This is a genomic window from Nibrella viscosa (genome assembly GCF_039541875.1).
Classification (GTDB): domain Bacteria; phylum Bacteroidota; class Bacteroidia; order Cytophagales; family Spirosomataceae; genus Nibrella; species Nibrella viscosa.
This window is the reverse complement of record NZ_BAABHB010000003.1, coordinates 346,029-403,699: the sequence shown is the minus strand read 5'-3', so window position 1 is coordinate 403,699 and position 57,671 is coordinate 346,029. Positions and strand designations below refer to the sequence as shown.

At 54.7% G+C, this 57,671-nt stretch carries 47 protein-coding genes (2 of these 47 cut by a window edge); 27 read left to right on the top strand and 20 right to left on the bottom strand.

All coding sequences use genetic code 11. The features are described 5' to 3' along the window. From ABD931_RS10235 to ABD931_RS10225, 3 genes are all read left to right on the top strand, one after another. Window positions 1-2,481, top strand: partial view of a glycosyltransferase family 117 protein gene (locus ABD931_RS10235; protein ID WP_345266642.1) — the 3' portion only. The gene continues 474 nt to the left of window position 1, outside the view; 2,481 of the gene's 2,955 nt are visible here — the last part of the coding sequence; the start codon falls outside the window, past its left edge; its stop codon occupies window positions 2,479-2,481. Window positions 2,482-2,692: 211 nt separating this feature from the next. Continuing rightward, a complete protein-coding gene (locus tag ABD931_RS10230) occupies window positions 2,693-3,730 on the top strand; it encodes a sugar phosphate isomerase/epimerase family protein (RefSeq protein WP_345266640.1) in 1,038 nt (345 codons plus the stop codon). 523 nt (window positions 3,731-4,253) lie between these two features. Then, entirely contained in the window at window positions 4,254-5,696 is a 1,443-nt protein-coding gene (locus tag ABD931_RS10225) for a L,D-transpeptidase scaffold domain-containing protein (RefSeq protein ID WP_345266638.1), read from the top strand. Between the two features lie 58 nt (window positions 5,697-5,754). Here ABD931_RS10225 and dnaJ read toward each other — a convergent pair whose 3' ends face one another. After that, a complete protein-coding gene (dnaJ, locus tag ABD931_RS10220; RefSeq protein ID WP_345266636.1) occupies window positions 5,755-6,921 on the bottom strand; it encodes a molecular chaperone DnaJ in 1,167 nt (388 codons plus the stop codon). Beyond that, window positions 6,921-7,472, bottom strand: coding sequence for a nucleotide exchange factor GrpE (locus ABD931_RS10215; RefSeq protein WP_345266634.1), 552 nt, complete (start codon window positions 7,470-7,472; stop codon window positions 6,921-6,923). The genes dnaJ and ABD931_RS10215 overlap by 1 nt, the downstream gene beginning before the upstream one ends. A gap of 203 nt (window positions 7,473-7,675) precedes the next feature. On the opposite strand from ABD931_RS10215, the gene queG reads away from it, so the two are divergent. Beyond that, complete coding sequence (queG, locus tag ABD931_RS10210) at window positions 7,676-8,602, top strand: tRNA epoxyqueuosine(34) reductase QueG (RefSeq protein ID WP_345266632.1); 927 nt, start codon at window positions 7,676-7,678, stop codon at window positions 8,600-8,602. A gap of 82 nt (window positions 8,603-8,684) precedes the next feature. Then, the gene (locus ABD931_RS10205) at window positions 8,685-9,359 is read left to right on the top strand and encodes a TetR/AcrR family transcriptional regulator (protein ID WP_345266630.1); all 675 of its coding nucleotides are present in this window, start codon (window positions 8,685-8,687) and stop codon (window positions 9,357-9,359) included. On the opposite strand, the gene kynU is transcribed toward ABD931_RS10205, so the two are convergent. Beyond that, the gene (kynU, locus tag ABD931_RS10200; protein WP_345266628.1) at window positions 9,339-10,610 is read right to left on the bottom strand and encodes a kynureninase; all 1,272 of its coding nucleotides are present in this window, start codon (window positions 10,608-10,610) and stop codon (window positions 9,339-9,341) included. The genes ABD931_RS10205 and kynU overlap by 21 nt on opposite strands. A 121-nt stretch (window positions 10,611-10,731) precedes the next feature. Between kynU and ABD931_RS10195 the strand changes: the two genes are divergently transcribed. Both ABD931_RS10195 and ABD931_RS10190 read left to right on the top strand, forming a co-directional pair. Further along, a complete protein-coding gene (locus tag ABD931_RS10195) occupies window positions 10,732-11,682 on the top strand; it encodes a class I SAM-dependent methyltransferase (RefSeq protein ID WP_345266626.1) in 951 nt (316 codons plus the stop codon). 71 nt (window positions 11,683-11,753) lie between these two features. Next, window positions 11,754-13,442, top strand: coding sequence for a GMC oxidoreductase (locus ABD931_RS10190; RefSeq protein ID WP_345266624.1), 1,689 nt, complete (start codon window positions 11,754-11,756; stop codon window positions 13,440-13,442). A gap of 88 nt (window positions 13,443-13,530) precedes the next feature. On the opposite strand, the gene ABD931_RS10185 is transcribed toward ABD931_RS10190, so the two are convergent. The 12 genes from ABD931_RS10185 to ABD931_RS10130 all read right to left on the bottom strand — a co-directional run bounded on the left by ABD931_RS10185 (window position 13,531) and on the right by ABD931_RS10130 (window position 26,064). Next, window positions 13,531-13,890: a heavy-metal-associated domain-containing protein gene (locus tag ABD931_RS10185; protein WP_345266622.1), complete on the bottom strand. Its 360-nt coding sequence runs from the start codon at window positions 13,888-13,890 to the stop codon at window positions 13,531-13,533. Between the two features lie 32 nt (window positions 13,891-13,922). Beyond that, complete coding sequence (locus tag ABD931_RS10180) at window positions 13,923-15,398, bottom strand: hypothetical protein (RefSeq protein ID WP_345266620.1); 1,476 nt, start codon at window positions 15,396-15,398, stop codon at window positions 13,923-13,925. 29 nt (window positions 15,399-15,427) lie between these two features. Next, window positions 15,428-15,763: a four-helix bundle copper-binding protein gene (locus ABD931_RS10175; RefSeq protein WP_345266618.1), complete on the bottom strand. Its 336-nt coding sequence runs from the start codon at window positions 15,761-15,763 to the stop codon at window positions 15,428-15,430. Between the two features lie 124 nt (window positions 15,764-15,887). Continuing rightward, on the bottom strand, window positions 15,888-16,985 hold the full coding sequence (locus ABD931_RS10170) for a YncE family protein (RefSeq protein WP_345266616.1): 1,098 nt from the start codon (window positions 16,983-16,985) through the stop codon (window positions 15,888-15,890). 80 nt (window positions 16,986-17,065) lie between these two features. Then, the gene (locus ABD931_RS10165) at window positions 17,066-17,644 is read right to left on the bottom strand and encodes a helix-turn-helix domain-containing protein (RefSeq protein WP_345266614.1); all 579 of its coding nucleotides are present in this window, start codon (window positions 17,642-17,644) and stop codon (window positions 17,066-17,068) included. Next, window positions 17,644-19,929, bottom strand: coding sequence for a TonB-dependent receptor (locus tag ABD931_RS10160; protein ID WP_345266612.1), 2,286 nt, complete (start codon window positions 19,927-19,929; stop codon window positions 17,644-17,646). Before ABD931_RS10160 ends, ABD931_RS10165 begins: the two co-directional genes overlap by 1 nt. 83 nt (window positions 19,930-20,012) lie before the next feature. After that, the gene (locus ABD931_RS10155) at window positions 20,013-20,465 is read right to left on the bottom strand and encodes an HYC_CC_PP family protein (protein ID WP_345266610.1); all 453 of its coding nucleotides are present in this window, start codon (window positions 20,463-20,465) and stop codon (window positions 20,013-20,015) included. Between the two features lie 119 nt (window positions 20,466-20,584). Beyond that, window positions 20,585-21,388 (bottom strand): mycofactocin-coupled SDR family oxidoreductase, encoded by an 804-nt coding sequence (locus ABD931_RS10150; RefSeq protein WP_345266608.1) that lies wholly within the window; start codon window positions 21,386-21,388, stop codon window positions 20,585-20,587. A gap of 77 nt (window positions 21,389-21,465) precedes the next feature. Next, window positions 21,466-22,011, bottom strand: a complete 546-nt coding sequence (locus tag ABD931_RS10145) for a hypothetical protein (protein ID WP_345266606.1) — start codon at window positions 22,009-22,011, stop codon at window positions 21,466-21,468. Window positions 22,012-22,031: 20 nt separating this feature from the next. Beyond that, window positions 22,032-23,192: a methionine aminotransferase gene (locus ABD931_RS10140; RefSeq protein WP_345266604.1), complete on the bottom strand. Its 1,161-nt coding sequence runs from the start codon at window positions 23,190-23,192 to the stop codon at window positions 22,032-22,034. Between the two features lie 74 nt (window positions 23,193-23,266). Further along, window positions 23,267-24,724, bottom strand: coding sequence for an alanine/glycine:cation symporter family protein (locus ABD931_RS10135; protein WP_345266602.1), 1,458 nt, complete (start codon window positions 24,722-24,724; stop codon window positions 23,267-23,269). Between the two features lie 188 nt (window positions 24,725-24,912). Continuing rightward, complete coding sequence (locus ABD931_RS10130) at window positions 24,913-26,064, bottom strand: chromate transporter (RefSeq protein WP_345266600.1); 1,152 nt, start codon at window positions 26,062-26,064, stop codon at window positions 24,913-24,915. Between the two features lie 353 nt (window positions 26,065-26,417). Here ABD931_RS10130 and ABD931_RS10125 point away from each other — a divergent pair, with 353 nt between their 5' ends. Continuing rightward, the gene (locus tag ABD931_RS10125; RefSeq protein ID WP_345266597.1) at window positions 26,418-33,458 is read left to right on the top strand and encodes a T9SS type A sorting domain-containing protein; all 7,041 of its coding nucleotides are present in this window, start codon (window positions 26,418-26,420) and stop codon (window positions 33,456-33,458) included. Window positions 33,459-33,527: 69 nt separating this feature from the next. On the opposite strand, the gene ABD931_RS10120 is transcribed toward ABD931_RS10125, so the two are convergent. Further along, a complete protein-coding gene (locus tag ABD931_RS10120) occupies window positions 33,528-34,454 on the bottom strand; it encodes an ROK family protein (protein WP_345266595.1) in 927 nt (308 codons plus the stop codon). A 120-nt stretch (window positions 34,455-34,574) separates the two neighbouring features. On the opposite strand from ABD931_RS10120, the gene ABD931_RS10115 reads away from it, so the two are divergent. The 4 genes from ABD931_RS10115 (at window position 34,575) to ABD931_RS10100 (ending at window position 37,625) form a co-directional block, all read left to right on the top strand. Then, the gene (locus ABD931_RS10115; protein ID WP_345266593.1) at window positions 34,575-35,030 is read left to right on the top strand and encodes a redoxin domain-containing protein; all 456 of its coding nucleotides are present in this window, start codon (window positions 34,575-34,577) and stop codon (window positions 35,028-35,030) included. 96 nt (window positions 35,031-35,126) lie between these two features. Next, a complete protein-coding gene (locus tag ABD931_RS10110; RefSeq protein ID WP_345266591.1) occupies window positions 35,127-35,870 on the top strand; it encodes a class I SAM-dependent methyltransferase in 744 nt (247 codons plus the stop codon). A gap of 209 nt (window positions 35,871-36,079) precedes the next feature. Beyond that, window positions 36,080-36,673 (top strand): TetR/AcrR family transcriptional regulator, encoded by a 594-nt coding sequence (locus ABD931_RS10105; protein ID WP_345266589.1) that lies wholly within the window; start codon window positions 36,080-36,082, stop codon window positions 36,671-36,673. A gap of 76 nt (window positions 36,674-36,749) precedes the next feature. Continuing rightward, a complete protein-coding gene (locus ABD931_RS10100) occupies window positions 36,750-37,625 on the top strand; it encodes an SDR family oxidoreductase (protein ID WP_345266587.1) in 876 nt (291 codons plus the stop codon). A gap of 37 nt (window positions 37,626-37,662) precedes the next feature. Here the strand turns inward: ABD931_RS10100 and cysK are convergent, their stop codons facing one another. Further along, the gene (gene cysK / locus ABD931_RS10095) at window positions 37,663-38,583 is read right to left on the bottom strand and encodes a cysteine synthase A (RefSeq protein WP_345266585.1); all 921 of its coding nucleotides are present in this window, start codon (window positions 38,581-38,583) and stop codon (window positions 37,663-37,665) included. A gap of 109 nt (window positions 38,584-38,692) precedes the next feature. Next, window positions 38,693-39,553, bottom strand: coding sequence for a serine O-acetyltransferase EpsC (epsC, locus tag ABD931_RS10090; protein WP_345266583.1), 861 nt, complete (start codon window positions 39,551-39,553; stop codon window positions 38,693-38,695). A gap of 306 nt (window positions 39,554-39,859) precedes the next feature. On the opposite strand from epsC, the gene ABD931_RS10085 reads away from it, so the two are divergent. The 6 genes from ABD931_RS10085 (at window position 39,860) to ABD931_RS10060 (ending at window position 45,998) form a co-directional block, all read left to right on the top strand. Continuing rightward, on the top strand, window positions 39,860-41,029 hold the full coding sequence (locus ABD931_RS10085) for a PQQ-dependent sugar dehydrogenase (RefSeq protein ID WP_345266581.1): 1,170 nt from the start codon (window positions 39,860-39,862) through the stop codon (window positions 41,027-41,029). Window positions 41,030-41,392: 363 nt separating this feature from the next. Next, the gene (locus ABD931_RS10080) at window positions 41,393-42,556 is read left to right on the top strand and encodes a sensor histidine kinase (protein ID WP_345266579.1); all 1,164 of its coding nucleotides are present in this window, start codon (window positions 41,393-41,395) and stop codon (window positions 42,554-42,556) included. Beyond that, entirely contained in the window at window positions 42,522-42,929 is a 408-nt protein-coding gene (locus ABD931_RS10075; RefSeq protein WP_345266577.1) for a response regulator, read from the top strand. The genes ABD931_RS10080 and ABD931_RS10075 overlap by 35 nt, the downstream gene beginning before the upstream one ends. A 25-nt stretch (window positions 42,930-42,954) precedes the next feature. Then, window positions 42,955-43,812 carry an alpha/beta fold hydrolase gene (locus ABD931_RS10070; protein ID WP_345266575.1) on the top strand — a complete coding sequence of 286 codons (858 nt, stop codon included), beginning with the start codon at window positions 42,955-42,957 and terminating at the stop codon, window positions 43,810-43,812. A 136-nt stretch (window positions 43,813-43,948) separates the two neighbouring features. Continuing rightward, on the top strand, window positions 43,949-45,160 hold the full coding sequence (locus tag ABD931_RS10065; protein WP_345266573.1) for a pyridoxal phosphate-dependent aminotransferase: 1,212 nt from the start codon (window positions 43,949-43,951) through the stop codon (window positions 45,158-45,160). A gap of 43 nt (window positions 45,161-45,203) precedes the next feature. Then, window positions 45,204-45,998 (top strand): queuosine precursor transporter, encoded by a 795-nt coding sequence (locus ABD931_RS10060; protein WP_345266571.1) that lies wholly within the window; start codon window positions 45,204-45,206, stop codon window positions 45,996-45,998. Between the two features lie 15 nt (window positions 45,999-46,013). Here ABD931_RS10060 and ABD931_RS10055 read toward each other — a convergent pair whose 3' ends face one another. Then, complete coding sequence (locus ABD931_RS10055) at window positions 46,014-46,772, bottom strand: TrmH family RNA methyltransferase (RefSeq protein ID WP_345266569.1); 759 nt, start codon at window positions 46,770-46,772, stop codon at window positions 46,014-46,016. On the opposite strand from ABD931_RS10055, the gene tamL reads away from it, so the two are divergent. The 7 genes from tamL to eboC all read left to right on the top strand — a co-directional run bounded on the left by tamL (window position 46,771) and on the right by eboC (window position 55,237). Beyond that, entirely contained in the window at window positions 46,771-49,371 is a 2,601-nt protein-coding gene (tamL, locus tag ABD931_RS10050) for a translocation and assembly module lipoprotein TamL (protein ID WP_345266567.1), read from the top strand. The genes ABD931_RS10055 and tamL overlap by 2 nt on opposite strands. 112 nt (window positions 49,372-49,483) lie before the next feature. Next, window positions 49,484-50,890: a tRNA (N6-isopentenyl adenosine(37)-C2)-methylthiotransferase MiaB gene (miaB, locus tag ABD931_RS10045; RefSeq protein WP_345266565.1), complete on the top strand. Its 1,407-nt coding sequence runs from the start codon at window positions 49,484-49,486 to the stop codon at window positions 50,888-50,890. 83 nt (window positions 50,891-50,973) lie between these two features. Continuing rightward, window positions 50,974-52,314, top strand: coding sequence for a sigma-54 interaction domain-containing protein (locus ABD931_RS10040; RefSeq protein WP_345266563.1), 1,341 nt, complete (start codon window positions 50,974-50,976; stop codon window positions 52,312-52,314). Beyond that, window positions 52,304-52,894 carry an LPS assembly lipoprotein LptE gene (lptE, locus tag ABD931_RS10035; RefSeq protein WP_345266561.1) on the top strand — a complete coding sequence of 197 codons (591 nt, stop codon included), beginning with the start codon at window positions 52,304-52,306 and terminating at the stop codon, window positions 52,892-52,894. Before ABD931_RS10040 ends, lptE begins: the two co-directional genes overlap by 11 nt. A 57-nt stretch (window positions 52,895-52,951) precedes the next feature. Further along, the gene (locus ABD931_RS10030) at window positions 52,952-53,800 is read left to right on the top strand and encodes a DUF8458 domain-containing protein (RefSeq protein WP_345266559.1); all 849 of its coding nucleotides are present in this window, start codon (window positions 52,952-52,954) and stop codon (window positions 53,798-53,800) included. A 47-nt stretch (window positions 53,801-53,847) separates the two neighbouring features. Continuing rightward, the gene (gene secG, locus ABD931_RS10025) at window positions 53,848-54,282 is read left to right on the top strand and encodes a preprotein translocase subunit SecG (RefSeq protein WP_345266557.1); all 435 of its coding nucleotides are present in this window, start codon (window positions 53,848-53,850) and stop codon (window positions 54,280-54,282) included. Window positions 54,283-54,361: 79 nt separating this feature from the next. After that, window positions 54,362-55,237: a UbiA-like protein EboC gene (eboC, locus tag ABD931_RS10020; RefSeq protein ID WP_345266555.1), complete on the top strand. Its 876-nt coding sequence runs from the start codon at window positions 54,362-54,364 to the stop codon at window positions 55,235-55,237. 63 nt (window positions 55,238-55,300) lie between these two features. On the opposite strand, the gene ABD931_RS10015 is transcribed toward eboC, so the two are convergent. Continuing rightward, the gene (locus tag ABD931_RS10015; RefSeq protein WP_345266553.1) at window positions 55,301-55,786 is read right to left on the bottom strand and encodes a DUF3106 domain-containing protein; all 486 of its coding nucleotides are present in this window, start codon (window positions 55,784-55,786) and stop codon (window positions 55,301-55,303) included. 193 nt (window positions 55,787-55,979) lie between these two features. Here ABD931_RS10015 and ABD931_RS10010 point away from each other — a divergent pair, with 193 nt between their 5' ends. Beyond that, on the top strand, window positions 55,980-57,137 hold the full coding sequence (locus tag ABD931_RS10010; protein WP_345266551.1) for a 3-dehydroquinate synthase: 1,158 nt from the start codon (window positions 55,980-55,982) through the stop codon (window positions 57,135-57,137). Beyond that, window positions 57,134-57,671, top strand: the 5' portion of a protein-coding gene (eboE, locus tag ABD931_RS10005; protein WP_345266549.1) for a metabolite traffic protein EboE. It continues 680 nt past the right edge of the window; the window shows 538 of its 1,218 coding nt (coding positions 1-538); its start codon is at window positions 57,134-57,136; its stop codon lies beyond the right edge, outside the window. Before ABD931_RS10010 ends, eboE begins: the two co-directional genes overlap by 4 nt.

The window sequence follows — 57,671 nt, the reverse complement described above, 5'->3', positions numbered from 1 at the left end:
GTATGGGCCGCTTTCCGCTGGGAGCGGATTGAGGACGATGCCACGGCCAACCGCTGGCTGCTGCTGATTGCTTACCTGACGGGTCTGTCCATTGGCGTTCACCTGCTGAACCTGGTTACGCTGCCGGCGCTGGCACTGCTGTATTACTACAAAAAGTATCAGAAAATTACCTTCTGGGGGGGCGTAATGGCTTTTGGTGCCGGTATGGTCATTCTGGGGATTATCAACTCCGGGATCATTCCGGGCCTGCCCAGTGCCGCCTTTGTGGTAGAGCGGCTGTTTGTGAATACGTTTGGGTTGCCCTTCAATGTGGGCACAATTTTCTTTACCGTTCTGTTCATAGGCGCTTTGGTGTACGGAATTATCTGGTCGGCCCGGCGGAACAAGGTCATGCTCAATACCGGGCTGCTGGCGCTGGCGTTTGTGCTCATCGGCTATGCGTCGTATATCCAGGTGCTGGTACGGTCGGGGTATAATCCGCCCATCAACGAAAATAACCCGAGCGATGCACTGAACTTTATCTCGTACCTGAAACGGGAGCAGTACGGTAGTCGGTCATTGCTGTACGGTCCAATCTTCACGGCCCGGCCCATCGATCAGAAGCGTGGAGAGCCCATTTACCGCAAGCAGGGCAACAAATACGTGGTGTACGATTATAAACCGGTGTACGAATACGAAGCCAATCAGCAGATGCTGTTCCCCAGGATTTACAGTACCCAGCCGGGACATACCCAATTATACCGTCAGATGCTGAAGATTCCGGAAGGTAAAAAGCCGACGATGGGCGATAACCTCCAGTTCCTGTTCAGCTACCAGCTTGGCCATATGTGGTGGCGATACCTGATGTGGAACTTTACCGGGCGGGAGAGCGACGAGGAAGGGGCCGGTTATTTGCTGCCCTGGTCGTCGGACCAGAACATACCCGATCTGATGAAGGCCAACAAGGCTCGTGACAATTATTACATGCTGCCCTTCCTGCTGGGCCTGTTTGGCATTGTGTTTCAGTATTTCCGCCGTCGGCGCGATTTCCTGATTGTAGCGCTGCTGTTCTTCTTTACAGGTATTGCTCTGCAAATCTTCCTGAACTCCCCACCCAGTGAACCCCGCGAACGGGACTATATCTATGTGGGTTCATTCTACTTCTTTGCCATCTGGGTGGGCCTCGGCGTCATGTCCATTGCCGAAGGACTTCGTAACTACCTGAAGAACGACACGATGCGGAACGGCCTGGTCACAGGTCTGTGCCTGCTGGTGCCGGTGATGATGGGGGCTAAGAACTGGGACAACCACGACCGCTCCAACCGGTATCACTCGGTTGATTTTGCCAAGAACCTGCTGAACTCCTGCGCACCCAACGCGATTTTGTTCGTGGGGGGTGATAATGATACCTTCCCCCTATGGTATGCCCAGGAGGTCGAGGGCTTCCGCACCGATGTCCGCGTTTGTAACCTTAGCCTGCTGGGTACCGACTGGTATATTCAGCAGATGAAGCGCCAGACCTATGAGTCCGAAGCCCTGCCCATTTCGCTGGAGTTCGACCAGTTTATTACCGGCAAGAACGACATCATTCCTTTCTATGAGATTGGTGCCGTTAAGAACGGTATTAACCTGAAGGAATACATCAGCCTGATCCGGCAAAGCAGTCCGGCGGTGCAGGTGCCGCTCACCACCGGCGATATGACCAGCATCATGCCGTCGTCGGTGTTGTTCCTGCCGATTGATAAGGCGGCTGTTGATAAAGCCAGTTTTGTGCCGGCTTCGCTGCGGCCGTACGTGAAAGACACGCTGCAGTGGACCATCGGCAAAAACGATCTGTACAAGCCGGATCTGATTATGCTCGACATCATTGCCAACAACAACTGGCAGCGGCCGATCTATTTCTCGACCACGCTGGCGTCGCAGAACTACCTGAGTCTGAAAGACCATATGCAGTTAGAAGGGTATGCCTACCGCCTGATGCCGGTGGGTGTTCAGGGCGCGTCGGATGGCTTTGTCAATTCGGACATCATGTACCAGAACATGATGAAGAAAACCTTCTGGCGGCAGATGGACAATCCCAACGTGTATTACGACGAGACCTACAAAGGCTCGCCGGTGATCTCGGCCCGAATTGCGTTCTTCCGGCTGGCCGACCAGCTTATCCGGGAAAATAAAAAGGAGCAGGCCCGCCAGGTACTGAATTACTCCCTCCAGGTCATTCCAGACAAGAGTATTCCGTTCGATCAGGTATCGGCCAACTACGTGCGGTTCCTGTTTGCCGTGGGCGAAGACAAGAAGGCCTTGGAAATTGCCGACGTGATTGCCAAACGCGCCGACCAGAACCTGACGTATCTGCAACAGACCGGCCAGCGCTGGGGCGACACTAATGCCGACCTGTACAGCCTCCAAACCATTACAGAAGCGTGTAAAGAAGCCAACCAGGTAGCAGCCGCCACTAAGTACGACGCCATTTTCCAGAAGCACATCAATGCGCTGGGCTAATGTACAACGGATTTGTAATCCGTTTCATGGGCTAACAACTAGTACGACGGATTTGCATCGCACCGGCGCCCCGGTCCGGGGTACAGGCTACAAAAAAGCCTCCGAGGAATCGGAGGCTTTTTTGCTTATACGATTCATACCCGATGACTTTAAGGAGAATTTATCCTACTATTGCTTTTATCAAAGACCTTAACCAAATAGCGTCTAAAACATGGAAGATCAGCAATCACGCCGTACGTTCCTGGGGACTACGGCCGCTCTCGTATCAGGAGCCGTACTTGGCACCAACAAACTGTTTGGTGCTCCGGCCATTATCCGGAACCTGAACAAACCCAACTCGCTTATCAACGGTGTTCAGATCGGCGTCATTACCTACTCGTACCGCGAAATGCCCGACCAAAGCGCCGAGGCCACGCTGCAATACGTGCTGGACAGCGGTATCAGCGCCATTGAACTGATGGGTGGGCCGGCCGAGTCGTTTGCCGGAGCGCCAAAAAATATGGTGGATATGCGCACGATATTTCCGTTGATGCGGAAGCGTCGCGAAAACCAGCAACTGACCGAAGACGAACAGAAAATACTGGCCGAGGCCGACGCCCAGACCAAAGCCTACCGGGCTGAGGTTGCCAAATGGCGGCAGTCAGTCTCCATGGCCAAGTTTGAGCAGGTACGCAAGATGTACAACAAGGCCGGGGTAACCATCTACGGCTTTAAACCCGATGCGTTCGGGATGCAAAACACAGACGCTGATATTGACTATGGCATGCGAGCCGCCAAAGCGCTGGGAGCCAACCAGGTGACGCTGGAACACCCCGCCAACGATGCTCATACGCAGCGGTTAGGTAAAATGGCCGAAAAGCACGGCATCCGCGTGGGTTATCACGGCCACGAGCAGCAAACGCCCACCTTCTGGGATACCGCCCTGGCCCAATCGCCCGGTAACGCTCTGAACTTTGACCTGGGGCACTACATAGCCGCCGGTCAGCCCGACCCGCTGGGGCTCATCCGGCAAAAGCATGACCGCATTGCCAGTATGCATATCAAAGACCGGCAGGGTCCTGCTAACGGTAAAGGCAATTTGCCCTGGGGACAGGGCGATACCCCTTTGAAAGAAGCGTTGACCCTGATGCGGCAGCAGAAGTATACCTTTCCGGCTACGGTGGAGCTGGAATACAAGGTACCGGAAGGCTCAAATCCGGTAGCCGAAGTCCGCAAGTGCGTTGATTTTTGCCGGAATATTCTGGCTTAAGAATTAAAGAGAGCTGTTTGGGATCTCAAGTCTTTATTGATTTTAAAAAAATAAACGAGCCATTTTGGCTTGCCCTTACAGGGCAGAGAGCAGGGCACGAATTGGCTGGGGCTACAAACCGCTGACCCCTCCGGGGTAATTAATGACAGCTTTGTACCCCAGAGGGGTAAGCGGTTTGTAGCCATGTCACCAATCTTTAACGCACTTACTGCCCTGTAAGGGCAAGCCTAGTTTTGCACGATTATTTTCTTAAAATCAATTCAGGCTTACAGTACCAAATAGCCCATTGGTGACGGTCCCCCTTAATTCTTTGGAATTAATTATGAGCAAAATTGGAATAACAACCCCTTCACTTAAGATAGTTAGATCCTGGTACCTGAATATAAGAAAACAAGACCTGGCACGACCCGGTAGCGATACCTACCATCCAGGGGCCTAACAAACTTCACACCAGCAGCTGATGATGCTCATCGTCAGCCCGTTCCGGATTGCGTTACTTTGTTCTGTTAAAACAGAAGCATCCATGAACAAGGTAATCACGCAATCCGGTATCCCTCCCCTCCGTACCCAACCGACATGGGGCTTCTTTTCCCGACAGTCTTTTTTAGGACTATGCCTTTTCCTGGCATTCTGTATCAGCCAGTCGGTTCAGGCCCAGAAGCCGTCCGTTCCCCGGCTGGTTCAGCAATTGAGCCAGAAGCAGCCGAACCTGCTCCGGCAACATCCGATCCTCAACCCCAAACGGATTGACGCCTTGTACAATCAGACCGGCGACGAATACCTTTGGTCGCCCGAGTGGGAGCCGTTCCGCAAAGCCTTTCTGCAGACGTTGGAGCGTGCTGACGATTTTGGTCTGAACCGCGACAACTACCATTATACGCTGCTGAAAACGCTAAACCGGAAAAATACGCTGGCGTATGAGCTTTATACCTCCGATGCCCTGCTCACCTTTATGGAACATGTCGGCTACGGTACCAATCGGCCCAACTGGCTCACCATCAACCCCGACTGCGATCCGGTAGGGCAGGAATTTGGCGTAGAAACCTACCTGCTGACGGCCTTTGCCAACTGCTACACTTTCCCGCAGGTACTCGAAGGCACCGAACCTCAAACGCAGGTCTACCAAACTCTCCGTACTGAGATGATGCGGGTAAACGGCATCATCAACCGGCCAGAACTGGTTACGGGGCCGATTCCCTTCACCGGGGAGTTAGCCGAGAACCGGCTGCTCGTCAACCGGCTCAAAGCCTGGGGTGTATTGCCGCTCAACGCCGTACATCCGTCCGAGATACAGGTGCAGCAGGCCTTAACGTTGTTTCAGCAGAAAGTTGGCGAGCCCGCCGACGGCCGGCTAACCCTGACCACCCTGGCTAAAGTAAACAAGCCGTTTGCCGATTATACGAAGATGCTGGTGCGGAGTTTGAATAGCTGGCGCTGGCTCAACGCCATCAACGAGTACAAAACACTGGTGATTAACCTGCCGGCGGCCGAGCTATACGGGTTTGAAGGCAGCACTGTTACCCTGTCCATGCGGGCCCTGCTAGGCAAACCCGAAACGCCTACGCCCCAGTTTTTTTCCCATCTGACCAACGTGCGGTTTTCCCCCAATCCGGGCCAGTCTGGTTTTCTGCCCTACACCATTCCGCCCAATGAGCTGACCGTATTTGCGCAGAACCTGAACCCGCAAATCCTGTTCAGACAGGATAGCCGCTTCCATAATCTGGGTGGGGTGCAGGTTGAAAAGCCGATGGAGTTGGCCGCCTGGTTGCTGGACGATAATGACGAGGTGCATCACCTTATCCAGAGGCCGCCTACCCAAACCGGCACCACCTCTATCATTCGCAAAATCAGCCCACCGGTTTCGCTCCTTGTTTTTGCCAATTCAATGGGTATCGATGAGCGGGGAAACATCCGGTTGTACGATGATGCCTACCAGCACGCCAACTCTCTGCTAATGCACCGATAGGCTTAAAAATAAAGACACCCAACCTGGCGGCCGGGCGTCTTTAATTTTGGCATTATTCTTAGCCGTGAAAGAAGTCTTTCATCTTCTCGAAAAAGCCTTTATCACTCTTGGATGGCTTAGGCTGGAAGTTAGGGGAGTTCCGCAGCCTTTCCAGTATTGAACGCTCCTCAGATGACACTTGCTTCGGAGTCCATACGTTAACGTGGATCAGCTCATCGCCCCGGCCGTAGCCGTTCAGGTCTTTAATCCCTTTACCCTTCAGACGCAGGATCTTGCCGCTCTGTATACCCGGCTCCAGCGTAATACGGGCCTTGCCATCAATGGTCGGCACTTCTACACTGGTTCCCAAAGCCGCATCTACGAAGTTGACGTACAGGTCGTAGATCACATTGCTGCCGTCGCGCTTTAATTCGCCGTCTTCCTCCTCCTCAATCACAATGAGCAGGTCACCGGCCACACCACCCCGTGGCGGCACATTTCCTTTACCGCCCACAGAAAGCTGGATGCCTTCGGCCACACCCGCCGGGATCTTAATCGGGATTACATCCTCCTGCAGCACCCGACCCTCGCCGAAACAGGTATCGCAGCGCTCAGTTACAATCTTACCGTCGCCGTTACAGGTCGGACAGGTGTTGGTAGATACCATCTGCCCCAGCATCGTATTTACCACCTTGCGGACCTGCCCGCTACCGTTACAGGTCTGACAGGTTTGCACGGCCGTACCGTTTTTAGAGCCGTTGCCGCCACAGGTGTTACAGGCCACATGGCGTTTTACTTTTATCTTTTTCTCGACACCGTTGGCGACCTCCTGCAGCGTCAGCTTCAACTTGATACGCAGATCGGAGCCCCGGCGTACCCGCTGCCGCTGCCCGCCGGCCCCACCCCGGCCGAAGAAGCTGCCAAAGGGCGAATCGTCGCCGAAGATGTCGCCAAACTGACTGAAAATATCTTCCATCGACGGACCACCCTGACCGTAACCGCCATAGCCGCCGTTGCCGTTAACGCCGGCATGACCAAACTGATCGTAACGGGCCTTCTTCTGCGGATCACTCAGGACGTCGTAAGCCTCAGCCGCTTCCTTAAAGTTCTCCTCAGCCGTGGGATCGTCGGGGTTCTTATCCGGGTGATATTTAATGGCCATCTTCCGGTACGCCTTTTTCAGGTCTTCCGGGGAGGCATTCTTATCAACCCCCAGTATCTCGTAATAATCTCGTTTCGTTGCCATTAGCTTCCAACTACAACCTTTGCAAATCGTATAACCTTATCGTTCAGGTAGTATCCTTTTTCAACTTCGTCGATAACCTTGCCTTTCAGGTCTTCGCTGGGAGCCGGAAACTGAGTTACCGATTCATGCAGGTCGGCGTTGAAAGGCTCACCTTTCGACGTCATCGGCTTCAGTCCTTTTGCCTCCAGCGTTTTAGTTAGTTTATGAAAGATCAGCGCAACGCCTTCTTTCAGCGCAGCCACATCAGAGGTATTTTCCAGCGACTGCATGGCCCGCTCAAAGTCATCGACTACCGGCAGCAGGGCCACCAATAAACCTTCACTGGCGGTTGACACCAGCTCCAGCTTTTCCTTAGCGGTCCGCCGGCGGAAATTCTCGAAATCGGCGTACAGGCGCAGGTATTTATCTTTTAATTCCGCCACTTCAGCCTCGCGGGTATCCACGGCAGCCTCCTGTTTGCTGTTCGTTTCTTCAGCCGATGCGGTAGCCGTATTGTCAGGTTGTTCGTTGGTTTGGTTAAGTTCTTCGTTCAAAATGTCTTTATTTTCCATGATAAAGCCTCGTTCGCAGTCCAGTATTACGCAGGTAATTGGCAGCAATTCCGTTGCCAAATTCCTTTAAACTGACAACTTGACATTACCCCAAACGGTTCCCGGTTCCGCAAGTTTACGGATTAAACCGGTATTACGGATTTTTTCGGCAGCTTAATCTGTTATAACCAGAGCCCTCAGTTCCGGGAATAGCGGGTCTTCAAATGCTAATCGACAAACGCACACAACTCATCAAAGCTAAAGCAACCGAACTGGGCTTCGACTTCTGTGGCATTGCCAAAGCCGAATTTCTGGAAGACGAAGCGCCCCGGCTGGAAGCCTGGCTGAACCGCAACCGGCACGGTCAGATGGGCTATATGGCCAACCATTTCGACAAACGGCTCGATCCCAGATTGCTGGTAGAGGGAGCCAAATCGGTCATCACGGTACTGCTCAACTACTATCCGGCAGAACGACTGCCCGAAGGTGAAGATGATTACAAGCTGTCTAAATACGCCTACGGCACCGACTACCATTTTGTCCTGAAAGATAAGCTGAAATCCTTGATGGCATATATACACGAAGCAATTGGGGAAGTGAACGGCCGGGCCTTTGTCGACTCGGCACCAGTCATGGACAAAGTCTGGGCTAAGCGGGCCGGGCTGGGCTGGGTTGGCAAACACAGCAACCTGATCAACCGCGACATAGGCAGCTTCTTTTTCATCGGTGAGCTGATTCTGGACCTGGACCTGGAGCCCGACGGCCCCATTGCCGATTACTGCGGTACCTGCACCCGCTGCGTAGATGCCTGCCCCACCGACGCCATTGTGGAGCCGTACGTAGTAGACGGCAGCAAGTGTATCGCTTATTTTACCATTGAGTTGAAAGAAGCCATTCCGGACGAGGTAAAAGGCAAGTTCCAAAACTGGATGTTCGGGTGTGACATCTGCCAGGATGTCTGCCCCTGGAACCGCTTTGCCCGGCCGCACCAAACGCCGGAGTTTACCCCTCATCCTGCGCTGGAGCAATTTTCCAAAGCCGACTGGGAAGAGATTACCGAAGACGTCTTTCAGGCGGTTTTCCGGCGCTCGGCCGTGAAACGCACTAAACTGGCCGGTCTGAAACGGAATATTGAATTTCTACGAAAATGACCGTTCACTAAACAGGCCTAGCGCCGTTGTCAATTATTGGTTACATTGCCTTTTTATCTTCCACTCTGATCACCATTTTACTATGCAGCGTGACCGCGCTCAAACGGAACAGAAACTGATCGATGCAGTTGGTCAGATCATTCACAACGAGGGGATTGATGAAGTGGGCATAAATAGAATTGCCAACCGGGCCGGTGTGAATAAAATCCTGATTTACCGCTACTTTGGCGGGCTGAATGGGCTGATGGATGCGTATGTTCAGCAGGCCAAACCGGTAATTAACACCCCGATGCTGGATGTTAATGCGCTGAAATCCGCTTCGCTGGAGGAGATTTACCAAACGGCCTGCGAATACATCATCAGCGAATTCAGGCAGTTGCGCCAGAACACTGAAGCGCGGGAGTTTCTGCGAAAAAACCTCTTCGACCCCGATAGTTTCCATAATCCGCTGGGTGCCGAGCGGGAAAAGCAGGCCAATGAAATGATTGAAGGCCTCTCCCGGCTGATCGGAACACCCCACGCCCAGGGCTTTGCCGCCATTGTGGCCAGCGCGATGATGTTGCTTACCTTTTTGTCGCAGTCTACCAAGGTAATGATGGGCCTCGACCTGAGCACCGACGAAGCCTGGACCAAAATTGAAGATGCCCTGCGCCAGATATTTCGGGGCGCTTACCTGACCACCCGCGAACGACTGGCCAATTCCAATACCGAATTCAGAAGCGAAATTCCCAAAATGTCAGGTTCGGAATTTGAGTAATATCTGCCCTACATGCCAGACTTCTTCAAACGTGTTGTACAGGGGGGTTGGAGCCAGCCGGATGCAATCGGGCTCGCGCCAGTCGCCGATGATACCCTGCTCCACCAGCCGGTTGAAAAGGCGTTTACCGTCCTGGTGAACCAGCAGCGACAACTGGCACCCCCGCCCGGCCGGGTCGGCCGGCGTCATAATTTCCAATGGATAGCCGGAATTGCGAAGTACAAACTCCAGATAAGCGGTTAACTGCTCACTTTTCCGGCGCAGGGCGTCCATGCCTGCTTCGGCGGTAATCTGCAGGGCTGCGTGGTGTACGGCCATAGCCAGCACGGTGGGGGTGCTTAACTGCCAGCCGTCGGCACCGGCCATAGGCACAAAGCCTTTGGTCATGGCAAACCGGCTATCTTCGTCGTAGCCCCACCAGCCCGCCAGCCGGGGCAGATTGGCGTTATGGTGCTTTTGGTGTATGAAGACTCCCGATACTCCGCCCGGTCCGGAATTGAGGTATTTGTAGGAGCACCAGAAGGCAAAGTCCACCTGCCAGTCGTGCAGCCACAACGGAATATTGCCGATAGCATGGGCCAGATCAAAGCCGACGGGCACACCTGCCTGGAGTGCTTTCCGGGCAATGGCCGCCATGTCGAAAACCTGCCCGGTATAGTAATGTAAGCCGCTCATCAGCACCAGGGCCAGCGTATCGCGGTGGGTGTCGATGGCGTTACATATATCCTCCCCTCGCCAGGCAGACTCGCCTTCTCGCGGAAAAATTTCCACCAGCACGTCGGCCGGGTTCATGCCCCGCGCCTGTATGTGCGTTTCGAGCGCGTACTGGTCCGAGGGAAAATCCCCCCCGATGGTCAGGATTTTGGTGCGCTGCCCGGCAGGTCGGTAAAACGAGGTCAGCATCAGGTGCATATTCACCGTCAGGTTGTTCATCGGCACCACTTCAGAGGGCAGGGCGCCCACTATCTGCGCCAGCGGGTCTTTGCACCGTTTGTGGATGCTCAGCCAGGGGGTATCTTCGGCTTGGTCGGGCCGCATAAACCAGCCCTCCACGGCCAGATGCTGCCAGACGGTCAGCTCCCGATCCAGGGCTTCACGAGCCGCTTTGGGTTGCAGACCCAGGGAATTACCGCAGAAGTATATTAGCTCCTTCCCGCCGGCCTGCGGTATCAGGAAGCGGTCACGGAACGAGCGGAGCGGATCGTTCCGGTCGAGTTGCTGAGCGAAGTGTAACGTGTTTTCGAAGGTCATGCAGCCTGATGCTTTGGCGGCAAAAATACGGCAATTCCTCAGGAATGCTCATCACCGGAGTCAGGACTTGTTGCTTTATGGAACGCCGGCTATTTGCTACTTTTGTCTTTTCACAGCGCTCATGACGTGTCGGATTTGTGGTAATGCCCAAAATAATACCGTGTACCACCCACGGGAAATGATGTTAGGCCTGCGCGAAGCATTCACCTACTTCCAGTGCCGGCGGTGCCAGTGCCTGCAAATCGAAACCATACCGGACGACCTCGCCCGGTTCTACCCGGCCGAATACAACGGCTTTGATGCTCCCCGGAGCCACATCTTTCAGGGCGTAAAGGGCGCTTTCCGCAAGAGTCGCTACCAGGCCGCACTCTTTCCCAATGGGCTTGTTTCCGGCTTCATGAACGGCCTCTTCCCCGCCGAACAGTACCAGCACCTGGGAAAACTCGGCCTGACGCACTCAACCCGCATTATTGATATTGGCTGCGGCCGGGGCAGTTACCTCTACCCCTTGTACGAGCTTGGCATGAAGAACGTGCAGGGAGCCGACCCGTTTATTCCGGCTACCATCACCTACCCGAACGGCTACCGGGTTCAGAAAAGCTTTATCTACGAGATAAAGGGCGAGTGGGACATCATTATGTATAACCACTCGTTTGAGCATGTACCCGACCCACGGGAAAATCTGGAGGCTGTTTACCGCCTGCTGGCCCCGAACGGTACGTGTATCATCCGGATTCCGACCGTTTCGTCCTACGCCTGGGAACACTACCGCACCAATTGGTTTCAACTGGATGCCCCCCGCCATCTTTTCCTGCATTCCGTGGAGAGCATGAGGCTATTGGCCGAACAGACTGATTTGAGGCTGACAGGCGTAGAGTATGACTCCGACCACGCCCAGTTTATACATAGCGAAAAGTACAAGCACAATATCGCAATGTATGAGGATGCCTCATCGCTGTACGGCTCCGGATTAAACCGTAAACTCAGGAAGCTGAGCTACGCGAAACAGGCTAAAAAACTAAACCAGACCAGGCAGGGCGACCAGGCTATTTTCTATCTGAGGAAGGTCTGAGAGTGGGGACGCGGACCAATGGTAGAACCGACTGATTTTCTGCTTTTAACGAAAAGCAACCCCACTGTCTCATGGTACTGAATCTGAAAGCCACCGCGCAGAACACCTATGACGCCATTGTTGTCGGTTCCGGGATCAGCGGGGGCTGGGCGGCCAAAGAACTGACCCAAAAAGGCCTGAAAACGCTGTTGCTGGAACGGGGCCGGGATGTAAAACACGTCACCGATTACCCCACCGCCCAGCAGGCACCCTGGGAGATGACACATTACGGCCGCCTGCCGCTGGCCGACAGCGAAAAATACCGGCTTACGCAGCGAAACTATTCGGTGAACGAAGGCAACAAACATTTTTACGTCGATGAACTGGAAAGCCCCTATGTGCAGACCCGAAACGAAGTGTTTGTGTGGCCGCGGGGGCATCAGGTAGGTGGCCGCTCGCTGACATGGGGGAGGCAGGTGTACCGCTGGAGTGACCTCGACTTTGAAGCCAACCTGAAAGACGGTGCCGGCATAGACTGGCCCATCCGCTATAAGGATATTGAGCCCTGGTACCGCTACGTGGAAAAGTTTGTCGGCGTCAGCGGCACCAGAGAGAACATGCCGCACCTGCCCGACAGCGACTATATTGCGCCGATGCAAATGAACTGCCTGGAGAAGCACATCGCCGGAAAGGTTCAGCAGATGTACGGCGACCGCCGGATGATTATCGGCCGGGTGGCTAACCTCACGCAGCCGGTGGGAAACCGGGGCCTCTGCCAGTTTCGCAACATGTGCGACCGGGGCTGCCCTTTTGGTGGGTACTTCAGCAGCAATGCCGCTACGCTGCCCGTTGCCATGCAAACAGGACGACTGACCCTGCGCCCGCAGAGTATCGTGCTGAATGTGCTATACGACGAGAAGACTAAACGCGCCAAAGGGGTGACGGTACTCGATGCAGAAACCGGTAAAACCTACGAGTACTTCGCCAAAGTCATTTTCCTGAACGCCAGCACCATCAGCACAGCTATGATTCTGCTCAACTCAGTGTCTGACCGCTTTCCGAACGGATTAGGTAACGACTCCGGCGAATTGGGCCACAACCTGATGACGCACCACAAAACATCAGTACACGGCCGCTACGAAGGCTTTGCCGACCAGTACTACTACGGCCGCCGGGCAAACGGCATTTACGTGCCCCGCTTCCGGAACGTGACCGACAAACACCCGGATTTTACCCGTGGCTACAACTACCAGGGCGGAGCCTCCCGCCCCCGCAACAACCCATCGGAAGGGCCCGGCTTCGGGGCCGAGCTGAAAGAATACCTCTCCCGCCCGGCCGACCATTGGGAGATGGGACTAACCTCCTTCGGTGAGCAATTACCCGACCACGACAACTTTGTCAGGCCCAGCAAAACGGTGAAGGACAAATGGGGGGTGCCCGTTCCGGAAATCCATTTCGAATGGAAAAATAACGAGCGGCAGATGTCGAAAGACGCCATGACCCAGGCCGTCGAGATGCTGGAAAAGACCGGCTTTACCAATGTACGCATCACCATCGGCAACCCGGAACCGATGTCGACGGTACACGAAATGGGTACCGCCCGCATGGGCCGCGACCCGAAAACCTCGGTGCTGAACGCCCGCAACCAGCTACATGCCGTGCCGAATGTCTTTGTCACCGATGGGGCCTGCATGACCTCCTGCTCCAGCGTAAACCCGTCGCTGACGTACATGGCCCTCACCGCCCGCGCCTGCGATTATGCCGTAAAAACGCGTCCGTAACATAAAGTTGCCTGCCCAAAACAAGGCAAAACAATAAACCCCGACTCTCTTAAAAGTCGGGGCTTATCATAAACAAAGTCTGTATTGATTACTGGTGCGCGTGCTCTTTGTTGTCTTTCTTGCAGCACGACGGCAGTTTGTTATAGCCTTTCTCGTCGGCGGTCACCTCGTCGGCATCGTAACCACTCTTGGAGATATTCGCCTTTATTTTAGCCGCATCTGTCTTCTTTGGGTTGTACTTCACCGTAACAACCTTGTTATCCAGATTCAGGTTTGACTCCTTTACGCCTTTCTCAAACGCCAGATTCCGCTCGATACGCTCCTTACACATTTCGCAAATAGCGGAGGTCTTAATCTTTACCTCTTTCTCTTTATCATCGGCAGTCCGGTAAGCCGTTCCGGTGGTCAGCATCAGGGCCGCGATCAGCCCAAACAACAGGTTTTTCATGGGTTTTTATTGGGTTAAACAGTTTTTCAGCTTTACATAGAACGCGGTGAACTCATACGACGGCCCCCCGACAGCATCGGCATAGCCGAAGGCGTAATGCGAAGATAGATCTGCCCTGATAACGGTGTTTTACCGTATAATGGTTCCAGTGCCTTCTCGGGCATACTACCCGTTAACTGAGCGCCTAAAACAAGATCCGTGTTGGCGTACTGGACCAGCCGGTAATTCATTCCCAACGTCAGATTATTAATGGTCAGGTGATGCTGCCCACCAACCTGATCTTCTACCAGCGATAATTCCTGCGGTGATTTGGTTATGTTCTCGAACCGGCCATACAGCGCTACCCGGTCCAACTGAAGGCTTGTTTCGGCCAGATATGAGTTATCACTATGGTCATGCGACGCATTCATCCCCCACACCAGCGCCGATGTGACATACCTGTTGGCTCCACCGAGAGATTTACTGTGAAGCAAAGAAGCCGTGGTACGGGTTACGTTTTCATCCGGCTCCAGTGGTTCCGGGCTCTTGATAAAGCCCTGAGAGAACTGTAGTGCCAGTGTGGGCGACGGGTTCACCGACAGCCGGTACGAGTAGCTATCGAAGCGGGGCCGGTCGAAACCAAGCCGTTGTTCGTTCGGCTCCCGGCCCGTAAAGCTGGACACTTCCACTTTAGCGATTTTGTACCGAAAACCCGCCGTAGCTACCCCATAGGTAATATGCGTGGCATCCTGCCAGTGATGGCCCAGGGGTGAATCCGGATTGTTAAAAGACGAAATACGGTGCATAAAAGCCGGCGGTCCCAGTGCCGGTTCGCCCGGAAAGCCAACGTAGATAAAAGCATCGGTATTCGGACTGAAGGCATGGCTATACCCTATTGATACCTCAGAGAACAGGTCGTGCTGGTGCTGGCGGTCAACCAGCCGCCGGCCCTGATATGTCTCACCTGACTGGAATACCAGCGGGTAGCCATCCGGACTTACCGTCAGCGGGTCCAGTGACATCATTAACTTAACGGAGAAAAGCCCCCGCTGCCCTACATTTCGCTGCGCCATTCCCATGAACCAGTTGGGCGCATCGAACTGCGTTGCCCGACCCCGCTTGCCCGGATTATTGAAATTCTGATTGGTATGCCGGATAAATACACTGTAGTGAAGCATGTACATCCAGCCCTTGTTGGAGTGCCGCATGTTCATGTACATCGGTGTCTGGTCGGGCATCCAGGCTGTACCCGACGCGTTGCGGTTCATGGGCAGATTGCGGGAGTACAGGTGCGACATTGACATAGAATGCTGTTGATCGCCCATTGCACCATGATTCATCGTGCTGTGGTCCATGCCCTGGTGCATGGAGTGGTCCACCGGGCGGACCGTATCGGCTGTTGTTTTCTGTTTTTGCTCTTGCCGGGCAGGTTGGGTGTGCCCCTGATGGTGCTCGTGCTGGGCAGACACCCGGCCGGTAGGACCCAGGAGTGCCAGCCCAAACACCACGTTAAGCAGGTTTGCGTTCATTTCAAGTTGTATTTTGTGGATAAAAAATCTTACGCAGAGGCACCCATATGCCGGCACTCATCCGCACATTTACGGCAGGCTTCGGCGCAGGCTTTGCAATGCTCATGGTCGTGTTTACCACACTCATCGGCGCAGGCCTGACACACATCCGCGCAAAGAACCATAAACTGCCGCATAAACTGCGAGTCCCGTGCCGTCAACCGGCCGCACATGGTGCAGAAGTCGGCGCACTCGCGGCATAGCCGGATACAGTCGGCCATCATCTGCACCTGCTCTTCTTTCAGGCAGGCGGTAGCGCAGTGTTCGCAGGCGGCCGCGCAGTCAAAACAGGTGTCGACGTGGGAGCGGTGTTCCATAGTTTCCATAACGTTCTTAGGTTTATGTTTGAGAATAATGCTGAATCCCGAAAGTGGCGTTCTCCTACTGTAACTGGTGTAGGCTGAATTCGTCCTGATTTTATTAGTTTACCCAGGCATACCTGCCTCTCAATTACCTGTTCAGAATGGCAATTCCATTCGGCTTATTATCTACCGAAATGTCTTTCACCTTCAGGTGTTTAGCCACATCTACCACCGAAACGGAAGCCCCTTTCTGGTTGGTTATATAGGCCATACCGTTATACACGCCAATTGCATGGGCCCCGGCACCGCTTGCCAGTGAACCGCCGTAGGTATAGCGTCCATCAGCCTCTTTTCGCCACCAGTGTACTTTACCGGCCAGTCCATCAGTCACCCATAGTTCACGCTGTGCGCTGAGGAAAAAGGCAAAATCCGGCACAAAGCCCAGATCGACCGTCTCTACGACTTTCAGCGTTTTGACATCCAGCACGGAAATCGTTTTGCCGTCTTCGTTGTCGACATACATACGACCATCGGCACCCGGCCAGGCACCCACCGGATTTTTGCCAACAGAAATGGTAGCCACCACAGATTTTTTCAATGGATCAATCGCAGTTACTGTGTTATCTGCTCCATTGGCTACAAAAGCGACTGAACCATCGGCAGAAAAAGTTACCTCCGCCGGCTCTGCGCCTACAGGTATGGTATGTTTCAGGGTGTACGTTTTCGCATCATACACCAGAACTTTGCCGTGGTGGTCCATCTGAGCAGACCAGATTTCGTTGCCGTCGGGCGAGAAAACAGCATTGTGATTCGGGTCCGGCAGCGACAAAATGTGCCGAACCGTACCGGTTACCGCGTCGAGTATCGCAACTTTACCGCCTTTTTTAACCCCGCCATGCGGATCTTTTTCACCATGACCGGCACTCAGATCAACACCAGGGGCCGCTATGGCCAGTTGTGTCTCGCTGGGATGCAGCGACAGGTGATGCGGATAAGCCAGGAAGGCTCCCGATCCTACCCGACTGCCATCCGGACGAGTCACTTTATCGACCAGCGGGATAATACCCGCCACCTGGTTAGTTGTCAGATTGATGACCGTTACGGTACTGCTCTGACCGTTGACCACATACGCAGCCGGATAGTTTACATTCAGTTCGGGCTGAACAGCCTCTTTAACCAGGCTGCAACCGGCTGCTGCAAAAGCGGCCAGCGTTGCCAGAACCTGTTTGCCTGAGAATAGTCTCATAAATCTTGTGTTGAATTTACAGTTCAAAGGTAGGCAGTGCTTATGCCTGGACTTGTACAGATATTGCGAGAACCTGTACATCATTTTGACGCCTGGATTTTGTCTAACTCGCTCCGGAGCGGTTGCCGGATACGCCGAAATTCGCCCGGTGTCATGCCGACCACCTGCCGGAACTGGTTGGATAAGTGCTGGGAACTGCTGTACCCGACCCGCCACGCGATCTCGCTCAGGGAAAGTTCTCCGTAAAACAGGTACTCTTTTACCTTTTCAACCTTCTGCAGAATGGCATAGCGTTCAATAGATATTCCCTCTACAGCCGAAAACAGATGGCTGAGATAAGAGTAATCGTAGCCGATCTTCTGCGCCAGAAAGTCGGATAGGTTCTGCTGCTCCGGGCGTTCGCGCCGGTTATGGTGAATTTCGTTGATGATGATGGCCTTGATTTGCTCCACCAGCACTGTCTTACGATCGTCTAGCAGTTCAAATCCATTAGCCGCCAGCCCTTCCGATATCTGCTCTGTTGGCAGACCGGCCGGCCATTCCGCTACTGTAACCTCGCCAAGCTGTACCTGCTGCACGTCCAGCCCCGCATCGGTCAATACCTGCTGAACCGCCCGTTTGCAGCGGTCGCAGACCATGTTTTTGATATACAGCTTCATCAGTACTTGAGTTTGTAGCGGAACCCAGCATAAATCATTCGGCCGGTGATCGGTCCCCAGGCCCGGCCGGCGGCATCAAACTCCCGGCCGAAAGGGTTCTGGGGAGCAACAATCGGGTTAAGTTGCCGGAAGCCGGTGAGGTTTTCTCCCCCCAGATATACTTCCCAATCCCGGAAAGCGCGGGAAACCTGCGCGTTGACATTATAGAAGCCGGGGGTGTTTTCCCAGATCATGTTCCGGTAGCTGTAATCGTGCGTATTCTGGTGCGTGGTATAGTCGTGGCTGTTGTCCCGTTGCATCGTCGGAATACGGCGTGGTCCGTTCCACTGCACCGTCACATCGACTTTCCACTTGTCGTACGGCAGCGCGTAACCGGCGTTGAACAACACCCGGTCGCGACTCACCATCATGCGGGGCAGCAGAACGCTTTCGCCAAAGGGTGCGCCCATCGACTGCCGCACGTCGAACAGCCGGTAGGCCAGTTTAAACTCCAGCCGTTTTACCGGCTCGTAATTCAACTCAGCCTGGAAGCTGTTAGAGAACGATTTGCCACTGAGGTTATAGAAATTCAGTTCGCCCGGATGCTCCAGGTCTACCACCAGCTGGTTCTGGAAGTCGGTGCGGTAATAGTCCAGAATCAGCGAAGCTTTCTCCCCGAAAAGGTTAAATTCATTGGTCAGGCTGATACCGTAGTTCCAGGAGATTTCGGGACGTAATTTTCCGGTGAAAAACACAGTTCGGGAGCTGACCAGATAGCCATAGTTTTCGGCCAAGGCGTTGGGAACCCGGAAGCCTCTACCCATTGAGGCCCGCAGCGATACATTTTCGTTCAGATCGTATTTCAGATGCAGCCGGGGCGTCAGCTGCGTACCAAACAGGTTATGAAAATCAGCCCGCGCACCGGCTACCATTGTAAACTTCTCCAGGTACTTGTAGGTGTACTCGCCAAATACGCCCGGCACCGACTCGGTCCGGGTCATCAGCGTATCGCGGTAGCGCTCCCGGTAATCGTCGAGCAGGTAACTGATGCCGGCTTTGAATGAATGATTGGTGTTGCCGATGATGGATTGGTAGATCAGGTTGCCGTACAGCGATTGCTGACGACCATCGTACGGAGTAAAGCCAAAGCGGGAGTTCTGGTCGTGGTGTACCGCGTTCAGGATAAAGCCCAAGCCTTTGTAGGGTTGCTCCGGATACAATTTGGCTGTCTTGGAAAACCACTCATAACGCCGGGTAACGTTGGTAAACGTATAACGTGGAGCACCCGGCATAACACTTTGGGATGCCTGTCCGCCGAGACGGTCTTCGTACAGCGCTTTTACCCCAAACTGGGTCATGAAGCGCTCACTGGAATATTTAGCCCGCATGATTCCGTTATACTGTGTATAGAGCGGCAGATCCATAAAGCCGTCGCTGTTCTGATCAATCTGATTGCGGAGCGTGCTGGCGTGGCTCAATACGCCAACGCTCCAGCGGTCGTTCAGCGGCTTGGAGAGGTTCAGGTTTCCTTCTACCCGCCCGAAACTATTCACGTAGGCATTGGCATACACCCGTTCGCGGGCGTCGGGCTTTTGCAGTTCGACGTTGATTTGTCCGGCCATACCTTCATAACCGTTAACTACTGACCCTACTCCTTTGCCGATATCAATGGTGGAAATCCAGGTACCCGGTACATAGTTCAGGCCAAAGGTGGAGGCCAGGCCGCGTATGGTCGGAATGTTTTCGATGTTGGTCTGCACGTAATTGCCGCTCAGGCCCAGCATCTGAATCTGCTTGGCTCCGGTCACCGCGTCGCTATATGAAACACTCACCGAGGCATTGGTTTCGAAGCTCTCCGACAAGTTACAGCAGGCAGCTTTTGCCAGCGTTCGGGTCGTCAGCAGTTCGGTCTGAATGGGCGACATACGGTCGATCTGCGTAGTCGACGCCTGCACGACTACCTCCTGGAGGGTAGTTTCGGTGCGTAACGTAACCGACACCTCAGCCGAGGGGTTCGTGATGGTCAATGTATCGGGCCGGTAGCCGACGTAACTGACCACGAGCCGGTTGGTTCGTGGCGTGGTCGCTATGAAAAAACGACCGGACGCATCTGTGGACGTACCGAGGGTTGTACCAGCCCAGTAAATATTAGCACCGATCAGTGGCGTCAGTTGACCGTTTGCGGTTTCCTGTACCCGACCTTTAATGACAGTTTCCGAAGGCCTTACTGGTATCGAATCAGTCTGTGCCCAGGCAGCCGGCCCAAACAGGAAAGCAGTAACTATATATGAAATAAGCGATCGCATGAAAATCGTTGGTTGGTAAAGACTATAACACAAATAGCCCACATCCTGTCTACGGATGTCGGCCAATCAGGTCAACCAACGATTTAAATCAGAAAGCTTTGCACAAAGGCCAGCAACTCCCGACCGGATAACGCAGGAGGTGGCGAAAAGAGAGAAATTGAATCTGAAAGCTCATCCGGGAAAAGCAGATTCACCAGCCAGCTTACCACCACCGAAATGCCGGTAAAGGCTGCTTCCGTGATAGCTTTCAATAGCTTGGCAACCAATTGGCTAAGCGATGCCGAGAAGTCGACGTTGGCGAACCGCTGTTCTTCCTTACAGCAACTGGCTTTTTTAACGACTGTTTTGCCCGTGTCAGCGGTCTGATGTGCCTTTACACAAGCCTTACAGCCTTGCTTTTCTGCACTATGTAAAGCAACAAACTGTTTTTTACCACGAAGCTGACAAGAATGTTCTACCAGCCCGAATCCGGTACTGCTGAACAGCACGACGCAGGCCATCAGGAGGTTGACTATCTGGAACAGCGTTTTCTTCATGACCATGCAAAGGTCTGTATGCGGGCGCAAATAAGCAAACCTGTAACTCTCTTTTTACTAAGTGGTAACTCCTCTCGTCTTTGTTCGTCCGCGATATAATCGCGGGACGGACATTAGCGTCACCGCGTCAGCAGGCCGGCATCCAGTACAAATTGGGAGCCGGTGACGTAGCGGGCTTTGTCGGAGACCAGGAAGAGCACCATTGCCGAAACGTCTTCCGGCTCCACCCAGGGTACCGGCAGCAGGTTACCGGCCGAGCGTTCGGCTATCTCTTGCGGAGTAGCACCTTCCAGAGCTGCAAGGCCGTCGTTCATGGGGGTATTGACACCGGTTGGGTGAATGGAGTTGACGCGGATGTTATACGGAGCCAGTTCCAGCGCCCAGGATTTGGTCAGCCCCACCAGGCCCCACTTAGAGGCTGCATAATGGCTGAGCCGGTTCATGCCCCGCAGTCCGGCAATGGAGGAATTGTTGATGATGACACCGGATTGCTGCGCCATCATCACCGGAATCACCCGCCGGGCCACCAGCCAGGCCCCTTTCAGATTGATGTCCAGCATGGCATCCCATTCTTCTTCGGTGAGTTCATGGGCCAACCCGTAAGCACATATACCCGCGTTGTTGAAAAGAATGTCAATACGGCCAAAAGCCTCGTTGGCTGCGTCTACCGCCCGGCTGATGTCTTCGTCACGCCGAACGTCGCCCTGACTGGTGAGGCAGCGGACGCCGAGCGCTTCACATTCACGCTGCAACGCATCCAGTTCGCTTTCAGAACCCAGTACGTAACCAGGATAGGCCAGGGGTTTGGCAATATCGAACGCTACGATATGTGTACCGGCTCCGGCCAGCGCCAGTGCAACGGCTCTGCCCTGCCCGTGAGCCGCTCCGGTAATAAAGGCAACTTTGCCCTGTAAACCGTCCATGATGTCGGATTTGGGATTTCGGATTGGGGATTTTACTATCGATACAACGCTTAACCAGAGCTACAAAACCGGGAGCCTTAATACACTGGCTTGGTAATTGGCAGATACGGGTACAGGTATTCGTCAATGTCGACATGCAGCGCATTGCTGAAGATATTAGTAGCGATCATCTGCCCGGCAAAGGCGGCCAGTACCACCACCTGCTCCGGCGTGTACCGTTGCTCAATCTGCTGGTAGAGATCATCCATGACATCGCCTTTATTCTGGGCCATCTCACTCCCGAACGTTAGCAGCAGACGTTCCTCGTCGGCGAGTTGCAAGTCCTCGGGTCGTTCGCCATTCTCGATAATGATGCGCCGGAAAAAGGTCGTACACAGCGGGCAGTCGGAGCCCTGCGAAATGGCGTGGGCGAAGAGGTAGGCCAGCCGGTTACCAACAATTTTCTTCACTTCCTCGTATAGCGGATACCATTGCATATACACCTGAAACGCCAACGGCGAATGGCTCAGTGTCGCCTTCATGTTGGTAATCCGGCTACCGGGATAATCGGCGAGATGCTGCGCCCAGGCGGTCCGCAGATTATCGGATGCCTGGGACTCGGGTAAGGGGTTGATGCGGGGCATAGTCGTTGAGTATAAGAAACCTACAATTTTATCAGCCGCTCGCCGGCGCGGAGCAGCATCTCATCGTCTTTGGCAAAACAGAAACGCAGAATGCGATAGTCGTCAAGGTTGTGATAAAATACCGATACCGGAATAGCGGCTACCCCAATCTCGTGCGTGAGCCGGATAGCCAGGTCATAGTCGGGTTCGTCGGTAATATCGGCGTACGAAACGGTTTGAAAGAACGTGCCTTCAGCGAGTTTGAACCGGAACCGGGATGCCGTTAAAATGTCGGCAAACAGATCACGCTTCCGCTGGTAAAAAGCCGACAGGGATAAATAATGCTCTGGCTCCTGTAGGTACTCCGCCAGGGCTACCTGCATCGGCGTCATGACGCTGAAGGTTACAAACTGATGGATTTTGCGAAACTCGGCGGTCAGCTCTTTCGGGGCCAGGCAGTAACCAATTTTCCAGCCGGTCGTGTGAAACGTCTTGCCAAACGAGCCGCAGATAAATGTGCGCTCCTGCAGGGTCGGGTTCGACATCAGCGAGTGATAGGCCCGTCCGTCAAACACGATATGTTCATACACCTCATCGGCCACGAGGTAGATGTCCCGGTCGCGCACCAGATCGGCCAACTGCGCCAGATCCCCGGCGGTCCAGACGCGGCCCGTTGGGTTCTGGGGGGTATTGACAATAATGAGCCGGGTACGGTCGGTGATCTTCTCCCGTACCTGTGCCCAGTCCGGGGCATAATCCGGGGGCGTCATGGTCACGTAGACCGGAGTACCGCCGTTCAGGTCGATGGCCGGCACATAGCTATCGTAAGCGGGTTCAAAAATAAGTACCTCATCGCCGGGGCGCACTACGGTAGTAATGGCGGCAAAAATGGCTTCGGTGGCCCCGGTGGTGACCGTCACCTCAAAATCGGGATGGTAATTGACGCCGTACACCTCACTGGTTTTGCGGGCAATAGCCTCCCGCAGGACCGGCACACCAGGCATGGGCGCATACTGGTTATGTCCCTGCCGCATGGCCTTCTCAACCAGGTCGAGCAGTTTGGCATCGGTATTGAAATTCGGAAAGCCCTGCGAGAGGTTCAGCGCCCCTGTATCGGCCGCCAGCTTCGACATGACCGTAAAAATGGTGGTGCCGACAGTAGGCAGTTTGGAAGGCAAGATGCCCGTAAACGAAGATACCATTGTAGTCTGACAAGAGAAGAATTCAGGTCTATAAGGCAAAAACCCACCCAATATACCGCCCCGGTACGGATTGGTTAAGCCCGGCCGACCGGTTCTTTTTCAATCCAGGCCTTTTCCCATTCATCAGCATTTTTTATACCGAGGGCTTTCGGATTAAAAACAGGGTCTTTGCCGGCATCTTTCTGGGCCTGATAGTCTTTAAGCGCCAGCAGCGCCGGCTTTCTGAGAATCAGGATAGCGATGATATTCAGCCAGGCCATCATACCAACGCCAATATCCCCCAGCGTCCAGGCCATAGCCGCCGTTTTGACGGAACCATAAAATGTAGCGCCGAGGATCAGGAAGCGAAGGCCCCACAGCATCCATTTCGGTGTTCCCTTTTGTGTCAGATAACTCAGATTGGTTTCGGCGATATAATAATACGCCATAATGGTGGTGAAGGCAAAGAAGAACAGCGATATGGCAACAAAGCCTCCGCCCAGCGCCGGAAAGTGGGTATTTACAGCCTGCTGCGTGTACTCACCCCCAATGGCCGCACCCGGTATGTTCTCGACCAGGAAGCCGCCGGCCGGGTTTTTCACGTTGTATTTTCCGGTAAACAGGATCATAAAAGCCGTAGCCGTACACACAAAGAGAGTATCCACATAAACCGAAAACGCCTGTACCAGGCCCTGTTTGGCCGGATGACTGATCTCGGCCGCAGCCGCCGGATGCGGAGCCGTTCCCTGCCCCGCTTCGTTGGAATAAATCCCGCGCTTGACACCCCAGGCAACGGCCATGCCAAACACCCCGGCAAAGGCAGGCTCCAGATCAAAAGCCGACCGGACAATCAGCGAAAGCACCGAGGGTATCTGACTGACATTGAGCAGAATAATAATGATAGCCATCAGAATGTATGCACCGGCCATAAAGGGCACCACAATTTCGGCTACCCGGCCGATACGCTTCACCCCGCCAAAGATGATCAGGGCAATCAGAAGCGTGACCGCCCCGCCGGTTACCACCACCGGAATATCAAACGCGTTTTTCACCCCCAGAGCAATGCTATTGCTCTGTACGCCGGGCAGAAAAAAAGCAGTGCTCAGCACCGTTGCCAGCGCAAACACAACGGCATACCATTTCATACCCAGTCCTTTCTCGATATAAAAAGCCGGGCCACCCCGGTATTGGCCATCTTTTACCTCCTTATAAATCTGCCCCAGGGTAGCCTCTACAAAAGCCGAAGCGGCCCCCAGAAAGGCAATGGCCCACATCCAGAAAACTGCCCCCGGTCCCCCCATCGCAATAGCCGTAGCTACCCCGGCAATATTACCGGTCCCGACCCGCCCCGAAATGGCAATACTGAATGCCTGAAAAGAAGTGACCCCTTTGGCCGAGGCTTTGCCCCCAACCAGCAGACGGACCATGTCTTTCAGATAGCGGACCTGTAAAAAGCGGGTAACAATAGAGAAGTAGATACCGGCACCAAGGCAGAGGATAATCAGTGCATTACTCCAGATAATGTCATTTACGGCATTAACGATAGTTTCCATGTAGTCGTCTCAATGGCCTGCCACCCGTGACAAAGCGGCATACCGTGTTCTTGGAGGATATAGTTGGGTATTAACAATTCCTAAAGAAACGAAATTTTGCCGTAACTCGTACAGATATAGCGAAAAAGAGGCTGTTCTGCTGAAACCAGACAACGGATTTGGTTCACAGGCGAATTCGCAGAAACACCCTACATATAGCGCAGCAATAATCCCGCTACAGCTGCAGCTCCGATAAGACTCAGTTCGGGCAACTTTTTGTAACGGTACAGCAGGCCAAACGCCAGCAGCGCCAGCACTACAGCCGGCCAGTCGGTGAGTTGACGCTTACCCAGTACAATTACGGCTCCGGCAATGGCCCCCACAGCCGCTACTGTCACACCATCAACAAACGCTTTAATGTCTGGCCGTTTGCCGTATTTCTTAAAATAAGGAGCCGGGAGAATGGTGAACAGGTAGCAGGGCAGAAACGTAGCCAGCGCAGCCACACAGGCACCAGGAAAACCGGCCACCAGATAGCCAATAAAGCCGACGGTAATTACCACCGGACCGGGCGTAAGCATGGCTACCGCCACGGCATCCAGAAATTGCTGTTCGGTTAGCCAGCCGTATTCCTTAACAACCCCGCCGTACAGAAACGGAACAATGGCAAGCCCACTACCAAATACGAAAGCACCCGCTTTGGCAAAAAAAAGCGCGAGTTGCCAAAGAGGGGAGTCAACGGCCGGAAAAACCGCCAGCAAAAACGGCGACAGTCCACCCAACCGCAGACCAACCGGTGGTGCTTTCACCAGCCAGACCACCACCCCCGACAGCAGCACCAGCCACAATAATTCCGACTCGGTGAGTACAGTAGCCACCGCCGATAGGCCACCCAGCACCCACAGCAGCGGCTCTCTGCCCACCGTTTTCACGGTCAACCGGTACGTACCAATGGCAATAATGCCGATTACTGCTGATCCCACCCCGTAAAAGGCAGCCTGCATCCAGGGTAGCCCACCGAAGTACACATAGGCCCAGCCCAGCGCTACCACCATTAGAAACGAAGGCAGAACAAACGCCAGTCCGGTCAGCGTAGCGCCCAGAATACCGTAATGCACATACCCCAGGTAAATGCCTAACTGAGCGGCCAGCGGGCCAGGAGCCAATTGCGCCAATGCCAGACCCTCGCGGTAATCTTCTTCACTGATCCATTGATTCTGCTGTACCAGGTCGCGGTGCATATACCCGACCAGGGCCGGCGGACCACCAAAACCGGTAGCGCCCAACCGCAGAAAATAGGTAGTTAACTGACGCAATGTATACGGCTGCGTAATCAATGAAACCTGTACATCTGTGTCCATAATGCTCAATTCATTGCTGGTTTTAAGAACGCGTATTAATTAATAAACCCTATAGACTTTAAAGACTAACTTATTAAAAAACAGAGCCAGGCGCATTGCCTGGCTTTGTGGCCACAAATTCTTTGATAAAAATTATTTCTCCAAACGAAAGACCCAAAAAAATCAGCGTGCGATTTGGTAGCCAATGTATAACAGAACGCCCGGGCAGGAAGCATCCAGCGGCTAATCCAGACCGTTGGATAATTATATAGGCCGACTACCTGCCAAACGATAAATCTGCAAATCAGGGAATATCTGAAATAGTAGATTGTGCCCTCATATAAACTTTCACATCACCCTTTACAACAATGTTCATGTGTACATTTTACCCATGTAAAACCTTGTGGTTTTTTGCCTTCCTGTCGCTGCTTACTTTAAGCGGGGTGAGGGGGCAGACCGGTACCCAGCCTTCATCCGTGACCATCACCGGCATTACCGTTAATCAGACATCGCTGTGTGCCGGTAGTTCTCTCACCGGTAGTTTTACCGTAGCCTCAGGAACCCGAATCGATAATCTCGGCTTTACCCTGCGGTACAAACGGGAAGACGGCACCTGTACCATTGCGGCAGGAGCCGGCTCTCCGCAGACTACGACCAGCCCGGCTTCTGTATCGCTCAATCCGGGCACCAGCCCAACAGCCTCCGCCACGGTTTCGTTTACCTATGCGTTTCCGACCGTAGACCAGGGAGGCTGGCATCAGCTTCAGGTATCGGCTCAGGGTACCCAGGGCACCGAAACCATTGCGGCTTCGCAATGCAGCAGCTCGTTTCTGGTCTTTACCCGGCCATCAATCAGCCTGCCGGCAACGGTGGCCCTGAACTGCACCAATCAGACCATTACCGTAAACACAACCACGCCGGCTGTCCGGTATCTGTGGAGTACCGGGGCCACCACCCAAACCTTACCGCTCAGCAGCACCACCACCTCTGGAACCTACTCGGTAACAGCTACCTCCAGCGAGGGGGGGTGTACCGCTACGGCATCGACCTCGGTTATCACCGACTTTACCGCTCCGCAAAACCTGAGCCTGACAGTCAACAGCCCGCTGAACTGCACCGCCACAACGGTTACGCTAACGGCTGCCAGCTCGACAACGGGTGTTACCTATACATTCTCCGGACCGGGGGTCGTCAGCCAGAGCGGCAATACGGCTACCGTTAATCAGGCCGGCACCTATACCGTCACCGCCCGGGGAGCCAACGGCTGCCAGAGCACAGCTACAGTGACCGTACAGCGTGCATTAAGTCTAACGGCCAGTAACGCGCTGAACTGCCGGTCGCAAACGGCTATTCTGACGGCCACCAGTTCCACCAGTGGCACTACCTATTCCTTCAGCGGACCGGGCATCGCTACGCAGGGAGGAAACATCGCCACGGTGAATCAACCCGGCATATATAATGTCATCGTTACAGAACCTGGTGGCTGTACGGCCGTTCTGTCAATCAATGTCGAACGCGATACGTTGGCTCCTCAGAACCTGAATCTTCAGGTAAACAACCCAATTACCTGTACTACGCCGACGGCCATCATCACCGCCAGCAGTTCTGCCACGGGGGTTACCTATGCCTTTAGCGGTAGCGGTATTACCGGGCAGACCGGCCCCACCGCTACCGTTAATCAGGGCGGAACCTATACCGTCACGGCTACCGGGTTAAACGGCTGTGCCACTACCCGCACCATCAGCGTTCAGCAGAACAACACCGCTCCGCAGAATGTAAGCCTGCTTTCCGCCAACATACTTACCTGTGCCAATCCAACAAGTACGCTGACCGCCACCAGCACGACCGAGGGCCTGACGTATAGTTTCCGGAGTCCGGCAAGCACTACCGCTACAGTTGGCGGACCGAATACCGCCGTGGCGAATGCGCCCGGTGCCTATACGGTAGTGGCTACGGCTCCCAACGGCTGTACCGCCATCGCTTCAGTCAATGTACAGCAGAATATTGCCGCACCGGCCGCCCTGAGCCTCACCGCCAGCGGTCCGCTGAACTGCACCGCGCTGACGGTTAACCTCACCGCCAGCAGCACCACCACCGGCGTGAGCTATGCCTTCGGCGGCACGGGTATTACCGGACAGAACAACAATGTGGCTACCGTTAATGCGAGTGGTTCTTTCTCGGTAGTGGCCACCGCGCCCAACGGTTGTACCGCCACCGCCACTACCAACGTGCAGCAAAATACAACTGCTCCGGCGGCTTTATCGGTGAATGTAAGCAATCAGTTGACCTGTACCAACCAAACAGCAACGATTACGGCGGCCAGTTCAACCACCGGACTGAACTACGGGTTCAACGGGCCGGGCATTACCGGCCAGAATCAGGGCGTAATTACCGTCAACCAGGCCGGCAATTATGTCATTGTCGCTACCGCGCCGAACGGGTGTACGACCACCGCTACGGCAACTATTGTGCAGAACACCACTACGCCGGAAGCGGTGCAGCTTACCACCAGCAATGTCTTAAGCTGTACAGCACCGGTAGCTATCCTGACCGCCACCAGCTCGACCACGGGGGTTAGCTACCGCTTCAGCGGACCGGGCATTACAGGTCAAAGCAGCACTACGGCCACGGTCAACCAGCCGGGCACCTATACCGTCACGACCACCAGCCCGAACGGCTGTGTCGCTACCGCCACCGTTACCGTAGCCCAGGATATTGCCGCCCCCGCCGATCTGGCAGTAACCGCCGGCAATCCCATTACCTGTAATAACCGCATCACTACGCTCACGGCTACGAGCTCAACGCCGAATGTATTGTATGCATTCAGAGGACCGGATACCACCCGCTCGACCGGCCCCAATACGGTTCAGGTTAGCAGCGGGGGCCTGTACACCGTCACGGCCACGGCTCCCAACGGCTGCCGGTCTACCGCTACGGTCAACGTTCAGCAGAATACCACCGCCCCGCAGGGCCTGAATATGGTAGTTGGCTCGGTGCTGACCTGCTCAGCCCAAACAGCTACGCTGACGGCCAGCAGCACCACCGCCGGCCTGACCTATGCGTTCGGCGGACCGGGTGTAACCGCGCAGGGTAGTGTCACAGCCACGGTCAACCAGCCGGGCACCTATACCGTCACGGCTACGGCACCAAGCGGCTGTACTGCCACCACAACGGCGGTGGTCCAGCAGAACACCACTATTCCGCAGAGCCTGAGCCTGACCGCGAGCAATGTGCTGACCTGTTCGGCGACCACCGCTACCTTAACCGGCAGCAGCTCAACACCGGGAGTTACGTATGCCTTCAGTGGAGGCAGCATTACCGGGCAGGGCAGCACCACGGCCACAGTGAATCAACCGGGGCTTTACACCGTCGCAGCCACGGCCCCCAACGGCTGCGTAACCACCGCAACGGTCACTGTTCTTCAGGATATTACAACGCCGGCAGCGCTGAGTATCGCCGTCAGTAACCCGCTCAACTGTACCACCCTGGTGTCTACCCTGCGGGCCGGCAGCACCACGCCCGGCGTGAGCTATGTTTTCAGCGGTACGGGTATCACCGGCCAGGGTAGCGGGATCGCTACGGTCAATGCGGGTGGCTCCTATACCGTGGTCGCTACCGGGCAAAACGGCTGTACGTCGACCACCTCGGTTAGTGTGCCGCAGGATACGCAGGTACCCCAAAGTCTGAGTTTAACCACCAGCAATCCGATCACCTGTAACACGCCCATGGCCACGCTCACCGCCAGCAGTTCAACCCCGAATGTTACCTATGCCATTAGCGGCACGGGTATCAGCGGCCGGACGGCCACCACGGCGAACATTAATGCCGGCGGGTCGTATACCGTAGTGGCCACCGGGCAGAACGGCTGTACCGCTACCTCTTCGGTAACGGTAGCGCAGAATACAACGGCACCGGCCGCCCTGAGCCTGACGGCCGGCAACGTGCTGACCTGTTCGGCAACCACCGCTACGCTGCGGGCCGGCAGCACCACACCGGGTGTACGGTATGTGTTCAGCGGGCCGGGGATTACTGGTCAGGATACCACGGCGGCTACCGTAAACCAGCCGGGACTGTACCGGGTAACGGCCACAGGACCCAATGGCTGCACGGCAACGACAACCGTTACCGTGCAGCAGAACCTTACCGTGCCGCAGGCGCTGAGCGTAACCATCAGCAATCCGCTCACCTGCTCGGTGACGACGGCTACGCTGACAGCCGCCAGTTCGACGTCCGGAGTTACGTATGCGTTTAGTGGGCCGGGAATTACCGGGCAGGGCAGCACCACGGCCGTTGTAAACCAGCCCGGCACCTATACGATTATCGCTACCGCACCAACCGGCTGTACCACAACAACAACGGCTAGTGTTATTCAGAACATAACGACGCCCCAGAACCTGAGTTTAACGGCCAGCAACCTAATCACCTGCAACACCCCAACGGTTACGCTGACGGCCGGCAGTTCAACGCCGGGGGTCACGTATGCGTTTAGTGTCACCGGCGTTTCCGGACCAGGCGCAACAACGGCCACCGTTTCGCAGGCAGGCACCTATACGCTGACGGCTACGGCTCCAAACGGTTGTACCGCGACGACAACAGCCACAGTCCTGCAAAATACCGCCACGCCGGATACCCTCCGGCTGACCGCCGGCAACGCCCTCAACTGTACACTGCCGACTACTACCCTGACCGCTACCAGCCCAACCCCCGGCCTGAGCTATGTATTCAGCGGTACGGGTATTACGGGCCGGAGCGGTAACACGGCAACCGTAAATGCCGGCGGCTCGTATACCGTAGTGGCCACCGGGCAGAACGGCTGTACGGCCAGTGCATCAGTAACGGTGTCGCAGGATATTGCAACGCCCCAGGCGCTGAGTCTGACCGCGGGCAGCCCGCTGAGTTGTACAGCCCCAACGGCCACGCTGACAGCCGCCAGTTCGACCACGGGTGTTACGTACGCCTTTACTGGTCCGGGTGTCATCAGCCAGACAGGTGCCACGGCTACCGTGAATGCCGGCGGCTCGTATACCGTAGTGGCCACCGGGCAGAACGGCTGTACCGCTACCACCAGCACCACGGTAAATGCCAACCAGAGCCTGACGGCTCCGCAGGCGCTAAGCCTGACGGCCAGTGGTCCACTCACCTGCTCGGCAACAACGGTTACGCTCACGGGGGCCAGTTCGACCTCCGGTGTGAGCTACGCCTTCAGCGGACCGGGCATTACGGGTCAGGGTAGCACCACGGCCACGGTCAATCGGCCCGGCACCTATATTGTCACGGCCACCGCGCCCAACGGCTGCCAGGCTGTAGCATTTGTGAATGTGCAGCAAAACCTGACGGTTCCGCAGGCGCTGAGTATTGCGGTGAGCAACCCGCTGACCTGTTCGGCCACTACGGCCCAACTCACGCCCGGCAGCTCAACCACCGGTGTTTCCTATGTGTTCAGCGGACCGGGCATCAGCGGTCCCGGCAGCGCCACTGCTTCTATAAACCAGCCCGGCACGTATACGCTGACGGCCACCGGCACCAACGGCTGCGTGGCCACTACCACGGTGACCGTGCCGCAGAACACGGCCGCTCCGCAGGGCGTACAGGTGGTTGCCAGCAACCCGATCAATTGTACCGACCGCAGCGCTACACTCACGGCGAGCAGCATAACGCCCAATGTCACCTATGCCTTCAGCGGTACGGGTGTCAGCAGCCCTAATGCCGGCACCGCCACGGTAAGCGCCGGTGGTACGTACACGGTAGTCGCTACCGCGCCGAATGGCTGTACCACCGCCACTACCGTTACCGTGCAGCAGAACACCACCGTTCCGCAGGCGCTCAGCCTGACGGTCAGCAATCCGCTGACCTGTAACGCGCCCACGGCGAACCTGGTAGCCGGCAGTTCAACACCGGATGTCACCTACGCCTTTAGCGGTACCGGCATCACCGGCCGCACTGCCAGCGTAGCCACCATCAACGCCGGTGGTTCTTATACGGTGATAGCCACGGCTCCCAATACCTGTACGGCCGCAGCAACCATTACGGTGCAGCAGAACACGGCCGCTCCGCAGGCGCTCAGCCTCACCGTGAGCGGGCCGCTCACCTGTACGGGCCTGACCGCTACCCTAACGGCCGGCAGTTCAACTACCGGCTTAACCTACGCCTTCAGCGGACCGGGCATCAACAGTCAGACGGGTGCTACTGCTACGGTAAACGCGCCCGGCACCTATACCGTTGTGGCCAGAGATGCCAACGGTTGTACGGCCACGGCCACAGCTACCGTTCAGCAGAATCTGGCTAGCCCGCAGGCGCTGAGCCTGACGGTCAGCAACATTCTTGGCTGTGCAGCGCAGACTGCTACCTTAACGGCAACCAGCTCAACCACCGGGGTGACGTATGCGTTCGGCGGCCCGGGCATCACGGCACCGGGCAGCAATACGGCCACGGTCAATGCCGCCGGCACGTATACCGTTACGGCCACCGGCCTGAATGGCTGCGTAGCAACTACAACCGCTACCGTTACGCAGGATCGCTCAGCTCCGGCCAATGTGGTCTTTACCAACAATGGGCCGGTCACCTGCAGCCAGCCTACGGTTGTGCTGACGGCCGGCAGTACCACCCCGAACGTGACGTACAGCTTTGCCGGGCCGGCAGGACCTCTTTCCGGTACGGCTAATACAGCTAACATCACGGCAGCCGGGACGTATACTGTAACAGTGACAGGTGCCAACGGCTGTACGGCCACTGCTACCACAACCGTGACGCAGGCGTCGGTGGGTGGCGCTACGGTGCAGAATTCTGTCACCTGTATCCCAACTACGCAAACCGTTACCGGCGGCACATACACGCTGACGTCGACGGTTACCTCGCCGGTTGCCGCTACAACCACCTATAGCTTCCGCACATCGGCAACATCCAGCCTGACCGCCATTACCACCAATACGGTAATCCGGCAGGGGGCCAACGCCGGCGAAACCATTACGGCCTCGGCAAGCGGCAATTCCCTAACCCTGACCATCGGTAACCAGACCAGCTTCAGTGCGCTCGCAGGCTATCAGTTTGTGACGACGGTGACCACAGCCTGTGGTACATCCACGGCGGTGACAACGGTGGGTAACTGTACGGGTGGTCGCGAGGCAACCGCTAGCCGGATCAGTGCCGAACCTGCCGTTCACCTGGATGTGCAGGCGTATCCGAACCCAACCAGCGATGTGCTGACCGTCACCATCTCCGGAGCGGGTGAGCAGAAAGCCATGATGCTGCGGCTCTACGACCTCACCCAGCGGCAAAGTGGCGAGTGGCCGGTATCGATCTCGGATGGAAAAGGCCAGATAACCATTGACATTCGTGAGAAGACCGATGGTGTCTATATTCTCTCTGCCGAAGGCCGGGACGGTCGCGCTACCCGGAAGATTGTGAAGCAAAACTAATCCGGTTAAGACCAAAACAAAAAGGGAACCCGCGCATGGGTTCCCTTTTTGCTTAGCAGCATTCTGGCGCTACAGGCAGAGCATGGCCGCACCAAATACCCCGGCGCTGTCGCCCAGTTTTGGCTTCAGCAGCGGAGTGTCGAGCCGGCCCCAGTTAAACGCGTATTGTTTGACCCGTTCGACGCCTTCCGTATACAGCAGATCGATGTTACCGACTCCCCCGCCGATCACAATAGCGTCGGGATCCAGAATATCGACCAGGATCGATACTGCCCGCCCGAAGTAGTCCAGCAGGCGCTCCACGGTCTGTGTAGCGTAGGGATCTATACCGGCTGTATGGCGGTCTACAATATCTTTCAGTTTGCGTTTCTCCCCGCTGATATCTTCGTAATATTTCTGCAGCGCCGGCCCTGACAGTACCTGTTCGTTACAGCCCCGTTTGCCGCAGTAGCAGGGGTAGCCGTTTTCTTCCAGAATAAAATGGCCCCACTCACCGGCAATACCCTGTAGCCCGCCAAGCACAAACGGCTGGCCGTCGCGCCCCCGGATTACCACGCCCCCCCCAACGCCGGTACCCATGATAATACCGAACACCACCTGGAAGTGAGGAGCAACAGCCGGCACACTACCCATGGTGGCCTCGGCCAGAGCAAAGCAGTTGGCATCGTTCATAATCTCGACGGGCACGCCCAGCGTTTGCTCCAGATCCCGCTGCAGGGGCATACCGTTCAGGCAGGTCGTATTGCAGCCCTTCATGGTCTGCGTAGCCGGGTCCAGGGTACCTGGCGTCCCAAAACCAATCTTTGCCGGCTGGTAGCCCGTTTCGGCTTTCAGCAGGTCTATTAACCGGGCAATCTGGCTGACGATATGCGGGTAGCCTTTGTCAGCCTCTGTGTCGATGCGTTTGCGGATAATAACGGAATCAGGCGATGACGAAGACAGGATCACGCCTTCAATTTTGGTGCCGCCCAGATCAATACCCCAGTAGGTTTGCATGAACAAATTAGGACAGGTTAGGTTATTTGAGCGGGAAAATATCTAAATCCCGCCAAAGTCCGGATATTTGAACCGCATTTTGTCGTGGTCACCCCGAAAAACTACCAAACCTGTCTGCTTATGCCACTGCAACCCGGTCAGAAAGCGCCTGCTTTCACCCTGCTGAATTCCGAAGAAGAAGAGATTTCACTGGAAAACTTCAAAAACAAAAATGTGGTGCTGCTCTTCTTTCCGGCAGCCTACACCCGTGTCTGTACCGCCGAACTCTGCCAGATACGTGACGAAATTAATGTGTATGCCGGCCTCAACGCCGACATCATCGGCATTTCCGTTGATCCGCCGGCTACGCTGGCCGACTACAAAAAAGAACAGCAACTTCCGTTTATGTTGCTGTCGGATGCCGACAAGACCGTATCTCAGGCTTACGAAAGTCTGTATGACACAACCGGCCGGAGTAAACGATCGGCCTTTGTGATCGACCGCAACGGCATTATCCAACATGCCGAAGTACTCGAAAATGCCGGCGAAATGCCCGACTTTGACGCCGTTAAAGAGACGCTGGAAAAGATAAAATAGGCAATGGGCAGTTTGCAATAGGCAGACGGAACGAACCCCTTCCGGTTCTTTTTTCTGCCTCCTGCAAACTGCCCATTGAAAAACTGTCCCCTCAAAATGCCCTGGTATCATCACTTCTTCCACGGCTTGCCGCAGGAAGCCTGGAAAACCGCCCAGACCCATGAGCAAACGCAGCAGGAACTGGAACTGCTGGTCGAGTCACTGGAACTTGGGCCGGGCGATCACCTGCTGGATGTCTTCTGCGGCTATGGCCGGCACGCCCTGCCCCTGGCCCGGCTGGGTTGCCAGGTAACCGGGGTAGATATTTCAGGCGAGTACATCCGGGAATTGCAGGCGGCCGTCCGCGCCGAAGCGCTGGCAATTAATGCCATTCAAGGCGATTTTCTGCAAACGACCCTGAACGGACCGTTTGATGCCGCCTACTGCATGGGCAACAGTTTCAGCTTTTTTCCGTATACGACCATGCTTCGGTTTTTGAAACAGATGGCCGCCCAACTCCGGCCGGGCGGCCGGTTTCTGGCTCATTCAGGCATGGTTGCCGAAACGGTGCTGCCCGACTATCAGGAGCGTAACTGGATGCCGGTCGGTGATGATATATACTACCTGGCCGAACACAACTACCACCCGGAACGAAGCCGAATCGATTCGCGGCTAACCTACATCCGTAACGGCCAGACCGAGACCCGCTCGGCCCGGCACTACATCTACACCATTGCCGAACTCCGGCGCCTGTTTCGCCGGGCCGGACTGACCCTTCTGGAGTTGTACGGCACCCCTGCCGGTGAGCCCTTTACGCTGGGCGACGAGAGCGTCTGGATACTGGCAAAAGTGAGTAATTAACCCTATAGTTAGCCATTTAGACTAGTAATTACATAGGTTATATGAATTAGTATGCCTATTTTCATAACTAGCTGCTAGTCAAGTATCTTATGCACATTTTACCATACTCATTGAACAATTTCAAGAAAAATTGCACAGAATTTGGGGGTGATTAGGATAAATGATTATCTTTCACCCACTTTAACACCGTTAACTAATTAACCTAATCTATGCAGGCTATCGAACGCAAACCGCGTACCCGTGAGCAGACCCGCATGGGAATCGTTCATACCGCGAAAGACATTGCCCGCCGTGAGGGCTGGCAGGCCGTATCGATACGTAAAATTGCCGATGCCATTGACTACAGCGCGCCAATCGTTTACGAATATTTTGATAGTAAGGATGTGTTGCTGGATGAAATTCGTACAGAAGGCTTTCGGTATTTACGGCAGGAATACGAACGCATCATGAAGTTATTCCGTGACCCGGAAAAACGGCTCTTCGAAATCTCTCTTATTCAATGGGACTTTGCCATGAAGCAGCCGGAGATGTATCAGGTGATGTACAATCTGAATGGTGCGTTCTGTACCCTGCCGGTTCATCAATCGCAGGAGATGCAGGCGGTCAGTTCTATTGTCTGTGATATTATCTTCTCCTTCATCCCGAAATCCAAAGAAAGTATTCAGAAACTCTACTTCGAGTGGTGGTCGCTCTCGCACGGCATGATTGTGCTGGCGACTATGCTAAAAGATCAGCAGCCCATCGACAAATCTGAGCAGGTATACCGCGAATCGATGCGCCGGTTCGTCCGTAGCCTTCGCTGACTTTGTTGGACGAGGTTGGATCGTTTGATAAGTTTGGGAGGTAGCCTTAATCCCCAAACTTATCAACTAATAAATCATGTCTTCTATTCGCACCGTTGCCGTTATCGGGGCTACGGGTATGCTGGGCCGCCCGGTTACAAATGCCCTGACCAATGCCGGTTTTGCCGTTCGTGTGATTGCCCGTGACCCAGCCAGCGCCCGGCGCTTGTTTCCTCAGGCCGATGTTGTTCCCGGCGATTTGACCGATGTAAGCAGTCTGATTCCGGCATTGCAGGAGCAGGACGCCGTGTACCTTAACTTATCTGTCGGGCAGACCGAGCGACCGGCGGATTTTCATACCGAAACCGACGGCATCCGAAATCTGCTGCAAGCTGCCCGACAAACCAGCCTGAAGCGCATTGGCTACCTCTCGTCGCTCGTGATGAACTACCAGGGCATGAACGGCTTCTACTGGTGGGTCTTTGGCGTGAAACAGGAGGCCGTCCGGCTGTTGACAGCATCTGGTATTCCACACAGTATCTTTTATTCCTCCACCTTTATGGAAAGCCTGCTGTATACCCAGCGGCAGCGCAACTGGATCATGCTGGCAGGCACCTCGCCGGTTCAATTGCACTATATTGCCGGTCAGGATTACGGCCGGCAGGTGGCGCGGGCGTTTCAAATAGCTGTCGATGGCCAGAATCAGGCGTATGTTATTCAGGGACCGGAGCCTCTCACCCAGACTGAAGCCGCCCGGCAGCTTGCCAGGCACTACACAAAAGCAAAACTCAGCGTAATTACCACCCCACACTGGATCCTGAAAATGGCCGGGCAATTGGCGCCTTTAATTAACTACGGTGCTCACATCACCGAAGCCCTTAACATGTATCCGGAAACCTTCGGGGCCGAACAGACCTGGCAGGATCTGGGCAAACCGAGCCTGACGATCAAAGCGTTTGCCGAACAGGCCTGACACCCCATGCGCAGCAACCGGTTTCCGGCATGCCCCGTCACCGGGACAGCTCAAACAAGCCGTCTACCGACAGGTAGCGCTCACCCGTATCATAGCAGAATGTCAGGATGCGGGCCTTTGCGGAGAACTCGGGTAGTTTCCGGGCTACAGCCGCCAGCGAGGCCCCCGACGATATACCCCCAAAAATCCCTTCTTCACGGGCTACCCGCTGCGCCATGCGAAAAGCCTCTTCCCGACTGACGAGGATGGTGCCGTTCAGCACCCTGGTGTCCAGGTTATCGGGTATGAAGCCGGCCCCGATTCCCTGAATCGGATGCGGCCCCGGCTCTCCGCCACTAATTACGGGCGACAGTTCCGGCTCCACGGCAAACACCCTCAGGGCCGGAAATTTCTCTTTCAGGATGTCGGCTACCCCGGTAATATGGCCGCCGGTTCCCACACCGGTAATGAGCGCATCGAAGCCTTCCGGAAAATCGGCCAGTATCTCCTGCGCGGTGGTGCGCCGGTGAACCGCCACGTTGGCCGGATTGTCAAACTGCTGCGGCATCCAGGCATCTGGCAGCTCTACCAGCAGCTCGTGCGCCCGTTCAATGGCCCCCTTCATACCCCGTTCCCGTGGTGTCAGTTCAAATTCGGCACCGTAGGCTGCCATAACCCGCCGGCGTTCTACAGACATCGACTCCGGCATCACCAGCACAAGCCGGTACTTTTTTACAGCCGCCACCATAGCCAGCCCAATACCGGTATTACCGGAGGTAGGCTCCACAATGACCCCTCCCGGCTTCAGCAGACCCCGCTGTTCAGCGTCTTCAATCATCGCCAGCGCAATGCGGTCTTTGATACTCCCACCCGGATTGGCCCGCTCCAGTTTCATCCACACCTCATGATCGGGGAACAAATGGGTAAGCCGAACATGCGGAGTACCGCCAATCGTATCTAAAATCGAATTGACTTTCATAGGAGGAAAGAAAGGGGATAGAGTGGATAGTCGTTAGTCGTTAGTCGTAAACCGGCGAAGCTCACTATCGACTAATGACTATTGACTATCGACTAACAACAATTATCCACTAAATCACAAAATTGATCGGTTCGGAGGTTTCGGTCGGCTTCTGGCGAACGTCGATGTCGCTTTGGTGGTAAACAAGGGAAAATGGATCTACACTCTGGGTAAGCCACACATTACCGCCGATGACGGAATCGTGCCCTACCACCGTCTTACCGCCCAGAATGGTCGCATTAGCGTAGATTACCACATTATCTTCAATGGTTGGATGGCGCTTTTTCGAGGCCAGCGATTTAGCCACATGCGTAGCTCCCAGGGTCACCCCCTGGTAGAGCTTCACATTATTGCCGATAATGGTGGTTTCGCCGATGACCACCCCCGTACCGTGGTCGATAAAGAACGACTGACCAATTTGGGCACCGGGGTGAATATCGATACCGGTATGGCTATGGGCGTACTCGGTCAGCATCCGGGGCAACAGGGGTACATCCAGCAAAAGCAACACATGGGCAATGCGGTACACGGCAATGGCGTAAAAACCCGGATAGACGGCAATAACCTCCTCAATGCCTACGGCTGCCGGATCATTGTCGGTAATCGCCTGCGCATCGAAAACCAGGTGGTCGAAGATGGCCGGCAATTCCGCAAAAAACAGGTCGGCAACCTCCTCCGGCGAGCGCAACTTGTCGGCCTGCTCCAGATTGGTCTGCAACGGTTTCAGCAAACACACCAGTTGATTGTGCAGCCGCTGGTAGGACTGCTCCGGATCGAACGCCAGGGAATGACAATCCTGCGTAACCGGAAACAGAAACCGCATAAGATGATCGATAAAGCGCCCGGCCTCGGGTTTGGAAGGCAGGCGGTGACGAAACTGGCGTTGCTGAGCCAGCAGGCGTTCTAGAAAAGCAGACTCGGTGGCAGTCATAATGTACTTGAAATGAACGAACCGGCGTTACACCAAAAAGCCCTCACCGCATGGGGAGGGCACTGCGTAATTATACGTTGAAACAGTTGCCGACCCTCCCCGATTTGAGGAATTCACACAACAGCGCTGCTCTGTGTTGATCCGGCTACCCACGTTTTATCCCTTGATTTTCTGTATCTGAGAACAAAAAGATACGTAAAAAGTTCGTTTACCCACATTGGCCCCAATATTGCCTTACGATCCATGAAAAAGGTTAAATCAGCAGTAATCATGTTAGGCAAAGCAATATCCACATTATGTTTCTCAATGGCTGCCACCGCCGGGTTCTCGTTCCTGGTATCTATGGCTTGTCAGCCCGCCGAGAAAGAAGCAACTGTTGTGGTAACAAATACACCGGCCGGCGTTCAGGTGGTAAACGCCTACCCAAATCTGAGTTTTTCGCAGCCAGTTGAATACACGTACGCCAATGACGGTACAAACCGGGTATTTGTTGTAGAGCAGGCCGGCCGCATTCGGGTATTCGACAATACAGAATCGGCCCAAACAGCCGGCACCTACCTCGACATCCGAAGCAAGGTTTCCTCAGGTGGTGAAATGGGGCTTCTGGGCCTGGCGTTTCATCCCGATTTTAAACAGAACGGCTACTTCTACGTCAATTATACCAAAAGTAATCCCCGCGAAACGGTAATCAGCCGCTTTAAAGCGTCCCCGGCAACTGCTGGTCAGGTCGACCCCGGTTCAGAAGTGGTGCTGCTCACATTTAATCAACCCTACGCTAATCATAACGGGGGCAAATTGCTGTTCGGACCCGATGGGTACCTGTATATCTCTACCGGCGATGGCGGCAGTGGTGGTGATCCGCAAAACAACGGGCAAACCAAAAATACCCTGCTGGGAAAGATTCTCCGGATCGATGTAAACAGTACCGAAAAAGGCAATTATGGAATTCCGGCTGATAATCCGTTTAAAGGCAACCAGGACGGTGTTCGCGAAGAAATTTATGCCTACGGGCTGCGTAACCCCTGGCGTATGAGTTTCGATAGCCAGAACCGGCTGTGGGCAGGTGATGTTGGGCAAAACGAAATTGAAGAAATTGACATCATCCGGAAAGGCGGCAATTACGGCTGGCGGCTGAAAGAAGGGCGCGACTGCTACAACCCCAAAAACAACTGCGATGACGGGAATCTGGTTGGGCCGGTCTGGCAATATCCGCACGAAAACGGTAATATCTCCGTTACGGGTGGCGTTGTTTACCGGGGTAAAGCCTATCCGGACCTGCAAAACAAGTACATCTATGCCGATTATGCCAGCGGCCGGGTGTGGGCGCTTACCTATAACGGCACCAAAGCCACCGATAATCAGATTCTGGTGAACCGCGCCGGTACTATTTCAGCGTTTGGCGAAGATGCCAACGGCGAGATGTATCTCCTCGACTATAGCGGAGGCCGGGTGTTGAAACTCGCATCAGCCAGATAAGTCCAGCGGAGTGTTGCCAAGCGGTAACGTATGAAGCATGAATGGCTTACTAAAAAGTTTCCGGCTCTGTAGCCAGGGGTTGAATTAGTAAGAAATTTTAGTAATTTGCACTGTTTTCTTAACCTAATACTTTTTATTCTGATCAGGTTGTGCTTATCAGGCCAACCTTTGGTTCAACAAACTATGTACCTATTTGCCAACAGGAATGGCCGGTCTATGAGACTGGCCATTCCTGTTTTTAAGCCTTTATTAATGATAACTTTACCCCAATAATTGGTGGTTTCCTGTACCTTTACTCTCCTTGGAAAAGCGTATTGGGCAAATACGTACCCTTACCCGTATACTTGAAGTTTGTAAAAAATCATGGAGCAGGTTTTTGATTTTTTCCGGCGGCTGGGTGATACCAGTGACTGGCCTCCCCGCTGGTACTGCGGCACCTGGAGCGATTTTCACGGTTGGCTGTATATCGTCTCCGATCTGACTATCTGGCTGGCGTATATGGCAATTCCTCTTATTCTGCTCCGCTTCCTGTTTGTCAAGAAAGGCGTACCCCTCCACCGGGTTTTCTGGTTGTTCGGGTCGTTTATTCTGCTGTGCGGTCTGACGCACCTGATAGACGCGGCCATGTTTTACATTCCAGCCTACCGCATTAATGCGGTTATCCGTTTTCTGACGGGCATGGTGTCCATCGGCACGGTGGTGGCCCTTATCTGGCACTTCAAGGAAGCGGTTGGCCTCCGGACCTCGCAGGAGTTTGAACACGAACTGATGTTCCGTCAGCAGGCCATGCAGGAGCTGAGCCGGTCGAACCGCGAACTGCAACAGTTTGCGTACGTTGCCTCGCATGACCTGCAGTCTCCGCTGAAAACCATCGAAAATTACCTCAGCCTCATTGATGTAAAGTACGGTACCGATATGGATGAAAACGCCCGGAAACTGATCGGCGTATCGACGGCTGCCGCCGGTCGGATGCGGGTATTGATTAACGATTTGCTGAATTTCTCCCGCGTGGGCAGCACCGTCGAATTTGTTCCGGTCGATCTGAACACATTGATTCAGGAAATCCAGGCAGATATGTACGACGACATCCAATCGTCCGGTGCCCGGATTCAGGCCGACTATTTGCCAACCCTCAACGGGCACCCCACCGACCTGAAGCAACTGTTTCAGAATCTGATTTCAAACGGGATTAAATATCGACGCAAAAACATACCCCCTATCCTGTCGCTGCAGGTAAAAGAACAGACCGATTATTACCTCTTTTCGGTAAGCGACAACGGCATTGGTATTGAAAAGCAATATTATGACCGTATTTTTGAGATATTCCAGCGTCTGCACAATCGGAGTGAGTACTACGGAACGGGAATTGGCCTGGCCACCTGCAAAAAGATAATTGACATTTATGGCGGTAAAATCTGGCTGGAGAGTACCGTAGGTGAGGGGACAACTTTCTATTTCATCATGCCAAAAGTCATTAAAACCGTACATCACTATGCCCAAACCTATTCGCTGCATTCTGTTAATTGATGATGATCCGGACGACAATTTTCTGCATCGAATGGTTATTGAAGAGTCAGGTCTGTGCGAAGAGGTTCGGGTAGCCGAAAACGGCCCGGAAGCGATTGCCTATCTGACCCATGTCGAAAGTCCGTACTACCTGCGACCGGACCTGATTTTTCTCGACATCAATATGCCGGGGATGAACGGTTTTGAATTTCTGGAAGAATACGAAACCCTCCCACCCGAACAGAAAAATGGCCGCGTTTTGCTGATGTTGACCACCTCGCTGAATCCGGCAGATAAAAACAAAGCTTCGCAGTTTTCTACGGTGGGGGGGTATCATGCCAAACCACTCACGCAGGCCATGCTGACCCAAATCATTCATCAGTATTTTCAGTAAACCAGCCATCAGCCACTCCAACTGTGTGAAACACCTTCCATTTCTGTTTTTACTCCTGCTGACGCTAGCGCTGACGGGCTGTTTTCGCCGGTGGCGTATGACCGAAAATGACATTCGGGAACACTACGCCAACCGGCCGGTAAAACCGGTCTACCACACCCTTGAGAATGACACCATGAAGCTGTTCTGCGCGTCGATCGGCCCCGACACGCTGCCCCCGCTGCTGCTGATTCATGGGGCTCCCGGTGCCTGGTACGGATACCTGCGGCTGCTCGACGATAGCCTGCTCCAGCAGCGTTTTCACCTAATCTCGGTAGACCGGCCGGGTTACGGCTACTCCCGAAAAGGCCGAAAACCGCTTACGGGTATCGACCAGCAGGCGCACCAGATTGCCCACGCGCTAAGCCTGAACAAATCGGGCCGGACGGCGGTGGTCCTGGGTCGTTCCTACGGGGCTCCTATTGCCGCCCGGCTGGCTATGCTGTATCCCGACAAAGTAAAGCACCTGCTGATGGTAGCTCCACCGATTGATCCTGACCGGGAAAAATTCTTCTGGTTCTCCAAATGGGGTAAGTTGCCGGTTGTTCAGCTATTTCTGCCCGGGCGGCTCAATACGGCTACAGCCGAGAAGTACGCTCACCCTGCCGAACTCCAGCAACTCCAATCCTGTTGGTCGGGTCTCTGCCTGCCGGTTACGGTCATGCAGGGCGGCAACGACTGGCTGGTTGATCCGGCTAATCTGGATTTTGCCAAACAAGTGCTGGCCGACACCCAAACCAATTTTATTTTTCTGCCTGAGGCCGGCCACCTCATCACCAACTCCCATCCCGACCTGGTTCGGGAACTGATTCTCGAAGCCGCAGTCCATACCGACGAGCGTTAGCCTGTATACGCACCCTGGCTGCCAGTTGAGTTACTATAGCCAATCACCTGTTGGTGGAGACAAAGCCGGGCCAAAGCCAGTGAGTACAGACTATTTCCGTACCTTTGCCCCAACTTTCAATAGTGTAGATTCCGGCATGGATATTCTTAAAAGCGAACGGCTGAATAACCTTAAATACGACATACGCGGACCGGTGTACGAAAAGGCTCTCGAACTGGAGAGCCAGGGGTACAAAATCATCAATCTCAACATTGGTAATCCGGCACCCTTCGGTTTTGATGCGCCCGATGAAATCGTCCACGACATTATCCTGAACATCCGCAACGCCCAGGGGTATTCCGACTCCCGGGGCCTGTTTGCCGCCCGCAAAGCCGTGATGCACCACACCCAGAATCTGGGCATTCCGGGGGTAACCATCAACGATATTTACATCGGCAATGGCGTCAGTGAACTGATTCTGCTGGCCATGCAGGCCCTGCTCAACGAAGGCGACGAGGTGCTGATTCCCTCCCCCGATTACCCGCTCTGGACTGCGTCGGTAGCCCTCTCGGGCGGCAAGCCGGTTCATTACATCTGCGACGAAGCCGCCGACTGGAACCCTGATCTGGCGGATCTGGAAAGTAAAATTACCAGCCGCACCCGCGCCATTGTAGTCATCAACCCCAATAACCCCACCGGGGCGGTTTACGACCGGTCGGTGCTGCAGGGTCTTGCCCGGATTGCCGAGCGGCACCAGCTGATTATCTTCTCCGACGAGATCTACGACAAAATTCTGTACGACGACGCGGTGCATTATCCGATTGCCACCCTGGTACACGACACCTTGTGTATCACAATGGGCGGTTTATCGAAAAACTACCGGGCCGCCGGCTTCCGGGGGGGCTGGCTGATTATGAGCGGGGCCAAGCACAAAGCCAAATCATACATTGAGGGGCTTACCCTGCTGGCCAGTATGCGGCTTTGCGCCAACGTACCTACGCAGTTTGCCATCCAGACCGCCCTGGGCGGCTATCAGAGCATCAATGACCTGATTGCCCCATCGGGACGACTCTACAAGCAGATTCACCTGACCTACGAGCGCATCACGGCGATTTCGGGTATTACCTGCGCAAAGCCCAAAGGAGCACTGTATGTGTTTCCTAAAATAGACCTCCATCAGTTTACCTTTGCGGATGATAATGCGTTTGTGTACGAGCTGCTGGCTGAACAAAAAGTTCTGGTGGTAGCCGGAAGTGGATTTAACTACATCGACAACGATCATTTCCGCATTGTCTGTCTGCCAACCGTCGATGAACTGAACGTAGCCCTGGATCGGATCAGCGCTTTTCTGGAGAGTAAACGAAAATAAGCTAACTAGTTTAACGTCGAACCTTAAACTTCAAACGAACTAAATGGCGGCTATTTATTCATTTACCAACAAACGCACCAATCTCTACATCTTCCTGAGCGCCATTTTCCTCACCAATGCGCTGGTGGCCGAGATAATTGGCGTCAAGATTTTCTCGGGCGAATCGCTGCTGGGCGTACGACCGGCTCAGATCCGGCTCTTCGGCGATTTCGTACTCGATTTTAACCTGACAGCCGGGGCTGTAATCTGGCCGTTTGTCTTTGTTACGTCCGACATTATCAATGAGTACTTCGGCAAGGCGGGTGTCCGGCGTATTTCGTTCCTGACCGCCGGGTTTATTGCCTACAGTTTTTTTGTTATTTACGCGGTCACGGTGCTTCCGCCGGCTCAGTTCTGGCTGGAGGTCAATGCCACCGACACCGCCGGCCGGCCCATTAATATCAACAACGCCTTCGGCATGATTTTCCGGCAGGGGCTGGGCATTATTCTGGGCTCACTGACAGCCTTTCTGATCGGGCAATTGCTCGACGCTTCGATTTTCCAGGCCTTACGGAAGATTACCGGCAGCCGCAAAATCTGGCTGAGGGCCACTGGGTCGACCCTTGTATCGCAGCTTGTCGACAGCTTTGTGGTGCTTTACATCGCCTTTTTTGTGTTTGGCAACTGGTCGGTACAGCAGGTGCTGGCGGTGGGTATCATCAATTATATCTATAAGTTTACAACGGCCATCCTGCTCACGCCCCTGCTGTACGTAGCCCATTATTTCATCGATAAGTACCTGGGCAAAGAACATGCCGAGGAGCTGGCCAACGAAGCGGCTATGAGTAGCTTTATGTAAGGCAGTTTACCCCTTTCAGGGGGCTAGGGGGTGCCCCCTCCGCCAGTTATCCAGAATAATAGCGGTGGCGATCCCAACGTTCAGCGACTCGGCTCCGCCGTACCGGGGTATAGTAACCCGCCGGGAAACCAGCGCAGCCACCTCAGGGCTGATACCGTTAGACTCATTGCCCATGACCAGGTAACCGGTACCACCAAACGCGGTCTGGTGCACGTTGCCGCCGTCCAGAAATGCGCCATATACCGGAATATCCGGCTGTTGTTTCAGCCAGGCAACAAGGTCGCCATACCACCAGTCGACGCGGGTGAAAGAGCCCTTGCTGGCCGATATGACCTTCGGATTGTACACATCGGCGGTGGTATCTGAGCAGATGATTTTGCGAATGCCGTACCAGTCAGCAATACGCAGAATGGTGCCCAGGTTTCCGGGGTCCCGAACATCGTCCAGCACCAGCGCCAGTTCGCCGGGTTCGGCAGCTAAGGGCCGGTTTTCCCTGGTTTTTACAACGGCCAGGGCCGTATTGTTACTCGCCAGCGTTCCTACGCGTTCCAGCTCCGCCGGTGTAACAAATTCGGTGCGGGGTCGTTGGTTGTGTGGGAGTAGGTCGTTTTCTTTGTAAAATTGATCGGTTATCAGGAGTATCTCTACCTGAAACCCGGATAGCAGCACCTCCCGGACACTTTTGGCACCTTCAACCAGAAAAGCCCCGTGCTCCTGCCGGTACTTTTTCTGATGCAGCGACTGAACGTATTTGGACAGATTTTTTGAAAGCATGAATAGCGATATGGTACGAGAGCCGAACGGCGAAACAGGCTGGGTACGCCCCTGCCGCTGCCGGATGTATCTCGTGATTCGTACGTGTATTCTCCTGTTTGCTCTCCTTTCGGGCTTATCCGGTTGCCTTACCAGTCAGCGACTGACGCCGAGGGAATACTTGTTATACAACCAGACCGTGCGGGGTAACCGGGTCATCTCCAGCGAAGAACTGGAAAGCCTGATTCCCCAGAAGCCCAATCGCCGGATATTGCGACTGCCCTTTACGCCCGGTCTCTGGATTTACGAGCTAGGTGCCAGTGGCTATAACCGCGATACGGTGCTAAAAGCCTTGCAGGCCAAAACTACCGAATTTGAGCAGAAAAAACAGCAACTGCCCGAAGGCACCCGCGAGCGGCAGCGTCTTGAGAAACGCTACACCCGGCAGATCAAACGCCTGCGCCGAAAAGCCGAAGAAGGCAACTGGGTCATGCGAACTTTGGGCGAACCGCCCGTGTATTTCTACGAGCGGGATGCTCAGGCCAATGCCGCCAAACTAAAGGCCTACCTGTTCAGCAAAGGGTTTTTCAACGCCCAGACCAGCTACCGGCTGGATACCCTGCTGGAACGGCGTATCCGGGTCATCTACCTCATCTCCGAAAAAACTCCATACCGGCTTCGGCGGATTGCATACGAAATTGAGGATGCTCAGGTCGACTCCCTGGTGCGGCAATCGGCCGCCAATTCGCTGTTGAAAGTCGGCGCCCGGTACGATGAAGCCAAACTCAGCAATGAGCGGGTCCGTATTGAAGAACTCCTGCGCAACAACGGCTATTATACCTTTAGCCGCCAATACATTCAGTTTGAACCGGATTCGTCCATCAACAACAGCCTGGATACCGCGGGCCGGTTTGTCGATATGTGGGTGAAGATCCTGAATCCACCCGGTCAGTCGCAGCATTACACCTACCATATCGGCGACGTGCGCTTTGTTATCAGCCGGGACGAAACCGCACCACCGGCCACTCAGGCGCTGGACACCGTCAGCCAGAACGGCATCCGGTATTTGCTGGACGGTCGGCTATATGCCACCCGGCTGCTCGACACCAAGATCCGGCTGCGGCCGGGGCAACTCTACCGGCAGAACGACCTGCGCGAAACCCAGCGGCAGTTGTTTCTGCTCAACCAGTTCAAGTTTGCCAATATCAACTTCACCGATACTACCAACCGGCGGCTGCGCACCGAAATTGTGGCCACTCCCCTCGACAAATACGAAATGACCGTGGAAGGGGGCGTATCGGTACTCTACCAGGGGCAGGGTATTCCCGGCCCGTTCGGCAATCTGTCTTTGCGGGTCCGCAACGTACTGGGTGGCCTGGAAACCCTCGAAACATCGTTCCGGTACGGTTTTGAGGCTCAGGCCGGCTTCAGCACCGAACGGGCCTATTTTGCTCAGGAGCTGGGGATCAATACCTCCCTTATTTTTCCGCATATTCTGTTTCCGGGAAAATACCGCTTCCTGTTCAGCAACTCCAACCCGCGTACGCAGATAAGTCTGGGGTACAATTTCACCAACCGGCCGGAGTTTATCCGGACCAACCTGCGTTCTACCCTGGCGTATAACTGGCAGCCGGCTCCCAACCGGCAGTTCACGTTTCTGGTCGCCGACATCAACCTGCTCCGCGCCAGTTTTAAAAGCGACGAGTTCGGTCAGACATTCCGTTCGTTCCTGGAAGATCAGGCCCAGCAGGGCAGCACCATCCTCAACAGTTTTATCAATGCCTTTGCCTCCAATATCAGTCTGACCTACACCTACAACACCAACGTGGTCGGCCAAAACCGAAAGGCTAACTTCCTGCGCCTGGGCATCGAATCGGGCGGTACTACGCTGAACCTGCTGAGCAGGCAGCGGATTGAAGAGCTGTCTAAGACCTTCAACGACCTGCAGTTTTATAAGTATCTGCGGGCCAATGTCGATTACCGGCATTATGCTCCCTTACGCACGTACACCACCCTGGCCTTCCGGGTCAACTCCGGTATTGTATATGGGTACGGTGCCAACGGAACCGCCCCCTACGAAAAGCTTTTTTTTGCGGGCGGCAGCAACAGTGTCCGGGCCTGGCGTCCGCGCAGGCTTGGTCCTGGTTCCGCCTATCCCCGCACCGACGCCAGTGGGCAGCCGTTTCCTGCGCCGGCCGATGACGATTACCGGTTCGACTACAGCTTTGAACAACCTGGCGATATACTGCTGGAAGGATCGGCCGAACTGCGGGGCCGGTTGTTTCACCTGGGAGCCGATGTCAACGGCGCCTTCTTTGTTGATGTCGGCAATGTCTGGCGGTTTCGGCAGAATGCCCGCAGCCCGGCCGACCGTTTCTATGTCAACAACTTCTTCAGCGAACTGGCCGTAGGGACCGGTGTGGGCTTACGGCTGGACTTCTCTTTCTTCATTATCCGGTTCGACGGAGCCATTAAAGTTTACGACCCCGCCCGGCGCTTTACCACCACCGAAGGCGTGTACGTAAACGAACGGTTTATTCTGCCCAAGTTTGCCTTTAACCGGATGTTCAACGGACCCAACCCGCTGATTGTAAACTTCGGGATCGGCTATCCTTTCTGACATTTTGGCAGCAATTCTCTGAATTTTCTTGTAATTTTGTGGGAGTTTGTACGCCGGAATTACATTCCGGTTTTGACTTATTCTCCCGAAAATACAACTCCGGGGTACTTTTATGGAACGCGTAGCAGAAACACTAAGTATATTACAACCTGAAGATAAAGTGGCCTGTGACCTGCCACGGGTGTCGGAAGAGGAACTGGCCATTGGCAAAAAGCGGCTGTATATCGAAAGTTACGGCTGTCAGATGAACTTCTCCGATAGTGAGATTGTAGCGGCCGTGATGCGGAACGCCGGTTTTGCCACTACCTCCGTTGCTGAGGAAGCCGACCTGATCTTCCTGAATACCTGCGCCATCCGCGACAATGCGGAGCAGAAAGTGCGCAACCGCCTGAAGCAGCTCAACGTGCTGAAAAAACAGAAACCGGCCCTGCTGGTAGGTATGCTGGGCTGCATGGCTGAGCGACTAAAAGCGAAGCTGCTGGAAGAAGAAAAGATTGTAGACATTGTGGCTGGTCCGGATGCGTACCGCGATATTCCGAAACTGGTAGAGGAAGCCGATTCAGGGCAGAAAGCCGTAAACGTGTTTCTGTCCCGCGAGGAGACCTACGCCGATATTTCGCCGATCCGGCTGAACTCCAACGGTGTCACGGCATTTATCTCCATCATGCGGGGCTGCGACAATATGTGCTCGTTCTGCGTGGTGCCGTTCACCCGCGGCCGCGAGCGCAGCCGCGATGCCCACTCCATTGTCAACGAAGCCCGGGATCTCTACGAAAACGGCTACCGAGAGGTAACGCTGCTGGGCCAGAATGTAGACAGTTATAAATGGGAAACCGTCACCTTTGCCCAACTGCTCGAACAGGTAGCCCAGGTGCATCCGGATCTGCGGGTCCGGTTCTCGACCTCGCACCCCAAAGACATTACCGACGAGGTGCTGCACACCATGGCGAAGTACGACAACATCTGCAAATACATCCACCTGCCCGCCCAAAGCGGCAACAGCCGGATTCTGAAGCTGATGAACCGTACCTACGACCGGGAGTGGTATATGCAGAAGATCGACCGCATCCGGGCCATTCTGGGTGAAGACTGCGGAATTTCGCACGATATGATTGCCGGCTTCTGCTCCGAAACAGAGGAGGAACACCAGGATACGCTTTCGCTGATGGAATACGCCCGGTACGATTACGGCTATATGTTTGCCTACTCGGAGCGCCCCGGCACCCTGGCCGCCAAAAAGTACGCCGACGACGTGCCGCACGAGGTAAAAATCCGCCGGCTGAACGAAATCATTGCCCTGCAACGTAACATGTCGCTGGAGCGCAACCGGCGGCATATCGGCAACGTGCAGAAAGTGCTGATCGAGGGTACATCCAAACGCTCCGACGAGCAGTTCTGCGGCCGCAACGACCAGAACAAGATGGTGGTATTCCCAAAAGGCAACCTGCAGAAAGGCCAATACGTCAACGTACTCATCACCGACTGCACGGCGGCAACTTTGATAGGTGAAATCGTTTGAGGTTTGAGGTTTGACGTTAAAATAGCGAAGCAACCTCAAACCTCAAACCTCAAACGGCACCGGCCGCCCGGCTCAAACTAAATATGAATTTACAAGAGGTTCAGAGCGTTAAACAACGCTTCGGTATTATTGGAAATGCCCCCGCGCTGAACTACGCCATCAATGTAGCGATTCAGGTGTCGGCCACCGACCTGACGGTGCTGATTACGGGCGAGAGCGGCAGCGGGAAAGAATCGTTTTCTAAAATTATCCATTCGCTCAGCCACCGCAAGCACGGGCAGTTTATTGCCATCAACTGCGGAGCTATTCCGGAGGGTACCATCGACTCCGAACTGTTTGGTCACGAAAAAGGCTCGTTTACGGGTGCCGTTGACCAGCGCAAAGGCTATTTTGAAACCACCAACGGGGGTACCATCTTTCTGGACGAGATCGGCGAAATGCCGCTGGGCACCCAGGCCCGGCTGCTGCGCGTACTGGAGAACGGCGAATTTATCCGCGTGGGCTCCTCAAAGGTGCAGAAAACAGATGTGCGCGTGGTGGCCGCTACCAACGTTAACCTGCTGGATGCCGTCGGCAAGGGGAAGTTTCGCGAAGATCTGTACTACCGGTTAAATACCGTGCCCATCTATGTACCACCGTTACGGGAGCGCGGTGACGATATTGAACTGCTGTTCCGGAAGTTCACCACCGATTTTGCCGAACGTTACCGCATCAACCCGCTGCAGCTTACCGAAGCCGCCAAACAGGCGCTGTTGCAGTACCCGTTTCCGGGCAATATCCGGCAACTGAAGAATATTGCCGAGCAGATTTCGATTCTGGAAACAGACCACAGCAAGGCCGTCGACGCCGAAACGCTGGCCCGTTATCTGCCGCAGCCGCAGCAAACCAACCGGATGCCGATGGTTTTTCCGCAGCCACAGGGAAGTACCGGCGACAACTTCACCGAACGGGAGCTGCTGTATAAAGTGCTGTTCGACATGCGCCGGGACATGAACGACCTGAAAAAGCTGGTGCTGGACGTGCTGAACCACGAGCAGTACGGTCGCCAGATACTCAACAACCACAAAGACCTGTTCGAAACCCTGCAACATGACCGGCCGGCGGATAAGCCATACCCGACCGGTCAGGAAGCCGACGCCGAGGCTCATCTGGCCAAACTGCTGCCTCCACCGGTTACCAATCTTAACTCGGAGCCCTACGGCAACTATGAAGACGTTGAGGATAAGAACGAGGTGACCGTAGAAGACATCACCCACGAAACGGAAGAAGACGATTCACTCTCGCTGGAGCGCAAAGAAAAGGAAATGATTATCAAAGCCCTCCGGCGCAACAACAACAAGCGAAAGTATGCCGCCCAGGCACTTGGCATCTCCGAGCGAACGTTATACCGGAAGATAAAACAGTATGAAATTGATGAAGAATAGAGTCAAGAATTATGACGGGGTCGCCCGGCGGTCAAGAATTGATAGTTATGAATTGAAGCTTAACCGTTCACGCATCAGGCGTCTTTTCTTATTATTCTTAACTCTTAGCTCTTCACTCTTAATTTCCTCCTGCGGCATATACTCCTTCACCGGTACCACACTGTCGCCGGATCTGAAGAGCATTACCATCACCAACTTTGCCATGCAGACGGCGGGTGGGCCGGCCAACCTGGCCATCAACCTCAACGAACGGCTAAAAGAATACTACCAGCGCTATACCAGTCTGAAGGTAGTACCGAGCGGGGGCGATCTGGTGCTGGAAGGCTCCATTACCGGCTACGACCTGCTGGCCATTGCCCCTACAGCCCAGGATCAGGCCGGCCTGAACCGGCTCCAGATAACGGTGCAGGCGCGTTTTGTGAACAGCAAAGACGAAAGTAAAAATTTCGACCAGTCATTCTCGTTTTACCAGGACTTTCCGCAGAATCAGACACTTGACCAGAACGAAAGCCGGCTGGTTCCCAAAATCCTGGACCAGATCGTATTGGATATTTTTAATAAAACGGCCGCCGACTGGTAAATTTTCGCTTTAATCCGTATTTTCGGCTAGCGCAACGGCCAACCCGATACCAATCACATGCAACCCCTCGATAAGGAAACATTCTCTTATTGGGTCACTCATCCCGATGACCTGACGGCAACCGATTTCCGGCTGTTACAGGAAAGCCTGGATGCTTACCCCTATTGTCAGGCTCTCTATACACTTACGGCCAAGGCAGCATCGCTCCACCAGAAAGGACAAACCATTACGTTTGCGCGGCAGGCGGCCGCTCATGCCCTGAGCCGGAATGCGCTCCGTAAACTAATTGATAATGAATTTCAGTGGTCCGACAACCTGCTGTCGAAGCTCAATGAGCTGTCGCAGCGGCATGTACCCATTCCGGAAGATTATCAGCAGGAGAGTTACGCCCTGTTTAAATCGAAAACAGGGACCGGCTTACGAGACAGTTTTCCAAAACTTCCGCTGCTTCAGTTTGCCGATCCGGTTTTCCACAAAGACCCTGAACCAGCCGAACCTATTCCCATTGTGGATGATTCGACGCTGACGGAGACAACCCTGCAAAACGATCTGGAGCAGCAGGTCACCCCTGAGCCGGCTCCCGTTGCCGAGACCCCGGTGGCCAATCCGATGCTGGCGGTGCAGAAAGAGATCATAGAAACCTTTATTAAGAACGAGCCCCGGATTTCTCCCATTCGGTCTAAACTTGAGGAGCAGCCTGAGCAGGAAGATCTAACGCGCCGGAACCACGAAACCCTCGACGGATTCGCCACCGAAAGCCTGGCCCGGATCATGCTGAAACAGGGCAAGACAGCGAAGGCGATAGAAATATATGAGAAACTAATGTTGAAAAATCCGGAAAAAAGCGCGTACTTTGCGGCAAAAATCGGTGAATTAAAAGAAAGCCAGGCGCTCTCCAAAAAGTAGTTAAGAAGGCTGAATTCCCTGATTAACATAAAAGCTTTAACAATTTTATGGTAACGGCAACTATCGTCATTATTTGTATTTTAACTGTCCTGCTGATTCTCATCGTGCTGATTCAGAACTCCAAAGGCGGAGGGCTATCGGGCGAATTCGGCGGTCTGGGTTCTAACCAGCTGATGGGCGTAAAGAAAACCACCGACCTGCTGGAGCAAATCACCTGGGGTCTGGGCGTGGGTATTATGGTCCTGACGCTGGCTTCGTACATCATGGTGGATAAAGATACCACCGGCACCCAGGTCAACAGCGTAAACGTAGAACGCGCTCAAACCAAGAGCGCTCCGGGGGGGGGGCTCACCCCGGCTCCAACCCAGCCGGCTCCGGGAGCCGCTGCGCCGGGAGCTACCACTCCGGGAGCTACCACTCCGGGAGCAGTTGCGCCGGGTGCGCAACAGGCTCCGGCTCCGCAACCGAACCAGAATCAGTAAAAACGGCATTAGCATTGCAAAGGCTGCCTCAGACAAGGCAGCCTTTTTGTTTAACCTACTACCGGCTGTTACCTACGTTATGCTGATTGCTCTGCTCCGGCTTACCCGCCCGGCTAACCTCATCACCGCCGTTGCCGATGTTCTGGCCGGTATGGCTATTGCCGGCTACCTGACCGACCCGAGGGCCGCTTTTGGGCCGGTTCTCTGGCTGTGCCTGTCGACCATCGGTCTGTATGGGGGCGGGGTTGTTCTGAACGATGTCTTTGATGCAGAACTGGATGCCGTGGAGCGCCCCGAGCGGCCAATCCCCAGTGGCGTGGTTAGCAAAGAGACCGCCACCGGCTGGGGTATTCTGCTGCTGCTGATGGGTATTGGTGCCGCCTTCCTGGTAAATACCCCAGCCGGTATACTGGCAATTGCCATTGCCGTTGCGGCTGTTGTCTATGACAAATACGGCAAGCACCACGCCCTGCTGGGACCACTCAACATGGGCCTTTGCCGGGGCCTCAATCTGTTACTTGGGGTAAGTGTGCTCCCCGAACAAGTGCAGCCCTGGGCCTGGGTTGGTATCATTCCGGTTATCTATATTGCCGCCATTACCATGATTAGCCAGGGCGAGGTTCACGGCGGTAACACCGGAACGTTACGGCTGGCAGGGTTGCTTTACGGACTGGTTATAGCCGGTATTGCCGCCATTGCCCTGCGGCAGCAGCAACTCGGCACGGCTTTTCCCTTCCTGTTGGTCTTCAGTTATTTTGTCTTCCCTCCCCTCTGGCGGGCGGTGCGCGAGCCGGTCGGCCGTAACATTGGCATGGCCGTCAAGGCCGGCGTCTTATCCATGATCGTGATGGATGCCGTCTGGGTAGCGGCTTTTGCTTCGTTTCCGCTGGCGTTGCTGGTGGTTTGTCTGCTGCCCCTCTCCCGCCTGCTGGCCAGGGCCTTTGCGGTAACGTAACAAAAAATCCTGCCCGGAAGCCGGGCAGGATTTTCACCTTCTCACTATGGCAACAATCACCCCTTAACTGTTACGGTGGGTGTGCTTTGCCCGACGCTCCTTCATCTTCGCTTTAGCTTGCTCCCGTTGCTCGGGCGTCATTGAACTCCACTGCTCCTGCATCTCTTTCCGGTGGGTCTGCTTAACGGCCTCGCGCTGTTCGGGCGTCATGGATTCCCACTGCGCCTTCATCTGCTTCCGAAACGCTTCTTTCTCCTCGGGAGTCATTTTATCAAATTTCTGGCGCAGCTCATGCCGGCGCTTAAACAGCTCGCGCTGCTCCGGCGTCAGCGAAGCCAGCCGCTCTTCCTGTTGCTTTTTGCGGGTCTCCAGAAAAGCCTTCCGCTCTTCGGGCGCCATGGCATCCAGTTTCTCCTTACGAGCCTTCTGTGCTTCGGTACGGTCTCCACGGCGGCCGGCCTGGTTATTGTTCTTCGGTTGAGTCTGGGCGTAGGCCCCTACGGTAAAAAAGGTGGCCGTTACGGCGGCAATCAACAAGTTACGTTTCATGCGTTATTTATTAGGTATGTACACAGGCGCCATTGGTTGCGCTTTTCGTATTCTTGGATATTTGTAGAGTAAAAAGGTTTAATCGATGTCTTAGCTATTTTAAGATTTAAGATCTTTCATTTGAACTGTTGAGGTGTAGAAAACCGTTTAATTTTTGGGTATTTTTGAGGATTAATAGACAAGACACCAGATTATGAATTCCATACAGCAGTCGTTCAGCGTTCGGTTTACCTACCCGGTACACTTTACCGAACACCTGTTCGAGCCGGCCAACCCGCTGCTTTTAAACTTTTTTAAACGGCAGCATACCGAAGGGTTTCAGAAGAAAGCGCTGTTCATTTTCGATGAGGGCGTAATACCGTATCATCCCCAGCTCCCTGCAGCAATCACCGCTTACTTTGCCACGCAAAACGTTGTGCAACTGATCCCTGAGTTCATTACGGTGCCGGGCGGTGAACAGGCTAAAAACGATCCGGCGCTGGTCGACCGGCTGATTGCGGCCGTGGATCAGTACAGTATCGACCGGCATTCGTACGTTGTGTGTATTGGTGGGGGGTCGGTGCTGGATCTGGTGGGCTATGCGGCTGCCATTTCACACCGGGGTATCCGGCATATTCGTATACCAACTACCGTACTGTCGCAGAACGACTCCGGCGTTGGTGTAAAGAACGGGGTCAATTACCGGGGTAAGAAAAACTTCCTCGGCACCTTTGTTCCTCCGGTTGCGGTGTTTAACGATTTTCAGTTTTTGACGACGCTCGACGACCGTGACTGGCGGGCGGGAATCTCAGAAGCCGTTAAGGTAGCCCTCATCAAAGACCCGACTTTCTTTGAGCGGATGGAGGCCGATGCGCATGCCCTGGCCCACCGCGATCTGGAAGCGATGAAGCACCTGGTACACCGCTGCGCCGAGCTGCACATTCAGCATATTGCCGGGGGCGACCCGTTTGAGATGGGTTCGTCGCGACCGCTGGACTTCGGCCACTGGAGTGCGCATAAGCTGGAGTACCTCACCGATTTTGAGGTTCGGCACGGGGAAGCAGTCGCCATTGGTATGGCGCTCGACTGCCTGTACGCCAACCGCATCGGCTGGCTGGCCGATGATGATCTGAACCGTATCCTGAATCTGCTGCGGACGCTGGGCTTTTCGCTCTACCACCCGGCCCTGGATGCCGACAACAGCGAAGGTATCCTGCGGGGCCTCACCGAGTTCCGGGAACACCTGGGCGGCCGGTTGACTATCCTGTTACTGAAAGCCATCGGCCGGGGTGTCGAAGTCCACGAAATCGACGCCGAACTCGTCCGGCAGTCGATCGCCTTCTTACGCGAAACCGAAACGCAACCGGTATGAAAACGTCCTTAGGACACCTGAGTTACTGCACCAATATCCACGCCGGCGAACATTGGTCGGATCATTTTATGGCCCTGCAGCGGGCACTCCCCGGCATCAAACAGCAACTCTCGCCCGGTGCCCCCTTTGGTTTGGGGCTGCGGTTATCAGATGTTGCGAGTCAGGAGCTTTGCTACGACGAGCGCTTAAAGGAGTTTAAGCAGTGGCTGGCCGATAATAACCTGTACGTTTTTACCATGAACGGCTTTCCGTTCGGCGGATTTCACCGGGTGCGGGTCAAAGATGAAGTTCACAAGCCCGACTGGACTACCGAAGACCGCGTCCAGTATACCATTCGCCTGTTCCGGCTGCTGGCCGACCTGCTGCCGGCGGGCATGGCGGGCGGGGTATCGACCTCGCCCCTCTCCTACCGCCACTGGTTCAACTGGGCTGATCGCTGGGAACGCGACCGCATTTACGAAGCCACTACGCAGAGTCTGATGGATGTGGTGGAAGAACTGGTCCGGATCAGGCAGGGGAAAGGCGTCAGTATGC

Bases quoted from the DNA above. Each gene is read 5' to 3' on its own strand.
- ABD931_RS10230 (WP_345266640.1), top strand. From the start codon at position 2,693: ATGGAAGATCAGCAATCACGCCGTACGTTCCTGGGGACTACGGCCGCT.
- ABD931_RS10225 (WP_345266638.1), top strand. From the start codon at position 4,254: ATGAACAAGGTAATCACGCAATCCGGTATCCCTCCCCTCCGTACCCAA.
- dnaJ (WP_345266636.1), bottom strand. From the start codon at position 6,921: ATGGCAACGAAACGAGATTATTACGAGATACTGGGGGTTGATAAGAAT.
- ABD931_RS10215 (WP_345266634.1), bottom strand. From the start codon at position 7,472: ATGGAAAATAAAGACATTTTGAACGAAGAACTTAACCAAACCAACGAA.
- queG (WP_345266632.1), top strand. From the start codon at position 7,676: ATGCTAATCGACAAACGCACACAACTCATCAAAGCTAAAGCAACCGAA.
- ABD931_RS10205 (WP_345266630.1), top strand. From the start codon at position 8,685: ATGCAGCGTGACCGCGCTCAAACGGAACAGAAACTGATCGATGCAGTT.
- kynU (WP_345266628.1), bottom strand. From the start codon at position 10,610: ATGACCTTCGAAAACACGTTACACTTCGCTCAGCAACTCGACCGGAAC.
- ABD931_RS10195 (WP_345266626.1), top strand. From the start codon at position 10,732: ATGACGTGTCGGATTTGTGGTAATGCCCAAAATAATACCGTGTACCAC.
- ABD931_RS10190 (WP_345266624.1), top strand. From the start codon at position 11,754: ATGGTACTGAATCTGAAAGCCACCGCGCAGAACACCTATGACGCCATT.
- ABD931_RS10185 (WP_345266622.1), bottom strand. From the start codon at position 13,890: ATGAAAAACCTGTTGTTTGGGCTGATCGCGGCCCTGATGCTGACCACC.
- ABD931_RS10180 (WP_345266620.1), bottom strand. From the start codon at position 15,398: ATGAACGCAAACCTGCTTAACGTGGTGTTTGGGCTGGCACTCCTGGGT.
- ABD931_RS10175 (WP_345266618.1), bottom strand. From the start codon at position 15,763: ATGGAAACTATGGAACACCGCTCCCACGTCGACACCTGTTTTGACTGC.
- ABD931_RS10170 (WP_345266616.1), bottom strand. From the start codon at position 16,985: ATGAGACTATTCTCAGGCAAACAGGTTCTGGCAACGCTGGCCGCTTTT.
- ABD931_RS10165 (WP_345266614.1), bottom strand. From the start codon at position 17,644: ATGAAGCTGTATATCAAAAACATGGTCTGCGACCGCTGCAAACGGGCG.
- ABD931_RS10160 (WP_345266612.1), bottom strand. From the start codon at position 19,929: ATGCGATCGCTTATTTCATATATAGTTACTGCTTTCCTGTTTGGGCCG.
- ABD931_RS10155 (WP_345266610.1), bottom strand. From the start codon at position 20,465: ATGAAGAAAACGCTGTTCCAGATAGTCAACCTCCTGATGGCCTGCGTC.
- ABD931_RS10150 (WP_345266608.1), bottom strand. From the start codon at position 21,388: ATGGACGGTTTACAGGGCAAAGTTGCCTTTATTACCGGAGCGGCTCAC.
- ABD931_RS10145 (WP_345266606.1), bottom strand. From the start codon at position 22,011: ATGCCCCGCATCAACCCCTTACCCGAGTCCCAGGCATCCGATAATCTG.
- ABD931_RS10140 (WP_345266604.1), bottom strand. From the start codon at position 23,192: ATGGTATCTTCGTTTACGGGCATCTTGCCTTCCAAACTGCCTACTGTC.
- ABD931_RS10135 (WP_345266602.1), bottom strand. From the start codon at position 24,724: ATGGAAACTATCGTTAATGCCGTAAATGACATTATCTGGAGTAATGCA.
- ABD931_RS10130 (WP_345266600.1), bottom strand. From the start codon at position 26,064: ATGGACACAGATGTACAGGTTTCATTGATTACGCAGCCGTATACATTG.
- ABD931_RS10125 (WP_345266597.1), top strand. From the start codon at position 26,418: ATGTGTACATTTTACCCATGTAAAACCTTGTGGTTTTTTGCCTTCCTG.
- ABD931_RS10120 (WP_345266595.1), bottom strand. From the start codon at position 34,454: ATGCAAACCTACTGGGGTATTGATCTGGGCGGCACCAAAATTGAAGGC.
- ABD931_RS10115 (WP_345266593.1), top strand. From the start codon at position 34,575: ATGCCACTGCAACCCGGTCAGAAAGCGCCTGCTTTCACCCTGCTGAAT.
- ABD931_RS10110 (WP_345266591.1), top strand. From the start codon at position 35,127: ATGCCCTGGTATCATCACTTCTTCCACGGCTTGCCGCAGGAAGCCTGG.
- ABD931_RS10105 (WP_345266589.1), top strand. From the start codon at position 36,080: ATGCAGGCTATCGAACGCAAACCGCGTACCCGTGAGCAGACCCGCATG.
- ABD931_RS10100 (WP_345266587.1), top strand. From the start codon at position 36,750: ATGTCTTCTATTCGCACCGTTGCCGTTATCGGGGCTACGGGTATGCTG.
- cysK (WP_345266585.1), bottom strand. From the start codon at position 38,583: ATGAAAGTCAATTCGATTTTAGATACGATTGGCGGTACTCCGCATGTT.
- epsC (WP_345266583.1), bottom strand. From the start codon at position 39,553: ATGACTGCCACCGAGTCTGCTTTTCTAGAACGCCTGCTGGCTCAGCAA.
- ABD931_RS10085 (WP_345266581.1), top strand. From the start codon at position 39,860: ATGGCTGCCACCGCCGGGTTCTCGTTCCTGGTATCTATGGCTTGTCAG.
- ABD931_RS10080 (WP_345266579.1), top strand. From the start codon at position 41,393: ATGGAGCAGGTTTTTGATTTTTTCCGGCGGCTGGGTGATACCAGTGAC.
- ABD931_RS10075 (WP_345266577.1), top strand. From the start codon at position 42,522: ATGCCCAAACCTATTCGCTGCATTCTGTTAATTGATGATGATCCGGAC.
- ABD931_RS10065 (WP_345266573.1), top strand. From the start codon at position 43,949: ATGGATATTCTTAAAAGCGAACGGCTGAATAACCTTAAATACGACATA.
- ABD931_RS10060 (WP_345266571.1), top strand. From the start codon at position 45,204: ATGGCGGCTATTTATTCATTTACCAACAAACGCACCAATCTCTACATC.
- tamL (WP_345266567.1), top strand. From the start codon at position 46,771: ATGAATAGCGATATGGTACGAGAGCCGAACGGCGAAACAGGCTGGGTA.
- ABD931_RS10055 (WP_345266569.1), bottom strand. From the start codon at position 46,772: ATGCTTTCAAAAAATCTGTCCAAATACGTTCAGTCGCTGCATCAGAAA.
- miaB (WP_345266565.1), top strand. From the start codon at position 49,484: ATGGAACGCGTAGCAGAAACACTAAGTATATTACAACCTGAAGATAAA.
- ABD931_RS10040 (WP_345266563.1), top strand. From the start codon at position 50,974: ATGAATTTACAAGAGGTTCAGAGCGTTAAACAACGCTTCGGTATTATT.
- lptE (WP_345266561.1), top strand. From the start codon at position 52,304: ATGAAGAATAGAGTCAAGAATTATGACGGGGTCGCCCGGCGGTCAAGA.
- ABD931_RS10030 (WP_345266559.1), top strand. From the start codon at position 52,952: ATGCAACCCCTCGATAAGGAAACATTCTCTTATTGGGTCACTCATCCC.
- secG (WP_345266557.1), top strand. From the start codon at position 53,848: ATGGTAACGGCAACTATCGTCATTATTTGTATTTTAACTGTCCTGCTG.
- eboC (WP_345266555.1), top strand. From the start codon at position 54,362: ATGCTGATTGCTCTGCTCCGGCTTACCCGCCCGGCTAACCTCATCACC.
- ABD931_RS10015 (WP_345266553.1), bottom strand. From the start codon at position 55,786: ATGAAACGTAACTTGTTGATTGCCGCCGTAACGGCCACCTTTTTTACC.
- ABD931_RS10010 (WP_345266551.1), top strand. From the start codon at position 55,980: ATGAATTCCATACAGCAGTCGTTCAGCGTTCGGTTTACCTACCCGGTA.